Origin of the sequence: Streptomyces sp. NPDC001714 (genome assembly GCF_042892755.1) — a bacterium.
Classification (GTDB): Bacteria; Actinomycetota; Actinomycetes; order Streptomycetales; family Streptomycetaceae; genus Streptomyces.
In genome coordinates, this window is sequence record NZ_JBIAUL010000034.1 from 1 (window position 1) to 57,671 (window position 57,671).

Genomic DNA, 57,671 nt, shown 5'->3' on the forward strand with positions numbered 1-57,671 from the left:
CCAGTACATGGTCGCCAGGTGCCCGATCGGGTACGAGGTGTGGGTGTGCTCGACCAGCTTGGGGCGGGCGGTGGTGCCCGACGTGAAGTAGAGCATCAGCGGGTCGTCGGCGAGGGTGGGGCCGTCGGGCACGAAGTCGGCCGAGGCGGTGTACGCGTCCTCGTACGGCTCCCAGGGCCCCGCCTCCGACGGCGGCAGCCCGCCGACCGCGATCCGGGTGTACGTGCCCGGCACCTCGGTGAACTTGGCGGCGTCCTCGGCGCGCACGAGCACGTGCTTCACCCGGCCCCGGTCGACGCGGTCGCGCAGGTCGGCCGGGCCGAGCAGCGGGGTGGCCGGGATGACCACGGCCCGCAGCTTCATCGCGGCCAGCGCGGTCTCCCACAGCTCGGCCTGGTTGCCGAGCATGACCAGGATGCGGTCCTCCGGCTCGACGCCTCGCGCGCGCAGGTGGTTCGCGACCCGGTCGGAGCGCTCGGACAGTTCGGCGAAGGACAGCTTCGTCTCCGAGCCGTCCTCCTCGACGATGTGCAGGGCCGTGCGCTCGTTGCCCTCGGCGATGACGTCGAACCAGTCCAGCGCCCAGTTGAAGTGGTCCGGACGCGGCCACTCGAAGCCCGCGTAGGCGGTGGCGTAGTCCGCACGGTGTTCCAGCAGGAAGTCCCGTGCCCTGCGGAAGTCCTCCGTCGCACTCGTCATTCGCGTCTCCTTCAGTACCGGACCATTGCCGGGCGGCTCTCTGGCATCGTGTAATCCGTGATGCAGGTCTCACTACCCCCGAACGGGGGTGTGGACAGCACGAGGCCGGGGTCGAAGGGGCAGGACAGGTGGCAGCAGAGGTCACGGGGGCGGTGGAGATACGCGGTGCGCTGTCCAGACTCCGGCGCACCACCGGGCTTCCGATCGCCTTCGGCGGGCTGGTCGAGGCGGGCCGGACACAGGTCCGGATCAGCGAGCTGACCGGCACCAACACGGCGTCGCTGCGCTCGCTCGCGGTCACCTCCGGGAACGGCCTGGGCGGCAAGGCGGTCGAGCTGGCCCGCCCCTGCGCGGTCGTCGACTACTCGGTCTCCCGGCAGATCAGCCACGAGTACGACATCCCGGTGGCCGCCGAGGGCCTCCGCTCGGTGCTCGCGGTGCCGGTGGTGGTAAGGCGCCGGGTGCGGGGCGTGCTGTACGGCGCGCTGCGCACCGCCCAGCCGCTGGGCGACCGCACGCTGGGCGCGGCGGTGGCGGCGGCCCGGGACGTGGAGCAGGCGCTGGTCGTGCAGGACGAGGCCAGGGGGCTGCTGGCGGCGGCGCGGCCGGAACCGGCCGTCGTACCGGATCCGGGGGCCGCCTGGGAACAGGTGCGGGAGGCGCACGCCGCGCTGCGGGCCCTGGCGCCGCGGATCACCGACCCGGAGCTGCGCGCCGAACTGCTCGCCGCCTGCGGGCTGCTGACCGCGCCCGCGCCCGCGCCGGCGCCGGCGGCCGAGGCGGTGCTGGCGCCCCGGGAACTGGACGTGCTGGCGTGGGTGGCGGCCGGGGCGACCAACGCGGCGGTGGCCGAGCGGCTGGGCCTGCGGCCCGAGACGGTCAAGGGATATCTGCGCTCGGCCATGCGGAAGCTGGGCGCGCACACCCGGGGGGAGGCGGTGTCGGCGGCTCGTCGGACGGGGGTGTTGCCATAGCCGGAGGGGACCCATTCCATTCATGCGGACGCGCAGTGAATTGCCATATGCGAAGCCCCTGTTATTTCCCTCACCACGCCGTTCGGCCGGATTTCAGGGTTCATTGCCTAGAATTTGGCTGGGACACGACACACGAGGGGAGCGGTGACCGTGCGACGGGACTTCCAGGAGCCTGCCAGATGCCGCCCCGACCTGGTCATCGGCCGGGCGGAGCTGGTCACGGCAGCCCGGGAACAGCTCGCCTCCGGAGGCAGCGTGCTCCTGCACGGGCCCGCCGGAATAGGGAAATCGACCGTCCTGCGGGCGCTGGACGCGGAATACTCCGGCACCGCCCGCACCGTGTTGCGCTGCTCCGCCACGGAGTCCGAATCCCATCTTCCGTTCCTCGCCCTCGCCGACCTCTTCGGCCTGGTCCTCGACGACGTCTCCGCCCACCTGCCCGGCGCCCAGCGCACCGCCCTGGAGTCGGCGCTCACCGGCCGCGGCGAGTCCACCCTCCAGCGCGACGGCCTCGCCCTGCGCCTGGCGGTGCTGTCCACGCTGCGCGTGCTGGCCGCCGAGGGGCCCGTACTGATCGTCGCCGACGACCTCCAGTGGCTGGATCCGGCCAGCGCAGAACTGCTCGGCTTCGCCGCCCGCAGGCTCGGCGGCACCCCGGTCCAGCTGCTCAGCGCGGTCCGCACCGAGGGCCAGGAGTACGACCGCCACCTACGCGCGTCGCCCCCGGACACCGTCGCCGTCCGGCTCGGCGCGCTCAACCGCAAGCAGGTCTCCGAACTCCTCGACCACCGCGGTCACACCGGGCTGAGCCGGTCCACGGTCCGGGAGATCCACCGCACGAGCGGCGGCAACCCGCTGTTCGCCCTCGAACTCGGCCGCGCCCTCGCCGAGAACCCGACCCCACCGCGCCCCGGCGAGCCGCTGCCGGTGCCGACCTCGCTGCGCGCCCTGGTGCTCAGCCGGCTCGACATGCTCTCCGTCGAGGCCCGCCGCACCCTGCTGGTGGCCAGCGCCGGCGCCCGCCCCACCCAGGCCCTGCTGCACGCGGCCGGCCGGGAGAACGCGGAGGCCGAGTGCGCCCAGGCGGCCGAACTCGGGCTGCTGGCCACCGAGCCGGAGGGTCCCGCCGTACGCTTCGCGCACCCCCTCATCTCCGCCGCGCTGTACGCGGAGGCGCCCGCTCAGGAGCGCCGGGCCGCGCACGCGGCCCTGTCCACGGCCGCCTCCGACCCGATCGAGCGGGCCCGGCACCTGGCCCTGGCCACCACCGGCACCGACCCCGAGGTCGCCGCGCAGCTCGCCGAGGCCGCCACCGAGGCCCGGGACCGGGGGGCGCCCTCGGTGGCCGCACAGATCGGCCTGCTCGCCGCCCGCCACACCCCCGCCGACAACACGCCCACCCCCGACGAGCGCCGGCTCCTGGCGGCCGAGGACGCGACCAGCGCGGGCGAGATCGACCTCGCCCAGGACATCGCCCGTGAGGTGCTCACCCACGCCACCCGTCCGGCGGACCGGGTGCGGGCCTGGATCCTGGTGATCGACTCCGCCGGCCACACCATGACCGAGGTGGACGCGGCCTTCCCGCACGCCCTCGCCGACGCCGGCGACGACCCGCGGCTGCTCGGCAAGGTCCACTACCAGCTGGCCTGGCGGGCGCTGATCGTGGGCGGCGACTTCACCGAGGCCCGGCAGGCGGCGGCGCACTCCGCCGACCTGGCGGCCGAGGGCGGCGACCGGCGCACCGAACTCCTCGCACTGTCCCTCCAGGCCCAGGTCGAGACCCTGATGGGCCATCCGGCGGCGCCCGCCACCATCAAGCGCGCCCTGAAGGAGCCCCAGGACCCGAACGTGGCCTGCCACCACAACGGGGCGGGCAGCGCCAGGTTCCGCTGGCTGGTGATGGGCGACCAGCTGGCCGAGGCGCGGACCACCGTCACCGCGCTGCTGCGCGAGGTGCGCCGGCGCGGGCAGGTGGAGAGCGAGGTGCACTTCCTGCGCGGGCTCGCCGAGACCGAGCTGCGCTCCGGGCACTGCGGCCGGGCCCTCGACCTGGCCCGCGAGGGCCTGCGCCTCGCCCACGACTCCGGGATCGGCGAGACCGCCTCCGCGATGCTCACCTCCCTGGCCGAGGCGTCCGGCGGTGACGTGGACCGGGGCCTGGCGCTGGCCCGGGAGGCGGTGGAGCACGCCGAGCAGGACGGCGACACGATGTACCTGTCCCGGGCCCTGGGCGCCCTCGGATACGCCCAGTTGGTGGCGGGCGACCCGGCGGGCACGGTCCGCTCGCTGCGCCGGGTGCGGGAGCTGGAGCAGAGCCTCGGCATCACCGACCCGGCCCGCGGCCGCTGGCAGGGCGACCTCGCCGAGGCACTCGTCCGGGTGGGTGAACCCGCCGAGGCGCAGGACGTCATCGACGTCACCCGGGAGCACGCGCTCAGACTCGGCCGGGAGAGTGTTCTCGCCGCGCTCGACCGGGCCGAGGCGCTGGTCCGGGCGGCGCACGGGGAGCGCGACGCGGCCGTCACCCTGCTGACCTCGGCTCAGGACCGGTTCGCCAAACTGGGTTACGGCCTGGAGGAGGCGCGGGCCGCGTTCGCGCTGGCCGCGCTGCGCGAGAGGCGCTCCCCCACGGCGTTCGACGAGGCCACCCGGCTGTTCCGGCGGTGCCGGGCGCTGCCGTGGCTGCGGCAGGTGGACGAGGCCGTGTCGGCGCCGGAGCCGCCGGTCGAGGCGCCCGCCGCGCTCGACGCCCTGGACGGGCTGGCCGCGATGGAGCGTCAGGTCGCCGCGCTGGTCATGGAGGGCGCCACCAACCGGGAGATCGCCGCCCGGCTGTTCATCAGCGTCAAGACGGTGGAGGCCACGCTCACCCGGGTCTACCGCAAGCTGGGCATCCGATCGCGCGTGGACATAGTCCGTTTGGCGGCAGGGCGGCGCGCGAAGTGAGAGTGCTCCCGGTTAACTGAGGCGGACCGAGGGTTTTCCCTCCCCCATCCCCCTAGGGGGTTCCCTCATTGGGAGGGTGGGGTTCCGGGTCCTAGCTTATGGATGTGCCGCTCGCCCGGGCATACGGGGGTCGGTCCCGCGACCCCCGTGCTGCACCCCCCACACCCGCGCGACCCCCACCGGCAACCCCCACTGAGGAGACTCATGTTCGGGCACCACCGCGCAAGAAAGTCCGCCGCAGTCCTGGTGGCCACCGCCGCCGCAGCGGCGACCGCGCTGATCGCGTCCCCCACCGCGTCAGCCGCCCCCCAGCCGATCGTCGGCGGAACGACCACCACGACGACCGCGTACCCGTTCATGATGCAGATCACGGACGCGTCCGGCAGCCAGTTCTGCGGCGGCACCCTGGTGTCGGCCACCAAGGTGGTGACCGCCGCGCACTGTATGGAGGGCGAGTCCACCAGCAGCGTCCGCGTGGTCGGCGGCCGCACGTACCTCAACGGCACCAACGGGACGGTCAGCAAGGTCAGCAAGATCTGGATCAACCCGGACTACACGGACGCCACCAACGGCGACGACGTGGCCGTCCTGACCCTGTCGACGTCGATGTCGTACACCCCGGCGTCGTACGTGACGTCCTCCCAGACGAGCGTGTACGCGGCCGGCACCACGGCCCGCATCCTCGGCTGGGGCACCACCTCGGAGAACGGCAGCTCCTCCAACCAGCTGCGGACCGCGACCGTCCCGATCGTGTCCGACTCCAGCTGCAAGAGCTCCTACGGTTCGGACTTCGTCCAGACCGACATGGTTTGCGCCGGATACACGTCCGGCGGCGTAGACACCTGCCAGGGCGACAGCGGCGGTCCCCTGCTCATCGGGGGCGTCCTGGCAGGGATCACTTCCTGGGGAGAGGGGTGCGCGGAGGCCGGTTACCCGGGTGTCTACACCCGGCTGACCACCTTCTCGAACCTGGTGACCGCGCAGGTCAACTCGTAACCAGAAGAACTCCCGAGTATCCCTCGGGTGAGTGACCAGGGGGCGTTGCGGGCTACCACGAGCAGCCCGCAGCGCCCCCTATCCATGCGTGTGCCCATGGGGCCCCCGCTCGAGCGAAGCCGAGAGTGGGGGAGGGTCCCGATGCCGGCCAGGGTGTTCTGCAGCGAGCCCGGCGACGGTCCGGGCAGCGACGCGAACCCGGCCTCGCGGCAGGCGCCGACGACCAGGTCGACGAGGGCGGGCGGATTCGCCGCCGCTCATCGCCCTGCTTGGGCTACGACGGTCCCGAACCGGATGTCGTAGCGCTCGCCGGGGTGCAGGGTGGCCAGCATCCGCTCGCCCTCTTCCACGATCGCGGCCCGCTGCGCCGCCCCGCCGCCCGGCCGCCCGAACGTCTCGATGACCAGGGCGTCCTCCGTCAGCTTCCACACACCCGCCAGGAAACCGTCCACGAGCAGGGTGCGGTGGGCCTGGTTGCCCTGCCAGGCGCGGCCCCGGTGCTCGGGCGGGACGACCCGGGTGCGATCGGCGTGGGAGAGGAGAAGGTTGTCGAACTCGGGGAGGAAGCGGGGCGGCGCCGGGGTCCCCGGGTCGGGGCGGGGTGCCTCGGGCAGGTCGAAGAGTTCGGTACCGGTCTCGTCCCGGAAGGTGAGGAGGCGGGACCGCAGCCGTTCGAAGGCCTCGCGGAGCCGGGTCAGACCGGCCCAGGTCTGCATGTCCTTGACGGAGGCCGGGCCGAAGGCGGCGAGGTAGCGCAGGACTGCGGTGTCCGTGGCGTCGGAGGTGGACGCCGGCTCGGTGGGGCGGCCCAGCCAGTGCTCGACGGTGGTGAGGGCGACCTGCCCGGAGCGGCCCCACAGCCCGCGCGGGGTGACCTGGACGAGAGGCAGGGTGCAGCGGGCGGCGACGGCGAGGGACTGCGGGTCGGCGTCCGGCCACTCGGCGCTCAGCGCCGTCCGCAGCCCGGCCATGGTGCGCGGCTCGGCCTCGACCAGGTCCCGGGCGAGCGCGGCGAGCCGGTCCAGGTCCACACCGGCCAGTCCCTTGCGGAAAGCGGTCAGTTCCCGGCTCCGGGCGGGCTGGACCAGGGGGCGCAGGGTCAGTGCGTCGGCGGCGGTGTGGGTGTGGATGGTCGACCGCAGCGTGACGATCCGGACCACCTCCCGGTCGGCCATCAGCTCGGAGAGCTGCTCGGGGGCGAAGCCGTCGAGGCGGGCGGCGAGGGCGTGGTACGGCGGCTGGACGTTCTGCGCCTGGAGGCCGACGAGGTGCGCGACGGCGTCCTTCGCCGACCGCGGTGAGCGGCGCAGCAGGAGCTGACGGTCGAGGGTGGCGCGGTTGAGAGCACGGGTACCGAGGACCGGGCCGGACGGCTGCTTCGTCATGCCGGCCACGCTAACGCCGAATGCGGACAGATCCTGTCCGCGATCCTCACCGCAGCTCTCACCGAATCCCGTCCCCGATTCCCTCCGCCGGGCCCGTATGCCCCGTATATCCTGCTCCGAGACCCACTGATCGCGCCTGACCACGCCCGACCACTACGATCACACAGATCACGCCGATGCAGGCTCCACCGAGAGGCGGCCGCGATGTCCGAGCGACGCCCCAGCCCAGTCTCGAAGAACGCCGCGAACGGCAGGAACGGCCGGGGCTCCAGAAGGTCGGTCTGGCGCCGCGCCGTGTCGCAGGAGCGGGACGACACGGCCGAGCTGCCAGGGCCCGGGTCCGCGTCGGGCGGGGAGCCCGCCGAGCCGCCGAGCATCGTGGAGGCGGCGCTGTACAGCGACGGGGTGCGGGTGTCGACACCGGCGACGCTCGCGGAGACGTACCGCGAACTGCGCGACACGCCCTCGGGGATGGCGTGGATCGGCCTGGCCCGCCCCACCTCGGACGAACTCCTCTCCCTGGCCAGCGAGTTCGACCTGCACCCGCTCGCGGTCGAGGACGCGATGGAGGCGCACCAGCGGCCGAAGCTGGAACGGTACGGCGACACGCTCTTCGTGGTCCTGCGCGCCGCGCGCTATCTGGACGCGCCGGAGGAGGTCGACTTCGCCGAACTGCACGTGTTCGTCGGCCCCGACTTCGTGATCACGGTCCGGCACGGCGCGGCCCCGGACCTCTCGGCGGTCCGCCGCCGCATGGAGGACTCCCCCGACCTCCTCAAACTCGGCCCGGAGGCCGTCCTCTACGCGATACTCGACGCGGTGGTCGACGGCTACGCCCCGGTCGTCGAGGGCGTCCAGAACGACATCGACGAGATCGAGACGGAGGTCTTCCGCGGCGACCCGTCCGTCTCCCGCCGCATCTACGAACTCTCCCGCGAGATGGTCGAGTTCCAGCGCGCGACCCGGCCCCTCGTCGGCATGCTGCACGGCCTGATGGCCGGCTTCACCAAGTACGAGACCGACGAGGAACTCCAGCGCTACCTCCGCGACGTCGCCGACCACGTCACCCACATAAGCGAACGCGTGGACGGCTTCCGCCAGGCCCTCACGGAAATCCTCACGGTCAACGCGACCCTGGTGACCCAGCAACAGAACGCGGAGATGCGGGCGTTGGCGGAGGCGGGGTTCGAACAGAACGAGGAGATCAAGAAGATCTCGAGCTGGGCCGCGATTCTGTTTGCTCCCACACTCGTCGGAACCATCTACGGCATGAACTTCTCCCACATGCCCGAGCTGCACTGGGGGTTCGGATACCCCTTCGCGATCGGCTTGATGGGAGTTGTATGCGCCAGTTTGTACGTGATTTTCAAGCGACGGGACTGGCTTTAGGGACGAGCACCCACCCATGCGGAGCTTCCGCTGTTTGCTCTCGCACCTGGCAAAATTGGGGCACGAACGGGCTCTGGGGAGTCCGTGGGGAGAAGTGATGTGGATGATCTCCTCGCCCTCACGAGGTCACGCCTCTGACCTGGCCTTTTGAGCGCCTGTCAACGGTGGGGAGAATCCGGGGAGAATCGAATGCCGCTACCCCCCTCCGCCAGGCACAACGAACCCCGCCGTGTCTCGCCGTTCCCCGGTTTCCGCCGCGTCGACCTCCCCTACGGCACGTGACGGAGAGTCACCGAACGAGTGGCAGGAACCGACTGTGGAGCGGCATCGAGCATGTGGGCGAGGGGACTCCGGTGGCCGGACGCGTGAGCGGCGGGCCGGGGCACAGCCGCACCCGCATCGAGGTGACCGACACCGCTCCACGGTCGGTGTTCGCCCTCCTGCCCGCCACGGCGACGGAGGAGTCGGGGCGCGGCCTGACCGTCACCGACACGCTGTCCAATCGCTGGGGCGTGGACCGGTCTCCGGACCGCAAGACGGTCTGGTGCGAACTGCGTGCTTAGGAGGTCGCGGACCCCTGCTTGATGGACTGCTGCCGCTCCGCCGCCGTGGACCCGGTCCCGGGGTCGTCTCCCGTGACGTTGAAGGTCGCGAGGTACTCCACCGTGCCGCCGACGGAGCCGATGTCGAGGTAGATGGGGAGGGTCTGGTCCCCGACCTTCGCGGTCAGCCGGAAGCCGAGGGCGCTTTGGGCACTCAGATAGGCGCCGTACTGAGCCACCCCGACGTGCTGCCTGCCGTCACCGCCCGTCCCGTCGAAACCCTTGCAGCCCTGGGCTGCGGTCGCCAGGTCGGCCATGACCTTGACGGCTCCCCCGCCGGCGTACGAGGCCAGCCGTACCCGCACCATGACCCCGGACCGGTCCTCCGCCACAGCGCTGCGCTCCACGGAGGCCACCGGCTTGACCGCCCCGGTCTCGCTCAACGCGTCGGCGACGGGCTGACACCCGGCCTTGTCGGCCACCGTCCGCGCCCCACCGACAGGCCCGGACGCCGACTTCGGAACAGCCACCTTCCACCCGGCCACATCTCCATCGGCGATGACCGCGCTATCCAACTGCGCGCGTGTCAACGCCGACGGCTTTGCACCAGCCCCCCCCGTCCGCAGCAGCGGTCGTACCGCTCGCCTTCGCGGAAGGCCCGGCCACCTTGGAGGAGGAACCCTGCCCTCCGCATCCTGCAGCCAACAACACCGAGCCGGCCACTACCCCAGCCCGGACGTCGGTTCATCCGGACCCGGCCTGTCACCTTCGATGGATCCTCCCCGGATGGGCGGTATAACAAGTCACGGTCAGCGCTCCGATTCGAGGAACGACTGATAAGACTCCTCGATCCTACGGACGACCAACTCGGCAACAGAAACCGCCACGGACTCGTCATCATTCCCATCCGCGTACGAGATTTCTTTTCCAATCAGAGCCGCAATCTCTCCCCAGAATCCAGAAGGAACTTCCGGATAAACCCCCCTAAGCCATTCCACAATTCGCTGAGTGCGATACGAGTTCAACCGCGTTCGGTTACTTTGGATATCATCCCACCACTCGGACGCAACCAAATGGAGCGCCGTAGCCAAGCGAACTCTCGGAATACTCGTTTCAGAAAGAATCAGGGCGAGCGAGTCGGCCGAAGGGAGACCGCGATCTGCCAGCAAGCCATCCACCCCGGGGAGGGCGTACCCCGGAATTCTCTGGAGACTCGCCTTGCCAGGGCCGCGATTCACCACCACGTCGACTCTTGAGGCCCGCTTCAGGTCGTCCACCCGAATGGTCACCTGTTGTGGCCCCGGCTTCCCCACACGCCTCACGAAACGAACCACTCGGTCCACATCAAAGATCGCGAGGGAACCGTCAGGCAGCTCCAAGAAGGAGTCGAACACCACCGTCCCGACGTCCGGATGCGGACCGTTCCACAATCGAACCCGGACCGTGGAAATCTGCGCGGATGCCGGGACGGCAAGATGTGAAGCCCCTGGCGTTATTGGCCCGGACAATGGAGTCTCGACAAAATCTTCCATCTCTCCCGACGCTCCGATCATCACGAGCGGATGACTGAGCAGGAGTTCGACTGTCCCAATGTGCATGGCTCACTCCGATTTAGCGCGGGCTAACCACTGATATGACTGTCAAGGATCGACGCCAGTTTATCGTAGTAACCTTCCACGCTCGGATCGGGCATATTGAAGTGATCACGCATGAGTTTCTGCGCTCTGAGCACCGCCCTGGACTGGTCGTTGCTGCATGCTGGGCACTGCGGATAGAGCCGTTGATCCGCTCCGGGAGCCAGTCCAGTAGCTGGCTGGTGGTCTCCAACCATGGTTTCACCCTCAGCGGTGCTGCCGCAGGAGTGGCACGGCAGGCCCTGCATCGCCTCGGACTGTGCTCCGGAGACGTCGGCGCCAGTAGCGGCCACGGACGCATCCGCATGCGGACCTGGGCGTATAAGGCTCGCCTGCCTCGCGGTGAGAGTGGTGCTGCAGTTGTGTACAAGTACCGGGATGGAGCCAACGAGGACGTAGTACGTATGCAGCGTGCCGACCGTGAGGTCGTAAGTCGTCTCCTGCTGATGGAAGTTGTGGACCTCGGCCACCACGACGGTCGTACCGTCTTCGGTGCGAAGTTGCGTGCCTGGGGTGAGGTCGTGGGCGTCGGTCCAGTGGTGGTGGGTGACGTCCCAGAAGGGGTGATGCCAGGTGGTGGTGAGGGTCTGCTTCTCGGGTTGCTGCTGCGGGGGGCCTCGGGTCGGGGCCGTGTCCAGGGTCAAGGTCGTGAAGTCCTTGTCGGTCTTCGTGACGATGACCTGCTGGACCTGCTCCGGGGCGGTGACACCGGTCTGCGGATCTGTGGCCAGGACGGTGTCGCCGGCTTTCACCTTGCTGATCGGTTTTGATGTGCCGTCGGCCAGGCGAACGCCGGTGTTGGGGACGAAGCTGTGGACGGAGCATGCCTCTGCCGCGTCGCCTCCGGCGTTCTCCGCTGCTCGGGTCTCTGCCAGTGCGTGTTCCGCTCGTACCGCGTCCTCGGCAAGTTTCGCGGCTTCTTCGGCGTCCTTGACCGCCGTGTAGGCGCGGTCGAGGGAGCGCCAGATCTTGAAGGCTTCGACGCCGACCTTGATGGCCTTGAAGACCTTGCCCCAGGGGACCGCGGTGAGGGCTGTGTTGACGCAGCCCATCACGTCGCCCTTGGTGAAGCAGTTGTAGGCGTCGGTGAGGCCGATGACGTCCGCGACCAGGCTGAGCAGTTGGTGCTTGAAGCCGGTCACCTGCTTCTTCGCCGCGGCGGCGGCTGCGTTCGCGGTGGCCTTGGCCCGCTGTACGGCCCTGGCTTCGGCCTGCGGGTCGTACGTTTTGCTGCTGATGTTGCCGCCGGCGGCGCCGTAGCTGTGGCCGTCGGAGCAGCGGCCGTGGTGGCAGACGGCGGTGTTCTGGCCGCCGGGGTCGACGGGGCCGGTCGTGACGTAGCGGGTCGGGTTGCTCTTGCTGGTGCCGGTGCCGCCGATGGGGTAGCCGATGCCGCACTGGTCGGCCATGCACAGGCCGGACGGGTCGGATTCGGTGACCGGGGAGTCGCCGGCGTAGTCGTAGGCGTTCCAGGTCTGCGGGGAGCCCGTGTCCATGAGAGGGTCGGGGCTGAGGAAGCGGCCGATCGTGGGGTCGTACTCGCGGGCGCCGAGGTTGGTCAGGCCCGTGTTGTCGTCCTGGGTGCCGCCGACGTAGCCCTGTTGCCCGATCCAGGTGCCGGTCTGGTCGCGTGACTCGCCGAAGGGCTTGTACTGGCGGCGGACGACCTGCTGGGTCTGGGAGTCGATCTCCAGGGTGCCGGTGCCCTGCCGGTCCGGGATCAGGTAGGTGAACTTGCCGTCGGAGGAGTGGGTGGCCACCGTCTCGCCGGCGATGGAGACGTAGCGGACGCCGTCGGCGGTCGACGCGCCGGTCTTGAGGGTGATCTCCTCGTCGCCCGTGTAGAGGGTGGTCCCGTCCGGGCTGTGGCGGATCAGCAGCCCGCCGTCGGCGTCGTAGAGGTACTTCGTGTCACCGGCCGAGCCGGTCGAGGCCAGTTCGGAGAAGTTGCCCTCGTCGTCGTAGGTGAGGGTGTCGGTGCCCGTGCGGGTGGTGCGGGTGTGGACGTTGCCGTCGTCGTCGTAGGTGTAGGCGTTGGTGGTGTCGGCCGTCGAGTCGCCGGGGACCACCTTGTCCACCGTCGATACAGCGTGGGCCGGGCCCTTGCCCGCCTCGAAGGGGGTGTAGGAGGACGTCGCGTCGTGGGATGTGTCGCCCGTGGTGTTGTGGTCGATCTGGGAGGAGCGTGCGCCGGTGGCGTCGTACGTCCAGGACTGCCAGTACGGCGACGGGCCGCCCACGGTCGTCGAGGCGCCGGACGCGGGAGTGGCTGAGCAGTCGTCCGTGGCTGTCCACGCGTCCTTCAGGCGCTGTGCCCAGTCGTAGTCGAAGCACTGGGTGTCGGTCGAGCCGGTCTCCAGCTTGTCGGTGATCTTCGTGACGTTGCCGGAGGGCTGGTAGGTGTAGCTGGTCTTGTCGGCGATCGCGGCGCCCGACTTGGTGACGGTGGTGGATCCAGTGAGGCGGTGGGTCTGGTCGTCGTAGGTGAGGGTCTGCTGGGCGAAGTTGCCGGAGGTGCCGTAGGTGAACTGCTGGGGTTCGTCGAACTCGGTGTAGGTCAGGCCGCTGACGTAGGCCCAGCCGCCGGTGCCGCTGCCCACGCCGATGGGGCGGTCGAAGGCGTCGTAGGTGTAGGAGACGGTCTCCTGCGGCAGTTTGACGGCCGTGGGGTCCTGGTCGGTGTAGCTGGCGAGGGTTCCGGTCAGGTTGTACTTGTTCTGGTGGACGTAGTTGCCGGCAAGGCTTCCTTCCGCCGCGGGGATCGTGAGCTGTGTGGCCTGTGCCCAGCCGTGGCTGTCGTAGCCGAGGACCTTGCTGGTGTAGGCGCTGCCCGTCGTTCCCCCGACGTAGCGGGTGGATGCGGTCGGCTTGCCCTTCTTCAGGGTGTCGTACGTCCACGCGGCAAGTTCGTTCGAGGTCGACTGCGCGACGCCGCCGGTGGTGTCGTACTCGGCCTTCTTGCGGCCCATCTCGTCGTACGTGTAGCTGATGGTCTTGCCACGGTTGTCGGTCGTGGTCAGCAGTTGACCGGCGTTGTCGTAAGTGGAGGTGGAGGAGCCGGTGTCGGGGTCGGTCTGGGAGGTACGGCGGCCGAGGAGGTCGTAGCCGCTGGACCAGGTGTGGCCCTGGCCGTCGTCCTGGCCTATCTGGTGACCGGCCCCGTCGTAGGCGTAAGTGACGGTGTCGGCGGCTCCGGTCGCTGTGGTGCCGTGGTAACGCAGGAGCTTGACCAGCTGGTCACGGGCGTCCGTGTACGTGGTGGTGGGGGTGGCTCCGAAGGACTTGGCACCGGCCGACGGAGTGACGTCGACACGGTCGGAACCGGGGTAGGCGGTGGTGGTACGCCAGGTCTCGGATGCGAAGTGGTAGGCGATCGAGGCGGTCGGCCGGCCAGCGCCGTCGTAGACCGTGGCGGTCTGGGACGGCGTCTGGTTGTCGGGCGCGTCGACCAACGTGCCGGACGGGGCACCCGAGTTGTAGTACGCGTCGGAGGAGCTGACCGCCCAGCCGTGCGAGTCGTAGACGGTGTCGGTGATCGTGCGGCCGCCGTCGACGGTTGCCGTCTGCGTCTCGCGCGGGCGCAGCATCGCGTCGTAGATCGAGATGGAGGTGCGGTAGGCGTTGCCGTCGGTAAGGCTCTGGGTGGTGACCGTGGACGGTGCCGACGGCGTGAGGTTGTAGCTGTACTTGATGTTGGGGTTGTTGTCGGTGGGAAAGCCCGGGCTCCACACCGCGGTCAGACGGCCCAACGGGTCGTAGGTGCTGGTGGTGGAGTAGCCGGCCGCGTCCGTGGTCTTCAGGTCCAGGCCGCGGGCCGGGTCCAGCGTGGTCGTGGTGGCGAAGCCGGCCGTCTGTCCGGTGACCTTCGGCTGGGTGACCGTGATGGAGGTCGGGGAGGCACCGGTCGCGGGCGTGTAGGCCGTGGTGGTGACGCGGTTGTCGGCGTCCGTCTCGGTGAGTTCGCGGCCGTAGGAGTCGTAGGTGTTCTTCAGCGCCGTGACGTAGTGCGGGGTGCCGTCGGCCGCCACGGTGTCGGCCTTCTGGACCATCGTGACATCGCCCTTGGTGGGCGCGGCGGTGTTGCTGGTGGAGCCGTCGAAGAAGGTGAGGTCGTCGCTGAGCAGGTCCTGCGGGTACTTGGGGGTGGCCGTGCAGGAGACGGCGACCTCCTGGACCCGGCGCGGTACCGGCAGCCAGTTGCCGGCGGAGTCCGTGTCGTACCAGGTGCGGGTGCACTTGTCGTCGGTGGACGTCGTGACGTCGCCCAGGTCGTCGACGCTCTGGGGCAGGCCGCTGGCCGCGTCGATCGTGTAGTCGACCTCGGTGGTGCGCTTGGTTCCGTCCGCCTTGGTGGTGACGGTGCGGGCCCGCTGGATGTTGCTGCGGCGCGCGACGAGCGGGTCGAGGCCTGCCTTCGTACGGGACTGCGTGGCCGTCGCCGCCGAACTCCAGGGGTCGGTGACGCCGTCGGAGAGGAGTGCGCCGTCGTCGCCGTTGAAGGTCTGCGCCTCGAAAGTCTGGCCCGCCAGCCAGTCGGAGTCCTTCTGCGGGTCGTCGTTGGCCGTGTCGTTGAGCGTGACGCTGCGCGTGCCGGAGGAGGTCTTGTCGCCGTCCATGCCGCGGAAGTACGTCTCCCGGGACAGCGTGATCTTCTCCGGCGACGTGCCGGTGCGGGTCTCGACCGTGCCGTAGCCGCGCCACTGGTTCCAGGTGCGGTACTTGGCCTGGGTCAGCGGGTCGTCGTTGTAGTGCCAGGCCGGATCACCGACGTACTTGTACGACGTCTGGACGGGGAGCCCGCCGGCCGTGGGGTCCTGCGTCGTGACGGACTTGACGAGGAACTTGTTGAACCAGTCCAGCTGCGGGGAGGTCTGTCCCGGCGGTGTCCAGTACTGCGGATAGCAGAGATAGGTGTTGTTGTCCTCGCTGGACGGCAGTACCGGCGTGCCCGTGCGGTGGCACTGGGGCCCGGTGTAGTTGACGGTGATCACTTCACCCGACTCGGTGGTGACCTTGGTCATCCGGTACCGGGTGATCGGCTGGTAGCCGTCGAGGCCGTCCACCCGGTTGGCGAGGGCCTGTCCCTCGAACTTCACCGGCGGCAGGTCCAGGCTTCCGCCGTCCTTGCCGGTGTGCACGATCTGACTCAGCCACAGCGAGGGGGTGGTGGTGTCGCCGGTCGGCGGGAACGTCTGGGTCAGGGTCCAGGCATCGACGTCCTGATAGGCCGTGCCGACCAGGGACTGGGTGCGAATCCCTGTCAGGCGCTTGGTGGTGAAGAAGGCCGGGCCGTGGTTGTTGCAGGTGCCGGTGGAGGCGCAGGTCTGGTCGACGGGGACGTCCGGCCAGTGCGAGGCGTTCGCCGTCGTCATCTTCGACGACGCGCAGTCGAAGCCGGAGTCGGCCAGGCAGCGCTCGGAGGTGTCGAAGAAGACCTGGGCGGCGGCCGGCGCGGTGGTGTCGTAGACCTTGCCGTCGACCTGCCCGTACTGGATCTTGGAGAGGTATCCGCTACGGGCGTAGGTCGTCGGCGTGGTGGAGTTGTCCCGGCCGTAGTAGCCGGTCTCCGGCGTGTACCAGTAGCTGATCGCGTTGCCGTGCGGATCGACGGTGTAGTCCAGGTTCCAGCGGTAGCCCTGCTGGCACCAGGAATCGGCGAAGGCGGTGGCATGGCACGGCTCGTTGGCGTCGTTGCCGTAGACGGGCGTGGTGAACACCGAGTTGGTGGTCGCGTTGCCCGAGGCCCAGCCCGGCAGCCGGTTGCGGCCGAAGTAGTACTTCGTGCCGTCGGCGGTGGTGACGACGAAGTACTCGTTGTCGTTGTCGCCGTTGACCGTGTCGGTCTTGACCTCGATCTTCTCCCCGCTGTCGCCCTGCGGGTGCCAGGTGCCCGTCTTGTCGTCGTGGACGAGCGTGTTGGACGAGCCGTTCAGCGAGAGGGTGAGCGAGTCGACGTCGTCGGACCAGCACTCGTCGGAGGTCTTGGGGGTGCCGTTGGCCGCGTCGTCGGAGCAGGAGGCGTAACTGCGCTCCACGAAGCCCGGCGAGTAGTCCCAGCCGTCGCCGATCCAGGAGGACTGGGCGTTGGTTGAGGAGGTGCGCCCGTCCACGCTCTGCGAGCTGTAGTCCAGGGACACCGTGGGGGCGAGGCTGCCGGGGACGTCGGGTACCGAGATGGGGTACGAGTAGCTGAAGGCGCCGGTCGAACTGCCCGCCGTCCACTGGCCGGACGGGGCGAGATCGGTGGCCGCATAGGAGCCGCCGCCGCCGGAGGTTCCGGCCACGGCTGCGAGCACTATCGGAGAGGAGGTCGCCGCCGTCTTCCCGACCGACGGGAGGGTGACGTCGGCAGAGACTGTGCTGCTCGCGGCGTCGTTGCTGCTGACCAGCAGGGTCTCGGTGCGGCACGCAGGCTTGGAGGGTGTGGTGAGCGCGCACGAAGGCAGCTGCACGAGGCGGAGTCGGCCGGCCCAGTCGCCTCCATAGGCGTTCCGGAAGGCCGAGTAGTCCAGACCGAGCCGCGCGGCGCCGGAGGCGGTCGCGTTGTCCGGTTGGACGGTGAAGACCACGCCGCGCACACCAAGCTTCTGTGCAGTGACCTGTCCGGGCAGCCGGACGTGCACCTTGGTACCTGCAGCGACGCGATGGCCATGCCGCGCGGCAGCCACCGTGACCGGCAGTTTCGCCGCGTGCACCGTGTCCTTGGCGGGTACGGCCGCATCGGCCACCGCGGCCGTCGGCCACGTCCTGCGCGCCTGAGCAGTGCTCCAGCGGCCCATGGCCCGTGTCTTGACCGGCTTGCCCTTGACAGCCCTGACCGGGACCGAGGGTTCCTTCTTGGCCGTGACTAGGTAGTCAGAACTCTTCGCGTCGGCGAGCGCGGACTGCGGGGCGAGAAAACCCGCCAGCAGACCGAGCGCGGTAACCGCGATCACCCATAAAGCGGATGTGCGCTGCAACCGCATGGTCCTGCCGTAAATCCGCCACAGCGCATGACGACGCACCACGGACCCCCCAATTCATCGTGACTGACGACGGGTTATTTGATCAGGGCGCTATCCAAATCCACAGGACCTTCACGGTAATGAATCGATATAGAGATAACCATGAACGTCTCTAGCCAGCACCAAAAAATGCCGGTCAGCACGCCGGAACAAGGACGAATGGCCAGTGATCAGTCCAAATTTTCACCAACTATCCCCTCAGGTAACCAAGTTGCACACAGCACTCATCTCTGAAGTTCACTCAACAATGGCTGTTTTCAGCCATCGGTTGTCGGCTGGAAGAATTTGTGTATAACCTCCTCGCGCCCATCGCCTGCTTAGCATTCGGACGCAACATTGGGGGGGCAGATGTCCGAGATTTCCACTCCGCATTACGTGGGGAAACAAGCCACTAAACGGCCGCGATTTTTCGCCCGTTTTATGTTTACGGCTGCAGCCGGTGTCATGTCGCTGTCTGTGGTGACCGCGGTGCCGGCCGCCGCCGACAGCGGCGGTTCGATGCCGGTGTCCACACCCGCGCCCTCGCTGCCGCAGAGCAGCCCGGACGGTCCGCTGGGCACCACGCGGCCAGCCGACGACTCTGGGCTCTCCAAGGAGCAGGAGGCCGCTCTGGCCGACGCGCAGAGCAAAGCCGCAAGCACCGGGAGCGCCGTCCAGGTGGACGCCCTGACAACCGAGACCGCCACGGTGCGGGCGAATCCGTCCGGCACGGTCACCTGGACCACCACTCTGCTACCCGAGCGGGTCAGAAAGAACGGGACGTGGCAGCCCGTCGACGCCACGCTCCAGCGGAACACCGACGGCACCTACAGCCCCGCTGCGGCCTCCGAGCCGCTCGTCTTCTCCGGGGGCGGGACCGCGCCACTGGTCTCCATGACCAGTGACAAGGCCCAACTCTCCTTCACCTGGCCCCAGTCACTGCCCACCCCCACCGTGTCCGGGGCCACCATCACGTACCCGGACGTGCTCAAGGACGTGGATCTGCGGCTGACCGCCAATACCCTCGGCGGCTTCACCGAACTCATCGTCGTGAAGACCGCGGACGCCGCCAAGGACCCCGCGCTGGCCACCCTGAAGCTGACGACCCACGCCACCGGCGTGGCCGTCACCGACGACGGCCACGACAACCTCCAGGCCACCTCGCCAGCAGGTCAGGTGATGTTCAGCGCGCCGCAGCCGCTGATGTGGGACTCCTCCTCGTCCAGTGGCTCCGCCCGGGCGCGCACCACGTCGGCGGCCACGAACGCGAGCGTCCCCCTTCCGGGAATCGGCGCGCAGGTCGCCCACGTGAGCGACGACGTCAAGGGCACCGAACTCACACTGACTCCGGACCAGGCGCTGCTCACCGGTTCGGATACCAGGTACCCGGTCTACATCGATCCCACTTGGAACCCGCACTACGCGACCGGCAGCAAACAGCACTACGCGGAGACGCAGCAGGGCTGCTCGTCGGCGAAGAACTACGACTCCACGCAGTACGGGGATCCCGGCGTCGGCTACAACAGCTGGTCCGGGTGCATCGGCGACGAGCGCTCCTACTTCCAGCTCGGCATCCCCTCCAGCGTCTGGGGCACCCACATCGTGGCCGCCACGGTCGACGCAAAGGAGAACTACTCGGCCAGCTGCAGCCTGACATCGGACGTCAAGCTGTATCTCACGGGCGCCATCGGCGCGGGCACCACGTGGAGCAACCGGCCCGCCCTGTCCAGCCTGCTGGCAACGAAGAGCTTCGGTCCCGCCTGCACCAGCGAACCGTCCGGCGGGTTCTCGGTCACGTCCACCATCGCGAAGAAGGCCGCCGCGAAGGACGGGAGCTGGACCTTCGCCCTGGTCAACAGCCAGGAGAGCAGCAGCGACGGCAACTACTTCAAACGCTTCGCCAACAACCCCTCCATGTCAATCGAGTACAACCACGTCCCCACGGCGCCCGGAACGCTGGCCGCGAAGTTCGGTACGCACTCGGTCGGCTGTGGAACGGGGACGCCCTACCCCGTGATCGGCAAGACCCTGGTCACCACGCCACCCACGCTCAACGCCGTCGTCAGCGACGGCGACAAGGACGCTTTGGCTGCGACGTACAAGTACTGGGTCAACAGCTCCGCCGCCACCACGACAGCGAGCGCCACCGTCGCCAGCGGCGCCAACGCGCCGAAGCAGCTTTCCTCCAGCTTCATGAGTGGCCTGAAGTCCGGTGACGTGGTCAGCTGGAACGTCACCTCAAGCGACGGCAAGGACACCAGCAAGCCATCCTCCACCTGCCACTTCACCGTCGACCTCACCGCCCCCAACCCGCCCAGCGTCGCCGACCCGGCCGGTCTCTACCCCGAGGACAAACCCGGCGTCACGGCAGCCGGCACCCCGGACACGTTCACGCTCACCACCAACAGCGCCACCAAGTTCCTCTACGAGCTGGACGCCACCCCGCCCACCTCCAACACACCGACTTCCGAGATCGCCCCCGCTACCGCGAACAAAGCCAGCATCACCGTCACACCCACCGCTCCCGGCACCCACACCTTGTACGTCTATGCAGTCGACTCCGCCGGGAACGTGTCCACTCAGCAGCAGTACCAGTTCACCGCGCTCGGCCACGTAGGCAACGCGGACAAGCCGTTCACCAGTCTGCAGGCCGCGTTCAACAACACCGCCGTCACCGACGACGCCAACAAGGCAGCCGCAGACGCGGACGGCTACGGCGCGACCATGTCCCTCCAGGACCTCAAGGCAGCCGGCTGGCAGCCCGGCGGCAAGATCACGGTTGACGGCGCCGCCTTCACCCTGCCCGCCTTCGGCTCCGCCGCCGGCGACAACGTCCTGGCGGCCAATCAGACGATCCAGATGAACGGTACCGGCGGCAAGGCCCTGGTCTTCCTCGGATTCTCCACCTACGGCCTCGTCAGCTCCCAACGCGCCGAGGACGACTACTCCAGTCCCGTCATCCCCGACGGCACCTCGGTCGGCGGTACCGAGTGCACCCTAGGCAACGGACAGTACGAGGACTGCCGCGCAGGCGGCCCCTACGGGTCCATCACCTACGCCGACGGCACCACCGCCGCCTATCACCTGACCGTCCCCGACTGGGTCTACGGCTCCAACGCGCTGGCCGCCGTCACCCTCCCCCACCGCAACCTCTCCACCGGCACGCAGGAAACCCGCAGCACCAACATCTACGCCTTCGCCGTCCCCCTCAAGCCGGGAGCGAAGGTCAGCTCCGTCACCCTGCCCGACCTCACCGCGTCCGCCCGCAAGTACACCCCAGGGCTGCACCTCTTCGGCATGGCCGTCCGCGACACAACCACCGCTGCCAGCGGATCGACGTGGACGGGTGCCTGGAGCAGCCCGAACGAGGGTGCGTTCAACTACGAGAGCACCGACTACAAGGACCAGACCTTCCGCATCACCGCCGACCCCAGCGTGGCCGGCTCCAACGTCCGCCTCAGGCTCTCCAACACCCTCGGCCGCACCCCTCTGACGATCGACCACGCCACCCTGGCCACCCAGCTCTCCAACGCCGTTCCCACCGCCAAACCCACCGACCTCACCTTCAACGGCGGCAGCAAGTCCGTCACCATCCCCATCGGCGGAGAGATCTACACCGACCCGGCCGCCTACACCGCGACCCCCGGCAAACGCCTCATGATCAGCCTCCACCTGGTCAACGACTCGCCCTACCTCGTGCAGCACAGCTGGGCGAGCGCAGCCACCCAGTACGTCAGCGCCGTCGGCTCCGGCGACCACACAGCGGACACCACCGACACCGCCTTCACCGGCACCGGAGTCTTCTCGGGCTACTTCACCAACATCCTCACCGGCATCGACGTCACCACCAGCGACAGCCGGCCCACCGTGGCCGTCCTCGGCGACCAACTCGTCGACCCCTTCGCCGACGCCACCACCCCCGGCCTCACCACGCCCCGCCTCTCCGACGACCTCGCCAACGCCCTCCAGGCGAACGAACAGGGCATACCCGACTACGGCGTCGTCGCCACCGGCATCGAGAACAACCGCTTCACCACCGAACAGGCCCGCGGCGGACCGGCCACCCTCACCCGCCTCGACCGCGACGTCCTCACCCTCCCCGGCATCACCACCGTGATCGTCGACGAGGGACTCGAAGACATCGTCGCCGGAACCGACGACACCACTGTGGAAGAGGCGTACGCCACCCTCGTCGCCCAACTCCGCGGCTGGGGCATCAAGGTCGTCCTCACCACCCTCACCCCCTGCCAGGGTTACGCCCCCTGCACCACAGCAGTCGACGCCAACCGCACCGACACCAACACCTGGATCACCGACCAAGTCGACTTCACCACCCCGAAGGTCAGCTACGCGGACACCGAAACGGCCGTGGCAGTACCCGTCGACCCCAACTCCACGACCGAACCCCTACCACTCAAACTCGACGCCGGCACAGCACCGGAAAACTACGACACCGGCGACCACGTCAACCTCACCGCCAACGGCTATCTCGCAGCCACGGCCACTCTCGATCTGACCGCCCTCGGACCCGACAACTGACAACTGGCCCCGGCGGGGTGCCCGGACATAGACCGCCCGGACACCCCGCCCTCGCCCAAGGGCACAGCAAGGAGCGCTCGTTATGCGCTTGCACCGGAGTAGTCGCTACGGCTGTCGCAGTACTGACTCTCCTGCCGCTGTCGGCCACGAGGTGGGACCGGAGCACATGGCCGGCGGACCTCCTCCACCACGCCGCCACGATCATCCCCCTGCCCCCTCTGGGGAGAATCTGGGGAGTACGAGCGGCGCTGGGGAGCGCGTGGGGAGAATCGACTGCGTAACCGGGCACGAGCGTGAAAGGCCCAGAAAGACGGATCAGCCCAGGTCAGAGGCGCCCCCGGCAGCATCACCGCAGGTCAGCGCCCCCAGGTAGACGACTTCAAGAAGATCTCTTCCTGGGCGGCCATTCTGTTCGCCCCGACACTGGTCGGGACGATCTACGGGATGAACTTCAGGGAGATGCCGGAGTTGCACTGGGTACTCGGTTACCCCTTTGCCATCATCCTGATGGCGATCGTATGCACCAGTTTGTACTTCATCTTCAAGCGGAAGGACTGGCTCTGAGCAACCGGCCGCTGAGAGCCTACGTCAGAGCCGCGTGGGAGCCGGGGTAGCCGGTGGAAGCCCCGCTCAAGGCCACTGGGCGCTCTCCTGAGATCGTCGGCTGCGCGCCACCGAGCCCTTCGCCCGGCCCGATCTCGATGCTGCCGTCCTCGTGCGATCGAGCACACGGAAGCTCGCCGGGTCACGGTCCGCTCCGGGCTCTGTGGTGTTCCGCGTCGCGTCAGGCCCTGAAGAGTCTGACCCGCCGTCGCGGCGGAGGGCGGTGCGACGCCCGTCGCGACCACCAGTGCCGGCAGGACGTCCACGCCGCGTGGCCCCGTCGATGTGTTCCCCGCCGGCACGGAGATCGTATTCCACGGACCCTCCAAAGGCGACGGACCCGGCGGCTCTGCCAACTTGTTGTAAAGAAAGGCCAGTTGCTGCCGAGCGCGATTCACGGCTCCGGTCGCTCTGCGGCTCGGCTGGAAGAGATCAACGTTCTTGTGTGGTTGGGGGGATGCCTGGTAGGACTGTGACGCGCCGTTACCGTCACATGTTCGATTCTGCGGGGGTTCATGTGGTCGCCACGGCCTCGACGTCTTCGCCGCGGCGACGCCCGGGTGCTCCGCGCCCGGCCCCACCGCGGCTTCCCGCCGTTGTCAGGCGGGCCGCACAGCACGGGCTGGTGCTGGCCGCTGTCGCGGTGACCGTGCTGCTGTGTGCGACGGCGCTGGCCGCGCTCGCCGCGCTGGCCGGGAGTTCGGTGCAGGCGGGCGCCGTGCGGCGGCTGGCTGCCGACCTCGACGCGCAGGTGAACGTCAGCGCGTCCTTCCGGGCGGGCGGAATGGCCGCCGCCGATCGCGACGTGCGGGCCGCCGCGGAGCGGGTGTTCGCCGGGGTGCCGCAGCGGACCTACGTGGGACTGCTGGGCACGTCGCCCGTCTCGGTGACAGAGGTCGACGGGGTGGCGGGTCCGCCGCGCGTTCCCGGGGGCAGCGGGCTGCACCCGGTCGCGGTGCAGGACGGGGGCAGGTTCGGGCGGTTGGTCGCCGGACGGTGGCCCGCCGGCGCGGCCCACGCCCCGGCCGGCGCGTTCACCTCGCTCCCCGACGTCCGCGTCGCCACCGGGTCCACCGCCCCGGTCGACGCGGCGGTGCCCGACGCGCTGGCCAAGCGGCTGGGCATCGGACCCGGTTCCGGCGTCCAGGTGCGGGACGCCTTCGGGCGCGCCATGACCCTGCGGATCACCGGCGTCTTCCGGGCGACAGGTGCCGTCGGGTTCTGGCCCGCGATGGCCGGCGACCTGACCGAGGGGGAAACCGCCGACCAGCACCTGCTGGTGGTGTCGGCGTCGGCTCTCAACGGCAGCGCCGTCCTGAACGGGCAGCTGACCGCCCACTGGAGTGTGCAGCCCGACTACTCCCGTCTCGACGCGGGAAGCCTCGCCGGGCTGCACGACCGGCTGCGCGCCTTCTCCGGCAGCCAGAGCCGCGTGTCGGTGTTCCGCGGGCGGCAGCCGTCGCTGGACGACCTGACGGTGGTCTCCGGACTGCCGGGAGCGATCGACGACCTGACGGTGCCGATGGTGGCGGCCCGGTCCTCGCTGTACCTGCCGAGCGTGATGCTGGCGGCCCTCGCCCTGGCCACCCTGGTGCTGGCAGCCCGTCAGTTGACGGTGCGTCGGCGCGAAGAGCTGGCGCTCCAACGGGCCAGAGGCGCCGGGACCCTGCGGTTGCTGCGCGGCGCGTCGGCCGAGTGGGCTCTCACCGGCGTCCCGGCCGCGGCCGCCGCGCCCTTCGTGGCCGGGCTGCTGCACCCCGGCAGTCGGGGCACCGGCGCGTGGGCGGCGGTGGGTCTGACCCTGCTGGTGCACGCCGCGGCGGTGCTGCTGCCCGTGCTGCCGTCGGCGCGGTCACGGCCGGCCCGCGGCGCACGGGCCGCCGCCGCGCAGCGGCTCGGCGCCGACCTGGCGCTGACGGCCGTCGCGGCCCTCGGCTACCTGGAGCTGCGGCGGCACCACTCACTGCTCGCCGGCCTGGGCTCCGGCGACGCGTCCGCGGACCCGGTGCTGGTCCTGGTGCCGGCCCTGGTGGCCGGCGCCGCCGCCCTCCTGCTGCTCCGTCTGCTGCCGTTGGCCTCTGTGCTGCTGGACGCGTTCGGCCGTCGCAGCCGGGGCCTCGTCCCGGCGCTGGCCGGCTGGCAGTTGAGCCGGCGGGCCTCCCGCAACGCGGGACCCGTGGTACTCATGTGCCTGGCCGTGTCGGTGAGCGCTTTCGCCGCCACCGCGCTGGCCTGCCTGGGCGGCCTGGCGTCCGAGGAGGCCGCGTTCGCCGTCGGTGCGGACGTGCGGATCTCCCCCTCCGCAGACGACAGTTACCCCTCCTCCGTACTGGGTGCCGCCTATCGCGCTCTGCCGGCGGTGACGTCCGCGACACCGGTGACGCAGTCGACGGCGAACCTGCCCGGCGGAACCACCGAAGACCTGGTGGGCACGATCGGCGGACCCGCTCCCCGCACCCCGTCACCGGTCGTCTACGGGATAGGGCTCCCCGGGCGTCCGACCGCCCTGCTGCTGGACGAGCGGCTGAGCAGCGACGGCAGCCGGGCGGCGCCGACCCTTGAACTGACCGTGCAGGACGCGTCCGGCATCGCCGGCACCGTGACGGCCCGCCTGCCCGCCGCCGACGGAGCCAGGCACACCGTCGCGGTCCCCCTCGACGTGGCGCTGAGCGGCGGCCACCCGCGGGACTATCCGCTGACGGTGACCGCCGTCAGCGTCCTGCCGCAGCCGAACGTACGCCCCGCGCGGCTGGACCTGGAACTGATCCGGGTGGGCGCGCGCACCACCGCGAACACCTGGATCACCCGGCTGCCCGGTGGGCAGGTCTGGGCCGACGGCACGGACCACGCCGCCGACTCCACCGCGGGGGCATGCCGGGGAAAGCCGTCCGGCGGCTACGGTCCCGGCACCCCCGGGGTGTGCTCGGTCGATCGTGGTGGCTCCGAGGTCCTCCGGACCACCATCAGCACCGGCATCCGGGCCTCCCGGGCAAGCGAGGACGCGTTCGGCGTCCTGGCCGGCAGCGACTACGAGACCCGGCCGGGCAGCCGACTGCGCATCGTGGCGGGCCCGGCCCGCCGGCCGGCGCCGCTGCCGGTGCGCGCTGACGCCTCGGCGCTGAGCGAGGCGCGCCTGGGCGTGGGCAGCACCACCACCCTGGACCTGGGCGGCGCCCAGGTCCCCGTCAAGGTGGTGGGTCGCGTCGACTCGCTGCCCGGACTGGGCCACGGACAGGGGCATCTGATCGCCGACCAGCGCCAACTCGCCACCGCGATGACGCGGGCCGGTGCCGACCAGGGGAGTCCGGCGTTCTGGTGGCTCACCAGCTTCGACAGCGCGCGCACGGCCGCCGCCGCCGACGCTCAGCCCGCGCTGGGGCGCGTCACCACCACGGCCCGCACCGCCGCGGCCCTACGGGCCGACCCGTTCCGCAGCGGGCTGCGCCGGGTGCTGGAACTGGTCCGGTATCTGGCCCCGGGTTTCGCGGTCATCGCCTTCACCGTGCACGCGGTGGTCTCCACCCGGCAGCGTCGCACGGAGTTCGCCCTGCTGCGGGCGATCGGCGTCCGGGCCACAAGCCTGTCCGCGTTGCTGAGCGCCGAGCAACTGGGTCTGGTGCTGTTCGCGGTGGTCCCCGGGGCGCTCATGGGCACGGCCCTGGCATCGGCGGTGCTGCCACTGGTCACCGTGGACGACAGCGGACAGGCCCCCTATCCCCCGCTGCCGCTGGTCGTCCCCTGGGGCACCGTGGCGCTCACCGCGGTGGTGACCGCCGTGGCCGTCGGCGCCGTCGTACTGGCGCTCGCCCGGCTGCTGGCCCGGGTGGACCTGGTCCGTGTGCTGCGAGCCGGGGAGGACCGTTGAGCGGGGCGGCCGGACACGACCGGAAGGGGCGAACGGTGACGCGAACCGTGGGCACGGGCGGGGCGGTGACGCGGCGCCTGATACGCAAGGAGACCCGCGGCGACCTGCCCCTGCTGGCCTGCCTGGCGGTGGTGGTCCTGGTGCTGACGGGGCTCTGCGCCTGGGGCCCCGCCTTCGCGGGCGGCCAGGAGGACCGGGCACTGCGGCAGCGTGTCGACGCCACGCAGGTCCAAGCGCCCCTGATCAGCCTGAGCACCACACCAGAGGTCTTCGGCACCGAGCCGCCCGCCATGGACATGGCCACCTTGCTCGGCGCCGGCCGCACCCTCACCGAGCAGCTCAGCGGCCCCGCCGCCCGGCATGTGACCATCACCGGCGGCGACTACGACTACAACCAGGCGTCCCTGATCTCACCGCGGCCGCCGGGGCCGGCCACCACCAGCACCGAGCTGACGGTCAGCCATCTGCCCTCCGCGCGGGCCCACCTGCACTACGTCAGCGGCCACGCGCCGGCCGACCACACACCGCTGGGCACCGCCCCCCAGATCGGGTTGTCGCAGACCACCGCGCAGGCTCTCGGCGTCCGGGCCGGCAGCCGGCTGACCCTTGAGTTCGCCAAGACCCTCGGGGTACAGAACGCCCCGCCCCGCGCAGTGCTGCTGGTGAGCGGGATCTACCGCCCCACGGCCGCCACCGACGGCTTCTGGTCGGGCCGGGAGACGCTGGACCAGCCGTCACGCTACCCGGCGGAGCACTCCGCCGGCACGGTACTCGCCGTCCGCGGCCTCGTCGGCCTCGACGCCGCCGACCTGCTGGCCGGCCGCGGGGTGGGCGGACCGCGGGTGACCTGGCAGTTGCGCGCCGACCTGTCCGGGGCGGCGCGCGACCGGGCCCGCGCGCTGACCGGGCCGCTGTCCCACTACAGCCAGGACCTCAGCGCCGAGCTGTGCCAGGGGGCCGACCCGATCACCGGCGACCTCAGCTGCCTCGTCGAAGGCCAGGCCACCGGGCCCCTGCTGGTGACCGACTCCCTGACACCGCTGCTCGCCGCCTTCACCGCTCAGGACCAACAGGCAAGGGAACTGGCGACGTTCGCCGTCGACGCGCTGGCCGCGGTCGCGCTGGCCACCGTGACCGTCGCGCTACGGCTGCTGCTGCGCCGAAGGCAGGCGCACCTGCGATTGCAGCGCGCGCGGGGCGCGTCCACCGCGCGGCTTGTGCTGCTGCGCTCCGCCGTGACCTGGCCGGTGGTACTGATCGCCGCACTGCTCGGCTGGGCGGCCGGAGAGGCCTTCGCTCCCCACGGCACGTCCGGATCACCGCGGCCGGTGCCGGCCGCCCTCGCCGCCACGGTGGTGGCGCTGACGGTGCCGCTGATGGCCTGGCTCGCGGTCCGGGAGCCGCGCAGACCCCGCCGGGTGCTGCGCTCACGCCGCACCGTCGCCGTCGGCCGACGCGTGGTCCTGGAGCTGACGGTGCTGATCACGACTGCGGCGGGCGTGGTCGCGCTGCGCTCGCAGGGCCCCGACGGCATTCTGGGCGGGGTGCCGGTGTTGGTGGCGCTGACCGTCGTACTCCTCCTGCTGCGGATCTACCCCCTCGTGCTGCGGCCGGTGCTGCGGCATACCCGGCGCCGCCGGGGAGCGGTGGGCTTCGTCGGGACGGCCCAGGCCGCCCACGACGCCCCGGCGACCGGGATGGCCCTGTTCGTCCTGGTCCTGACCCTGGGTACGGCCGTGTTCGGCGGCGTCGTGCACCGTACGATCGACGACGGCCTGGGCACCGGTGCGGCATGGACCACCGGCGCCGACGCGAGTGCGACCGCGGCCGGGACCGTGACCGTCTCACCGGGGGCCGGCGGCACCGGGACACGGACCGCCCTGCAGCACTTGTACACGCTCGACCTGGCGGGACAGACCGACGGCGCGGTGATCTCCTCGGCCGCCGTGATCACCGTGGATCCCCGGCAACTGGCCGCCGTCGCCCCGGAGTCGCCGCTGGCCGACGCCCTGCTGTCCCGGCTGGGCACCCCGACGGGAACCCGGGCCGGCGCCGGCGCCCCGCTGCCGTCCCTGCTCTCACCCGGCCTGCGGGCGCGCGAGCGCACCGGCGGCTTCACCGCCACGGTCGTACCCGCCGGGGCAGCCCCGGTGAACCTGACCTTCGAGCCGGTCGGCACCCTCACCGCCGCGGAGCTGCGCGACCCTCTTCTCGGGCCCGTCACCGCGCAGCTCCCCGCCGGGACGCCCATGCTGATCACCACCGCCGGAGCCGAGCAGCTGCTGCCCCCGCAGCCCTCCGGAAGCACCGTCCTGCTCCTCAAGGTCGACGATCCCGGCACCGCCGAACCCACGGCGCTGCGGTCGGCGGCGGCCAGGGCGCTCGGGCCGACGGCCCGGATCCGCGTCCGCTCCGAGACGCTGAGCGCCCTGCGCACGGACGGCCTGACGCGGGGACTCGGCACGATATACACCACCAGCTCGGTCCTGGCCGCCCTGTCGGGCCTGCTCGCGCTCATCCTGGAACTGACCCTCACCTCCCACGAGCGCAGCCGCACCACCTCGTTCCTGCGCACGCTCGGACTCGGCGCCCGGGAAGCCGGGGCGCTGCACCTCCTGCAACTGCTGCCGCTGGCGGTCGCCTCGGCGGTGGGCGGCACGCTGCTCGGGCTGCTCGAACCGCGGCTGCTGGCGCGGACACTGGACCTGCGGCAATTCACCGGCGGCCCCGCCCAACCGGCGCTGCGCACCGACTACTCACTGACCGTTGCCATCGTCGCCGGCGTGACCGCACTCATCCTGGCCGCCGCGGTCACCGAGACCGTCCTGGCCCGCCGTCGTGGCCTGGGAGCCGTACTGCGCCTCGCCTGAAGGCCCGGCACACAGGGGGCCGGGCAACCACCGGGCGGCCCGCTCACCGCTCGCCGGCGGCATTCTCAGCGTTCGGGGCCGCCGCCCGCCGCGTCCTGCGCGTCGGACCTCGCCCGGCGCGCGGCCTCGTCGGGCCACACACCGACGTGGTCGCTCTCCAGAACCAGACGCACCCGCTTGCGCAGGTGCAGGCGTTCGGTGAACTCGCCCGGCAACTGCAACCGACCGCTGCCGTCCAGCACCGCGTACTCCTCGGCGGTGAGCACCTCCACGCCGTCCTCGCCGGTGGCGACCCGGCGCAGCACCTCGGTCGAGGTCCGGCCGTCGCGGATCCGTACGGTGCGCTGCACCTGCTCGGACACCAGCGTGTCGTGGGTGACCACGACCACGGTGACCCCCAGGTCCTCGTTGGCCCGGCGCAGCGCCGCGAAGACCTCGTCGCTGGTGGCCGTGTCGAGTTCGCCGGTGGGTTCGTCGGCGAACAGCACCCGCGGCTCGTTGGCGTTGGCGACGGCGATGGCGACCCGCTGCTGCTCGCCGCCGGAGAGCGTGTCGGGGGTACGGTCCCGACAGTGGCCGACCGACAGCAGGTCGAGCAGTTCCTCCGCCCGGGCCCGGCGCCGGGAGCGCTTGATCCCGGTGTACGTCATCGGAAGCATCACGTTCTCCGCCGCCGAGAGGTAGGGCAGCAGGTTCCGGGAGGTCTGCTGCCAGACGAAGCCCACGGTGCGACGCCGGTAGCCGAGCCGCTCACGGCGCTTCATCGCCAGCAGGTCATGTCCGGCGACCTCGGCGGCACCCGCGGTGGGCACGTCCTGGCCGGAGAGTATGCCCAGCAGGGTGGACTTGCCGGACCCAGAGGCCCCGACCACCGCGATCATCTCGCCCTCGGCCACGGTCAGGTCGAGGCCCTGGAGGGCCTGGACCTCGACGCCCTCGGTCTGGTAGATCCGCACCAGGTTCTCGCAGACGACCAGCCCCGCCTCGCGTCGTGGCATGGCGGCCGCCGCGGCCCGCCGGCGTAGCTCGGCCAAGTCCGGTGCCCCGGTGGGCTGTTCGTGAACTGGCACACGGTCCCCCGACGAGGTGAGCTCTGCGGACAACGCTGTCGGACAGTCGCCAGGATAATGCGGAAGCCTGTACGAGGGGCGTGATCCGCCAGGCCGGCGGCGGCACACCGATCAGCATGGCGCGCGGGATCGGTGCCGCTGCCCGCGCCGTCCTCCCCGGCGGTTCCGTCCCGGCCGCCTCGGCAGAGGAGGGTGCCGTCAGTTGTCCTCGATGATGCGCCCGTCGCGAAGTTCGAGCACGCGGTCGGCGAGCGCGAGGAGTTGCGTGTCGTGGGTGGCGACGACAGCGGTGACGGATTCGCTGCGGACCACGGCGCGCAGCAGGTTCATCACGGTGAGACCGGTGTCGGCGTCGAGCTGGCCGGTGGGTTCGTCGGCGATGATCAGGGCCGGGTCGTTGGCGAGCGCCCGGGCGATCGCGACCCGCTGCTGCTGACCGCCGGACAGCTCGCCGGGACGCTGGTCGGCATGGTCGGAGAGGCCGACGAGGGAGAGCAGCAGGCCGACGCGGGCTTCGCGGTCGCGGGCCGGGACCTTCCGCAGGCGCAACGGAACCCCGATGTTCTCGGCAGCGGTCAGATTCGGGATGAGGCCGAAGGACTGGAAGACGAAGCCGATGCGGTCGCGGCGCAGCGCCAGCAGGTCGTCGGCGCCGAGGCCGGCCAGGTCGGTGCCGTCCAGGGTGATGTGGCCGCCGTCCGGAGTGTCGAGGCCGCCGATCAGGTTCAGCAGGGTGGTCTTGCCGGAGCCGGAACGCCCTCTGAGAGCGACGAGTTCGCCGCGCTGCACGGTGAAGGAGACCCTGCGCAGAGCATGGACGGCGGTGTCGCCGCTGCCGTAGGTGCGGCGCAGGTCCTCGACCACCACCATCCCGCCGGCCGGCGTCCCGACGTCCGCAACGGCGCCGTGACCGCTGGGCTGCTCGTACATCTTTCCTCCCCCATCCCGCCTCCCTGGCCGGGGCGGTCCTGCATCCGCACCGTACGGTACGGGGGACCTCCGCCGGAAGGTCAGCCGTAGGCATGCCGTCCGGCGGACGAACCCCGGCCGCCGCGGTCCGGCGCGGGACCAGCGCGCTGGACAGCCGACGGCACCGACGGTCAGGGGGTACGGCCACTGGGGACGGGTGAACTGGTCCCGGGCAGCGTGGTGCCGGCACCGGCGGCTGCCCGGGTGCCGTCGGTACGGAAGAAGCGTGCGGTGGTCACCAGGGCCAGGGCGAGGGCGGCGGGTATCGCGTAGGCGACGCGGAAGTGGCCCGCCGCCCCCAGGCCCCCGCTCGCGCCGGCTCCGACGAGAACGCCGACGTAGTTGAAGACGTTGAGCCGGGCCAGCACGGTCTCGGGGGCGCCGGGTCGCAGCCGGCCGGCGGCGGCGACGCACAGCGGGGTGAGGGCCGCGACTCCGAGGCCGGCACACCCTGCCGCGACGACGGCGGACGGCCAGCTCCGGGCCGCTGCCAGGGCGGCCAGGGCGGCGGCCGCGAGCAGGGCGGCGGCACGGACCACCGCAACCGGCCCGACCCGGCGGACCAGGAGGTCGGCGCCCGCCCTGCCGGTCACGGTGCCCGCCTGGTAGGCCGCGTACGCGAGCGGCGCGGCCGCCAGGGACGCGGCGAGGGTCTGGTGAAGGTAGGCGGTCGACCATGCCGAGACGGTGGAGTCGACGACGTAGGCGACGAGGAGAACGACACCGAAGGGGACGAGCCGCGCCCAGACCCGTCGGCCCAGGACCTCCTCGTCCGGCACCGGCCCGTCGCCGGGCGGGGAGAGCACGGGCGGGAGGACGTGGGGCCGGACGGTCAGGGCCAGGAGGGCCACGAGTACGGCGTGCGCGGTGAGCACGTACTGGATCGGCCAGCCCAGCCGGGAGACGCCCGCCGTCAGCAGCGCGGCCGCCACGCCCGCGGCGCTCCAGGCGGCGTAGAAGGAGGAGAGGATGCTGCGTCCGTAGTGGCGTTCGACGGTGGCCGCGCGGGTGTTGACGGACACGTCGATGGCGCCGAGCGCCAGCCCGAACAGGACGTAGGCGGCCGAGGCGGCGACCCGGCCGGGTGCCCAGGCCACGGCGAGCAGAGCCGCGGCCGCGGTCAGCACCGCCGCACGCATGACGGTGACGGGACCCGAGCGGCGTACGGCGGCCAGCCCCGCGAAGCTGCCGGCACCCGCGGCCAGCGTCAGGGCGATCGTGAGTGCGGTCATCGCCAGGGACGACAACCCCAGATGGAGCTCCACGGCGGGCACGGTGGTGGACACGGCGGCCACCGCCGCGCCCTGGGCGGCGAACACGGTGGCCGTGCCCCGGCGGGCTCCCGCGAGCGGGCCGCCCCGCACGGGCAGAGGGGGAGCCGCGGCTCCGGCGGATGCGGTCATGGGGGCCTCTTCCTGTCACGGACCGTGGGCCGGCCGGCGTGCCGAGTGGGAGCAACCGTAGGAATGCGGACCGGCGCGGCGGAGGACACCGGCGGCCACACGCAGGACCCTGGCGGCCAGCAGCACACGGTCCGGACGGCGCCCCGGGAGACCCGCTCACCACCGGCCGGGCGGCAGGCCCAGCGGCCCGCGCCGCCCCGGCCGATCAGCGCCCCGGCCGGTCAGCCGCCTGGCCGCTGGAGTCCCCTTTGTGGCCGCACAGGCCAGTCCGCGGGCGCTTGCCCGCTGCCTAAGTTCCTCCCACGCCGAAACGTGGCGACGAGAGGAGGTGGACTCGTGAAGGAGTCCGAATTCGACACCTGTGTCATCGGGGCGGGTCCCGCAGGGCTGGCAGTGGCACGGGCGCTCGGTGAGCGGCGGCTTCCCTACACGCACATCGAGCGGCACACGGGTCCGGGAGGTCTGTGGGACATCGACAACCCGGGCAGCCCGATGTACGAGTCGGCGCATTTCATCTCCAGCAAGACCCTCTCGGGGTTCGGCGGCTGGCCGATGCCCGACCACTTCGCCGACTACCCCCCGCGACGGCAGGTCCTGTCGTACCTGACGTCCTTCGCCGACGCCTACGGGCTGACCGAGCGGATCGAGTTCGGCACCGCCGTCCGTGACGTGGCGAAGAACCCGGACGGCACCTGGACGGTCACCCGGGCCGACGGGCGCACCAGCCGGCACGGGCAGGTCGTGGTCTGCACCGGCTCGCAGTGGCACCCCAACATCCCCGAGATCCCGGGTGACTTCAGCGGCGAGATCCGGCACACGGTCGGCTACCGCAGCAGCGACGAGCTGCGCGGCAAGCGGGTCCTGGTGGTGGGCGCGGGCAACTCCGGCTGCGACATCGCCTGCGACGCGGCCCGGGCCGCCGACCACGCGGAGATCAGCATGCGCCGCGGCTACTGGTTCATCCCGAAGCATCTGTTCGGCAGGCCCGTGGACACCCTCGAAGGCGTCGGTCCCCGGATGCCGAAGTGGCTGGAGCAGAAGCTGTTCGGCGCACTCCTGCGGATCGTCAACGGCGATCCGCGCCGCCTGGGCCTGCAGAAGCCGGACCACAAGCTCTTCGAGACGCATCCCACGGTCAACTCGATGCTCCTGCACCACCTGCAGCACGGGGACATCACCGCGCGGCCGGGCATCGTGCGCGCCGAGGGCCGAACCGTCCACTTCACCGACGGCAGCAGCAACGACTTCGACCTGATCCTGCTGGCGACCGGCTACGTCCACAAAGTGCCCGTCGCCCAGCGCTACTTCGGGGACGAACAGCACCCCGACCTGTACCTGTCGTCGTTCTCCCGCGAGCACGAGGGGCTGTTCGGCGTCGGTTTCATCGAGACCAACTCCGGTGCCTACCAGCTGTTCGACGCCCAGGCCCAGTTGATCGCCGGCTTCGTCCAGGACATGCGCCGGGGCACGCCGAACGCCGAACGGTTCGCCCGCATGATCCGGGGCGACCGCCCGGACCTGTCCGGCGGCCTCCGGTTCGTGGACTCCCCGCGTCACACCGGCTACGTCGACAGCGCCGCGTACACCAAGTACCTCACCAAGGTCGCCGCCGCCATGGGCTGGCCCACCGAGGGACGCCCCCCGGCGGTGCCGGTGGTCCGCAGCAAGGAGACGGTGGCATGAGCGGCTACGACTACACCGGCAAGGTGATGCTGGTGACCGGCGGCGCGGGCGGCATCGGCAGCGCGCTGTGCCGGCGGTTCGCGATCGGCGGCGCCGTGTGCGTCGTCGTCGACATCGACGGTGAGCGCGCGAAGCGGGTCGCGGACGCCCTCCCCGGTACCGGCCACCTGGGCCTGGGCTGCGACCTGCTGGACCGGGCCGCGGTGGCGGACCTCTTCGAACACGTCGCCTCCGCCTTCGGCCGCCTGGACGTGCTGGTCAACAACGTCGGCATGACCAGCACCGAGCGGTTCGACGTGCGCGCGGTGGAGACCATCGAGCGGGAGATCGACCTGAACATGATCTCCCCGCTGGTGGCCACCCGGCTCGCCATTCCCCTGCTGAGGGCCTCCGCGGACCCCCGCATCATCACCACCGTGTCCCTCGCCGGCATCTTCCCCCAGGGGGAGACCCCCATCTACGCGGCGTCGAAGTTCGGGCTGCGCGGCGCGATGCTGTCCATCGCCCTCGACCTGGAGGGCAAGGGCATCCGCGTCGGGTCGGTCCTGCCGTCGGCGACCGACACCGCGATGCTGCGCCGGGAGGCCGTCGACGGCGGCAACTCCCTGCAGTTCCAGGACCCGCCGCAGCAGCCCTCCGACGTCGTCGCCGCCGTGGCCGGCATGCTCGACCGGCCGCGCCTGGAGGCGTATCCGCGCGTCGGCGAGTCGCTCCTGGTCCGCTTCTCCATGCTCGTGCCGAACCTTCTCCCCCGGCTCCTCCCGCTCTTCCGCAGACGCGGCGAGCGCGGTCTGGCCCGGTACCTGGAGGACCTGCGCCGCAGAGGACTGGCCCGGCAGGTCGACGGCCGCTGGGAACTCGTGAAGGAGGCGTGATCATGACCACGGAAGCGAACGACCGTCTGCTCCGGGTCGTCAACCCGGCCACCGGGGAGACGCTCGACACCCTGCCCGCCGCCACCGCGGACGAGGTGGACACGGCCGTGGACCGGGCCCACCGCGTCTTCGACAGCGGGGTGTGGGCGGGCCGACCGCCCCGGGAGCGGGCCGCGGTGCTGCTGCGCCTCGCCGAGCTGATGGAACGCGACACCGAGATCCTGGCCCGGCTGGACTGCGAGGACGCGGGCAAGCCCATCACGGAGTGCCGTACCGGCGACGTGCCCGGCGCGATCGAGTCGATCCGCTGGTTCGCGGAGGCGGCCGACAAGGTCTTCGGCCGCATCGCGCCCACCGGCCACGACCACCTGGGCCTGATGAGCCGGGAGCCCGTCGGAGTGGCCGCCGCGATCCTCCCCTGGAACTACCCGCTCGCCATGGCCGCATGGAAGATCGGCCCCGCCCTCGCCGCGGGCAACAGCCTGCTGCTCAAGCCCGCCGAGGCGACCCCGCGCTCGGCCCTCCACGTGGCACGGCTGGCGACGGAGGCGGGGCTGCCGGACGGCGTGCTCACCGTCCTGCCCGGCTACGGCACGGAAGCCGGCCGGGCACTGGCACGCCACCCCGGGGTGGGCGCACTCTCGTTCACGGGCTCGACGGCGACCGGACGGCGGATCCTGGCCGATGCCGCGGAGACCAACTTCAAGCGGGTCTCCCTGGAGATGGGCGGCAAGAGCCCCCAGGTCCTGATGCCGGACGCGCTCGACTTCGGCGTCGAACTCATCGACGACATGATCGAGGCCGCGTTCCTGACGATGGGGCAGAACTGCACGGCCGGCTCCCGGATCCTGGTCCACGAGGACATCGCCGCCCAGGTCGTCGCACGGTTCACGACCGCCGCCGGGGCCCTGGTCATCGGCGACCCGGCCAAGCCGGACACCCGGACGGGACCGCTGATCAGCCCGGCGGCGCGAGACCGGGTCGCCCGCGCCGTGGACGAGGCCGTCGCCGCCGGAGCCGTGGCACACACCGCCGGGCTGCCGGCGGGTCTGCACCCGCACGGGGCCTACTACCCGCCCACGGTCGTCGTCGGCGCCCCCGACGGCACCGGAGTCCTCACCGAGGAACTGTTCGGGCCCGTGGTCACCGTCCAGACCTTCAGCTCCGAGCAGGAGGCGATCCGGACAGCGAACGCCACCCCCTACGGCCTCGCCGCCTCCCTGTGGACCCACGACCTCGACACCGCCTTCCGGCTCGCCCGCGGCATCCAGGCCGGAGTGGTCTCCGTCAACGCCTACAGCGAGGGCGACATCACCGCCCCCTTCGGCGGCTGGAAACAGTCCGGATTCGGCGGGGCGGAGCGGTCCACCGACGCCTTCGCCCAGTGGACCAGGGAGAAGACGGTGTGGATCCGCACCCGCTAGCAAGGCCAGAACCGGACGCAAATGCCTAAAGTGGTCGCCAGTACGGCCCTGGAGAGACGCCATGCCCGATCCACCCCGTCCGGAGAACGGCACCACCCGCAGCACGTCGGCGACGATCTCCCCGAACATCCTGCGCTATCTCAGCCGGATCACCGGGGAGTACGGCGTCGACCTGCGACCCGAGCTGACGGAAGTGGGTCTCACCGAGACCCTGATGGGGTCGGCGGCCCTGCGCGTCTCCTACCGCCAGGGCAGCACCGTCATCCGGCGCGCCGTCGAACTCACCGGCGACGAGAACCTGGGGCTGCGGGTGGGAGCCGCGCAGCACCTCACCGCGTGGGGCCTCCTGGGCTTCGCCATGCTGGCCAGCGACACCCTCCAGGTCGCCATCGAGGCGGGGGTGCGCTTCCAGAACGTGTCCGGGGCCATGACCGTCTGGTCGGCAGGCCGGGAGGGCGCCGACTACGTGGTGCGGGCCGACCTCCCGGATCCGGTGGTCGACCCGAACGTCGGCGTCTTCCTCGTCGAGGAGGCGTTCTCCAGCGTCGTCTCCCTGACCCGTCTCGCCGCGGGCGCCGACCTCGCACCCCAGGAGGTCCACTTCGCCTTCCCCGCCCCGCGCGACATCCGGCCGTTCCGCGACCTCTTCCGCTGCCCCCTGCACTTCGGTGCCTCCCGCAACCGGCTGGTGGTGCCGCAGGCATGGATCAACCGGCCGATGCCGGGCCGCGATCCCGTCACCTACGCCTCGACCCTCGAGCTGCTCGAAGCGCAGATGGCCTCACGTCGCCGTCAGCAGGACCTTCTGGAGGTACTGGAGATCTCCGTCGCACAGAGCCTCCCGGTCGTCCCCTCCTTCTCCGAACAGGCCCGCAGACACGCGTCGAGCGAACGCACACTGCGCCGCCGCCTGGCCGACTGCGGCACCTCCTACGAGGCGATCGTCGAGGGCGTCCGCCGTGAACGCGTCGAACAACTCCTGCACCGTCCCCGTCTCACCCTCCGGGAGGTGGCCCGCCAGGCAGGCTTCTCCGACGAACGCGCCCTGCGCCGGGCGGTCCGCCGCTGGCACGGCATGGCACCCTTGCAACTGCGTGAGGGCTTCCGCACCGGAGACGACGGGAACGGCGCCCCTCAGGGGTGAGGGAACCTGAGCAACCCGGGCAGGCCCTGGTGCGGCGTTGACAGTCGCCGGGATCGGCGCGACGGTGAGGGTTCTCCTGTGCCCCGAGACCGGAGGTCGCCCCTTGGCCGGTTCAGCAGAACCTCGCTCGGACACCGAACTCGTGGAACGCGTACGCGAACTCCAGCCGCTCATCCGCGCGCACGCCGTGCGCGCGGAGCGGGAACGGCGAGTGACGGACGAGGTCGTCGAGGCTCTCACGGGTGCCGGGATCCACCGCATGAACGTCCCCCGCCACTACGGGGGTTACCAGACCTCCTTACGGACTCAGGTCGACGCGCTGAGCCAGGTCTCCGCCGCGTGCGGGTCGGCCGGGTTCATGGCGTTGATCCAGGCCGGGTGTGCGTTCATCGCGGCCCTGTTCCCCGACGAGGCCCAGGACGAGATCTTCGCCCGTCCCGATGTACGGGTCGGTGGCACGCTCATCCCGGGTTCGAAAGCCGTTCCGGCGGACGGCGGTTATGTGGTGAGCGGCAACTCTCCCTTCGCGACCGGCTGTCAGGACGCCGACTGGCATCTGCTGACCGCCGTGGCCGACACCGGGGAAGGCCCGCCGGAGATGCTGTGGCTCGCGATCCCGATGACCGACCTCAAGGTGCTGGACGACTGGAACGTCTCCGGTCTGGCCGGGAGCGGCAGCAACACCGTCGTCGCCCAGGACGTTCACGTGCCCGCCCGTCGCGTTCTGCCGCTGGGACCCTTGCTCTCGGGCGCGTTCCCGTCGCGGCGCAGCAGCTCCGACCCCTTCTACCGGATGCCCGTGCTGCTGCTGTTCTGCGCCTGGACGGCCGCGAACGCCCTGGGTCTGGCACGGGCGGCTCTGACGGAGTTCGAAGAGCGCATCCATCAGCGGGGCATCACGTACACCTTCTACGAGCGCCAGCACGAGGCCCCGGTGACGCATCTCCAGTTCGCCGAGGCCGCGATGAAGGTCTCCTCGGCAGAACTGCTCGCCGCCGACTTCGTGGGGCTGATCGAATCCAGGGCGGCCGCCGGAGAGCCGTACACGACGCAGGAGCGGGCCCGGATCAGGGCGCAGTGCGGGTATCTGGCACGGCTGTGCAAGGAGGCCGCCGACCTGATCGGGTCCGCTTCGGGCGCCTCCTCCCTGCACCGTGAGGTGCCGGTCCAGCGGATCGTGCGGGACCTGAACGCCCTCACCCTGCACTCGTTCGTCAACCCCGCCGCCAACCTGGAGCTGTACGGCAGGGTGCTGTCGGGGCTCGACGCCCGTACACCGTTCCTCTAGCAGCGCTTCGAGTGCACGAGGAAGTCGTGTGCAATGAGCCGGGAGGTGCCGTCCGCGCCTGCACCGGCCGGGCCGTCCAGGTGCTGCGGAACAGGCCGTCCCGCTCGTACAGCGCCCTGATCTCCACGGTTCATGTCGCGGCCTCCAGGTTCAGCAGCGTGGTCTTGGCCTCGAGTCCGCCGACGTAACCGCCGAGCGTGCCGTCGGTGCGGAGCACGCGGTGGCACGGGACGACGATCGGCAGCGGGTTGGTCGCACAGGCGGTGCCCACCGCCCGGACGGCCTTGGGGTTGCCGACGAGCTCGGCCATGTCCCGGTAGCTGCGGGTCTGGCCGTACCCGATCTCGGGCAGATGCGTCTGCACGAGGCGCCGGAATCCGCGCGACAGCGACAGGTCCAGCGTCAGGTCGAAGACCTGGCGGTGCTTGGCGAAGTACTCGTCGATCTCGCGAGCCGCTTCGTCCAGCCGTTTCGGGGCGCGCAGGATGCGCGGGCTGAGCTTCTGGGCGAGGGCTTCCAGAACTCGATCGTGGTCCTCACCGGCGTAGGCCACGCGGACCAGCCCCTTCGGCGTAGCCGCGAGCAGCAGTTTGCCGACAGGTGAGTCGATGGTGGTGTAAGCGACATCGACGAGATCGGCTCGCTCTGCCGCCCGCTCCAGACGGCGGTGGAGCCGGCTGAGAGTGTCGGCGTCCACGGGCGTCGACAGCAGGGCGGTCATGTCGTCGTCGCGCATGCCGCTCATGATGATGCTCCTCTCGTGATCGCGCCCGGATACCTCTTCCTGAGATTCCTGAGCCCGTCCGCGGCGGCTCTGCGGGCCGCGTCGACGGTGCCGCCGAGGATCTCCGCGATCTCGGCGTATGCCAGCCCCGCCACATGGCGGTAGGCGACGGCCTGGCGCTGTTTGCTCGGGAGATCTTTCACCGCGGCCCACAGATCAGAGTCCCCGGAGTCCGGGATGCCCCGCCCTGTCGGTGCTTCCGGTACCTCGCCGACCGGCAGGGGGCTCCGCTTCGCGACACGCAGCACGTCGACCGCCTTGCGATGCGCGATCGTCACCAGCCACGCCTCGACGTTCGCCGTCTCGGGCAGGTCGGGACAGGCGCGCATGGCGGAGAGGAAGGTCTCCGACCACGCGTCGTCCGCGTCGTGCGGGCCGAGGACGACCCGGCAGACACGCAGCACGGCGGCACCGTGCAGCGCGACCACGTTCTCGAACGGTTGTTTCATGCCCATCCCCGTGTCTCGATCACGCCGAGTCTGGTGCTCATCCGCGTCTCCCTTCTCCCGGCTGGTAGACGTACGTCGCCCGCACGACGTGAGATTTCGGTCCGTGCCGTTCGTGATCACCGGCCCAGGCGCTCCGCGACCGGCTATACCAGGGCTCGGCTCGGCAGCGGCGCAAGCAGGGCCGGTCCGGTGCCGGGGCCGAGCGGGCTCTCCGGACGCCCAGCCGTCGACAGCTCCCCCTCCTGCCGCCCGCTTCCTTCGGCCAACGCCGCCACGCCGTGTCCGTGACCTGCGGCGGGGCCATTGTTCAGGGTGGCAGAACCGGCTGCCCATTCAATTCCCGGACCGCTGAACTCGGTGATGCACGGCGGTCGCCAGGCCCGCTGCAGCTGTCGGACGGCACGACGCGACACCGGCACAGGCACAGGCAGGACGGCCCACCACCCGACCGAAGCGACGAGGAGCCAAGGCTCATGAGCGAGAACGAACAGACGCCGCCCTACCCGGAGGGCGGCGCGGGGATCTTCGACATCGACCCCGACCAGACCGGCGTCAGCCAGGACCCCACCCACGAGGTCACCTCCGACCTCGACGCACTCCCCGACGACATGGAGCTCTGACACCAGCCATGGGAACCGCAAACGGAATGATCGCCGCCGCCCGCAAGCTGCTCGGCACCACCGAGCACCCGCCGGGCTCCAACCACAACACCGTCACCTCCTGGTACGGCTTCTCCGGCCCCTGGTGCGACATGTCCATCAGCTACGAGGCCGCCCACTCCGACAACCTCAAGGCCGTGATGGGCAAGTTCGCCCTGACCACCGCCCACGCCCGCGCCTTCCAGAGCCACGGCCGCTGGCACTACGGTCTGGGCGGCATCCGTCCCGGCGACGTCGTCTTCTTCGACTTCTCCGGCGGCCGCTCCATCAGCGGCATCGACCACGTCGGCCTGGTGGAGGCCGTCCACTCCAACGGCACCATCACCACCCTGGAGGGCAACACCTCCGACGCGTTCCGCCGCCGGGTCCGCGGCCGCGCATGCGTGGTCGGGTACGGCCGCCCCGCGTACGACGGCGCGGCCCCGATGCCGAGCCACGACGGCATCCTGCGCACAGGTTCCACCGGCAAGGCCGTCAGGACCCTGCAGCAGAACCTGAACACCGTGCAGAAGGCCGGCCTCACCATCGACGGCCAGTTCGGCGCCGCCACCGACAAGGCGCTCCGCACCTTCCAGTCGAAGCACAGGCTGACCGTGGACGGAGAGTACGGACCCCACACCGCCGCCGTGATGAAGGCCGCCCTCGCCGGCCGCAACGATGTCATCAAGCCCAAGGCACTCGTCGCGTCGCCCGCCCCACTCGCCGTGGACGGCCAGTTCGGGCCCGCCACCTGCGCCGCCCTGCAGCGCGCCCTCAACGGCAGGACGGGGGCCGGGCTGGACGTCGACGGCGCCTTCGGTCCGCTGACCGTCAAGGCCCTGCAGGCCTACCTGCAGGTGACCTCGGACGGTGTCACCGGACCCGACACCGTCACCGCCCTCAACAAGCACCTCGGCCTCACCCCGCAGGACACCTGGGACACCAGCACCACCGCCCAGCTCCAGAAGGCCCTCAACGCCGGCACCTTCTGACCGGGCCGGCACCGCGCAGCATCCATCGGCTCGGGGGAGAACGCATGCGCCTGACCAGACATGGCGGCACCTGAGCCCCTCCCCACTGCGCGACCTGTGGTGCCCCGCCGTCACCGTGCGGCGGGGCACCGTCCTGTACGTGACGTTCGAGCGGCGGGCCCGGCTCCGGGGCCGAGGAGGGCCGGCCCCTCGGTGGCCGGTTCCGATCCGCGGTCATCCCGCGGCGGTGAGCGCTCCCAGGGCACTCGCCTGGGTCCGCCAGTCGCTCTGGTTGGGGCTGGTGCCGGCCCAGCGCTCACCGAGGGCGTTGAGGGAGGTCCGGTCCTGCGCCCACAGGGTGTCCGCCTGCCTCTGGAGGTAACTCCGGTAGGTGCCGACGCCGGTGGCGGTCGCGAGATCGGCGAGGTTCCGCATGAAGATGCCCTTGAACTGCTTCTGGTTGTCGTCGCAGGACGCCGAACCGACGTCGCAGGACTCGGTGAGCACGCCGCCGACGGTCATCGCCGAGTTGCCGATCGCGGCGTCGGCGAGGGTCCGCGCGGTGGTCAGCAGGGAGCTGTCGCCGGTCGACCTCCACAGTTCGGTGAAGCCGCCGATGGCCAGCCCCTGGTTGTAACTCCACACGGTGGAGCCGTTGTTGGTGCACGACGAGGTCAGGCCGTCGTGCACCAGACCTGACGAGTCGATCATCCCGCTGGCCCTGTACCAGGCGGCGGACGCCGTCGCCCGCTGGAGCCAGACGGTGTCGCCCGGCATGCGCTGGTGCAGTGCGGTGGTCAGCCACAGGTACTGCCCGTTCGTCACCGCGTTCTTGTAGGTCCGCTCGCGGTCCCACCACACGCCCCCGCCGCAGGTACCGGTGTCCCAGTACTGCTGGACGTAGTCGGCGATGGTGACGGCCTCGTCGAGATACCGGGAGTCGCCGGTGTAGTCGTACGCGTCGATCCAGGCGATGGCCCACCAGCCCGAGTCGTCGATGGAACGGCTGATGAAGTCGCCCTCGATCGCGTCCGAACCGCGCGCACCGGCGGCGAAGGCGCCCTTGTTCTGGTCGAAGGTGCGCGCGATGACCCAGTCGTAGTCGTGGGTGCCGGTGGTCTTCGCGAAGTCGACGATCGAGGTGAGGGTGGCGGCCGAGTTCCACCAACTGCCAGGCCACCAGCCGTTGTAGGGGTCGTACGACGTCATCAGCGCGTCCGCCGCCGCGCGCGCCCTGGTCGGTGCGGGCCTGACCCATGCGGTGCAGCTGCCCTCGTTGTGGCTCGCCTCCCGGCCGCAGGCGCGGACCGCGCCGCCGTAGAGGAGGCCGCGCGGGTCGCGGGTGGCGTACATCGCGGTACGGGTGCCGGTGGCTCCGGACGGGGTGGCGGTCCGGCCGAGGGAGGAGCCGTCCGGCCAGGTCGAGCCGCCGTCCCAGGAGCGGTCCAGCCAGATCTCGTCACCGGCGCCACCGCTGTCGATACTCGCCCAGGCCATGGAGTTCCGCTGGTCGACGTGGAGCCGGATGATGCGGCCGTAGAGGGTGGTGGACGGTACCGGCTGGTCGTCGCCGGCCGCCTGCCCCGCACTCGTGCCGTCGCAGAGGCTGTCGCAGACCGTGGGACGGACCCAGTTCGTGCAGCCGACCCCCGCCGCGTCACCGCAGGCCCGGACCAGCCCGCGCCGGTGGTCGCGGGGGTCGGTGATGTTGTACATCAGCGTCCTGGTGCCGGTCCAGGTGCCCGGGATGCTCGCCTTGCCGAGCAGCCCCTCCCAGGTGGTGCCGCCGTCCCAGGAGCGGTCCAGCCACACCGAGTCCCCGGTCACGCCGTCGTCGATGCTGGCCCACGCCATGTCGTCCGCGTCGGACACGTGCAGTTCCAGACGGCGGCCGTTGAGGTCCTTGTCCGGCACCGGGAAGGTCTCCTGCCGGGCCTGCGAGGGGTCCAGCGTGTCGCAGGCCAGGACGCAGACCTGGGTGGCGGCGGACGCGGGTGTCGCGACCGGCACGAGGGCGGCGAACGCGAGCACGGCCGCCGCGAGGAAGCCGAGAAGGCGCGGTACGACAACGATGTCTGAGCTGCGTGAGGACACCGGGGCTCGCCTCGATTTCAGGATGAGGGACGACGGTCGGCGCGCGTGGCGGGGGCCGGCGGCTCCGGTCGAGCCGGGCCGGGATCGAGCACTGGTCCATACCTGTCTGCGAGGCAGTGAACCGGCTTGGCGGGTCCCTGTCAATGCCGCAAGGGTGCATCGAACCAGAGGAGTTGAGAGACGGGCGTGACGGTTGACACCCCGTTTTCGGGCGCCCATCATCGGTGGGACTTCGGCGAGGTTCCTCGTGCATCCAGCTGTCGCGACAGGCGCCGGGTTTCGTGCGCCCCGGATTTGAATCGTTTCAGAGAGTCGCTCCCCAGACCCCCACCCAGGAGGCTTCCATGCGCCGTCGCTCACCACTGAGCAGACCGCCGGGCCGACACCATCTGCTCGGCCTCGCCGTCCTCGCGACCACCGTGCTCGCCACGGGCCCGGCCCCCGCCACCGGCGCCGTGCCGATGTCCGCCGCGGAGGCCCCGACGGGCGCCCGCACAGCGGCGGCCGACCCCCTGAACTACTCGCCGACCTCGCGCACCCTCAAGCCGACCGCCGTCTACCGGACGTCCGGCAGTGTCGCGAACCCGCAGAACGTGCTGAGCGGACAGCCGACCCGGATCTCCGGCTCACAGTCCGCCGTCACCCTCGACTTCGGCAAAGAGACCGGCGGCGCGACAACGTTGTCCTTCGGAAGCGCGAGCGACAGTGGGCAACGCGTCGGCCTGGCCTTCAGCGAGTCGTCGCTCTACGTGGGCAACAACAGCGACCGCAGCAGCGGCCGCGACGGCGAGGACGGCGCCCTCTACACCACGGCCTCCGCCAACGGCACCTACACCGTCCCCACCGCTCAACTCCGGGGCGGATTCCGCTACCTGACCGTCTTCCTCGACACCTCGGGCTGGGTGGACCTCAAGGGCGTCAGCCTCGACTTCACGGCGGCGCCGGGGACGTCCGACCCGGCCGACTACCCCAACTACTTCCACTCCAGCGACGATCTGCTCAACCGCGTCTGGTACGCCGGGGCCTACACGGTGCAGCTCGACACGATCGCCTCGGACCAGGGCCGCGCCTGGCCACCGCCGGCGTCGGCGTGGGACAACAGCGCGACCGTCGGCGTGGGGGACTCCGTCCTGGTCGACGGCGCCAAGCGGGACCGCACGGTGTGGCCGGGCGACATGGGCATCGCCGTACCCACGCAGTACGCGTACTCGGGCGACCTCACCTCGACCCGCAACGCGCTCACGACGATGTACGACGCGCAGTCGGCGGACGGTGAGATCCCCTGGTCGGGGCCGCCGTTCGACCTCACCGGCTCGGACACCTACCACACCTGGACGCTGCTGGGCACGTCGACGTACTACACGTACACCGCCGACCGGGCGTGGCTGGACTCCGAATGGGCGAACTACCAGCGCGGGATGACCTTCATCACCAACAAGATCGACGGCAACGACCTACTGAACGTGACCCGTACCCAGGACTGGGCCCGCGTCGGCCAGGGCGGTGAGAACATCTCCGCCAACGCGCTGCTGTACGCCGCGCTCAAGGGCGGCGCGACCCTGGCCGCGGCCGAGGGCGACAGCGCGCTCGCCGCGAGCTGGACCGGCAGGGCGGACGCGATCAAGGCGGCGGCCAACTCCCTGCTGTGGGACGCCTCGAAGGGCATGTACAAGGACAACCCCACCAGCGGTCTGCATCCGCAGGACGGCAACTCCCTCGCGGTCTGGTACGGGTTGACCGACACGGCGGCCAGGGCGAGGAGCGTCGTCGCGGGACTCGGGAAGAACTGGGGCGCGTACGGCCCCACCACTCCCGAATGGGGCGGCAACGTCTCGCCCTTCACGGGCGGCATGGAGCTCAACGCCCGCTTCACGGCGAACGACGACTACACCGCCCTGGACCAGATCCGGCGCACCTGGGGGCACATGCTCGACAGTGGCATCGGTACGAAGAGCACCTTCTGGGAGGGCGTCAAGGCCGACGGCGGGCTCGCCTACGGCGGTTCGTTCATGAGCCTGGCCCACGGCTGGTCCTCGGCGCCCACCTCCACGCTCACCTTCGACGTGCTCGGCACCGCGCCCGAGTCGGCTACCGGCGCCTACCGCTTCGTCCCGCACCCCGGCGACCTGACCAGCGCCGAGGGCCGCATCACCCTGCCCCAGGGCGCCGTGGACGCCTCCTGGTCCCGCGACCCGGCCGCCGGCACCTACTCGGCGCACCTGACCGGCCCGTCCGGCACCAGCGGCCGTATCGGCGTCCCGAAGTTCGGCGGCGGCAACGTCTCGGTGTCCGTGAACGGCGCCGTCGTCTGGAACAACGGAACCTTCACACCCGCCTCCGGCATCACCGGCGCGAGCCAGGACGACGCCTACGTCTACCTCACCGGCGTCGCGCCGGGCAGTTACACCGTGACCGCCACCGGCCTCGGCGACCCGGCCGCACCCGCCGACCCCGCCACCACCGGTGCGCTGCGCGCGGGCTACACCCGGTGCGGGGGCGAGGGCGGCACGTGTTCCTTCAGCGGCACCCGCTCGGTGGCGTACGGCGCCGGGACGTACACGTACAAGACGGTGACCGGCACCACCGCCTGCACCAACGACTCCTTCGGCGGCGACCCGACGCCGAACCTGGTGAAGTCCTGCTACGTCGCCGACGCGGGCGGCCCGCCCGGCTACACCGTCTGCGCGGCCGAGAACGGCACCTGCGCCGTACCCGGCTACAACCGTGACGTCGTCTACGGCGCCAACGGCAACTTCGTGCACCAGGTCACCAACGGCTCGGTCGCCTGCTCCAACGCCCACTTCGGCGATCCCGTCGACAGCGTCGCCAAGTCCTGCTACCTGCCGTCCGCCGGGGCACCGGCCGGCGGCTGGACCAAGTGCGCGGATCAGAACGGCACGTGCCCGGCCGCCGCCGGGCAGCCGGTGATGTACGGCGCGTTCGGAGCGTTCACCACGCTCACGGCCACCGGCGACACCCCGTGCACCGACGCGAGGTTCGGCGACCCGATCCCCGGCGAGTCGAAAGCCTGCTACACCGCCACCGGCGGTCCGGCCGGTTACGCCACGAACTGCTCGGACGAGACCGGGACCTGCGCCTTCAGCGGCCGGCAGACGGTGGCCTACGGCGCCCGGGGCAGCTTCGTCTACCGGACGTTCACCGGCGGGGCCGGTTGTACGACGGCGGCGTTCGGGGGCACGGACCCGCTGCCGGGCGTACGGAAAGGCTGCTACCTCACCTCCTGAGTGCTCCGGCGACCCGCCCAAGACCGATGGCCGGCTGCCGGATCACTCGGGGTGCGCCACCGCCTCCTTCTGCAGTTGCACCGCCGCGAGCAGGCTCAGCTTCGGCTCCGCCTGCCGCAGTGCCTTCACCGCGGCGACGGAGGTGATGTCCCCGGTGAAGCCGGTGGCGGCCAGCCGGGAGCGGACCCAGCGGGCGCGCAGCCGGCTCTCCGTGGCGGAGGCGGTGGACTCCACGAGTGCGGCTGCGCGTTCCAGGCCCGGGCGTTCCTCCGGCGAGACCTCGGCCAGTGCCCGGCGCAGGGCCGCCGCGACCTCGTCCGCGTCGCGGATGGTCAGCACGAAGGTGTTCTTCCTGCCCAGTCCCGTGATTCCTGTCATGTGGACCAGCCTGACGGCGATGTCCGGTGCGTGCCAAGCGACTTGAGGAGCCTCAGAGGTGACGTCGGGGCCGCGGTGCCCGACCGGATCGCCCACGCCTTCGTGCGGCGGACGGAGACCGACGCGGTCGACGACCCGCTGATCACCCTCCTGTGCGGTCGCGTCAGACGCCGGCGGTCCGTGCCCGGCCCACCCCCGGTACCCAGGTGACGGACCGGATCCAGTTGGGGGACTTCCTGCGCCGTCGCCGTGCGGCCCTGCGTCCGGAGGACCTCGGCCTCGCCCCCGGCACCCGGCGCCGGACTCCCGGACTGCGCCGCGACGAGGTGGCGGCGATGGCCAGCATGTCCACCGCCTACTACGAGAGCCTCGAGCAGGCACGTGGTCCCCAGCCGTCGGCGTCGATGCTGGCGAGCATCGCGGCCGCCCTGCGGCTGACACCCGACGAACGGCGCCATCTGTGTCTGCTGGCCGGGCAGGCACCGCCGACGTCGGCCGAGCCACCGGACTACGTCGACCCGGGGCTGTCGTACACCCTGGACGCGGTGGCAGCCACGACGCCCGCGACCATCTGCGACGACCTGTCCAATGTCGTCGCGCAGAACCCTTTGAACATCGCGCTGCTCGGCTCGTTCGCCGGCCGGCCCGGCCACGAGAAGAACCTGACCTGGCACTGGTTCACCTCCGCGCACTGGCGTTCCGTGCTGCGTTCGGCGTCACCGCGGGAGGAGGAGGCGACCGGCCTTTCGTACGTGGCCGACCTCAGGGCCACGGCCGCCCAGCGCGGCCACGACCCCGCCGCCGCGGCGCTGGTCCGCGATCTGCGCGCAGCCAGCCCGGAGTTCGCCGAGATGTGGGACCAGCACCGGGTGTCGACCCTGCACTGCTCGACGAAGACCGTGGTCAACGAGCACGTGGGGCGCCTCGTTCTGGACTGTGTCGTTCTCGCCAGCCCGCTGTCCCGGCAACGGCTTCTCCTGCTCCAGCCCGTACCGGGCACGGAAACCGTGGACCGCCTCGGCCGTCTCCAGCTGTTGATCAGCGGCGGGCGGTCCTACGGTGCGGCGTATCCGGGCACAGAAGGCCAGCGGACGGTCAGGACGACGGACTCGTCCTCCGCGACCCACGAGTGATCCACTCCCTGGCCCCAGACGACATAGTCGCCCTGCTCTTCCAGCAGCACGCTGCGGCCGGGGAACTCCATGCGGAAACGCCCCGTGATGAGCACCAGGAGAGCTGTGCGCACCTCGCCCTTCACCCACTGCGTGCGTTGTTCGCCGCGTGGGTGGACACCCCACTTGACCTCCACGGCGTCGCTGTGCCGGGGGTCGTCGTGCTCCTTGAAGTGCCCGAGCAGCCATCCCCGGTCCAGCGCCGCGTCCTTGCCCGCCTTGCCCACGTACACGCCGTCTTCCATGCGTCCGAACGCTAACAGCCGGGCTGTCGCGTCGTTGCGGACAGAGCGCCGGGCGGCCCGAGGTCGCGGCCGGTGTTCACCGGAGCAGGTCGAGGAGCAGGCCCGCGGCCACCGCCGCTCCGTCGGTGCGGATCCTGGCGCCCAGCGCCCTCGCCCGCGCCCGCGTCCCGGGTGCCAGGGCCGTCTTGAACGCGACGCGCAGGGTTTCGGCGGCCGGGTCCGGTTCGTCCAGTGCCGCGCCGATGTCCAGGTCCGCCACCCGGCGCGCCCAGTACGGGTTGTCCGCCAGCTGGAGGGCCACCACCACCTGCGGCACGCCCGCCCGGGCTGCCGTCAGCGTGGTGCCGGCACCGCCGTGGTGCACGACGGCGGCCACCCTGGGGAACAGACTTTGGTGGCTGACCTCGCCGATGGCGAAGCAGTCGTCCCGGACCTCGGGCAGGTCCAGGTCCGCCCAGCCGCGGGAGACCAGTACGCGGTGCCCCTGCGCCAGACTTGCCTCGACGGCCTTGCGGGCGATGCCCGGCGACGGGCGTACGCTGCCGAACCCCACGTAGACCGGCGGCGCGCCCGCGTCCAGGAACGTCACCAGGTCGGCCGGGAGCGGGCGTTCGTCCGGCAGGGTCCAGGCACCTGTCTGTACGACGTCGAGGCCCGGGGTCTGCCGCCACGGTCCGAGGACCGGGTCCGCCGCCAGCCACGGCCGGTCGGTGTAGACGTGGTCGCGGACGTTGTCCACGGGCGGCAGACCGATCGCTGCCCGGTGGTGGTTGAGCGGCTCACCGAACTGCGCGTTCACGTTGTGGGCGTCCAGCTCCCAGAGCGTCCGGTTGTCGTGCGCCTCCGGCTCCGGCCAGCCCGGTCGCGGTGGCGGGGCGTGGTGGGGCGACGGCAGGTTGACCGCCGAGTAGCACGCGTACACGTAGCGGATGCCCGCGGCCTCGGCCACGGACCGTGCGGCGATCTGCGCCAGGCCGGCGGCCACCAGCACGTCGCATCCCTCGGCCGCCGCGGGGAAGACGTCGAACTGCGTGCCGACCATCTCGGTCCGGTACCGGGACAGGTCCGCCGCCGACGGCAGAGTCGTCCCGCGCATCAGTTCCCGCACCGGCGGCCCGACCGGCACCGGCTGCACGCCGAGCCCTGCCAGCCGCTCCGCGAACTCCTCGTCCGGCGGGGCGCACATGCGCACCTCGGCGCCGAGCGCCTGTAACCGCACCGCGAGGGCCACCAGCGGTTCGACATCGCCGCGCGTCCCGTACGTGGACAACAGCACCCGCATCCAGCGCCCTCTTTCGCTCTGTCTTCCCTGCGTTTCGGTCCTCGCCGTACGTGTGTGACACCGGAGGCGGCGGAGGTTCCGCGAGCACCGTGGTGCTGAATACCCAGGCACTCCCCGCCCCATGCGGTCCCCCGTCGGTCAGCGGCCGTCTCGCCCCGAGCCGTCCCCGGTAACTACGGTGATCGCGAGCATGCCCTCCGGGCCAGTGGTACGGACTCGGCCCTGAGCCGCACGCAACCTGCAAGGCGCGCAAGGTTCCCCGATCGACAACAGAATCCGAGAGCCACTCCATGCATCGTTCTTCCGCGCCCGTCCCCGATGTCTCGATCATCCTGCCCTGCGCCGGATTCGGAACACGGTTCAGTGCCCCCTATCCGAAAGAGCTGCACTGTCTGGCCCCTGGGGTCACCGTGCTGGACCGCAGCCTGGAAGCCGTCGTCGAACTGGCCAAGAGCGGACTCAACGTGCGCGTGGTCGTCGTGTTCGGGACACACAAGCTGGACACAGTGGGTTATCTCGCACGGTATGCCAGGACCCTTCAGATGGTCTTCGTCTACCAGGACGAGTCGCTCGAGCCGGGCCTCGAGGGCGCGATCCGCTCCGGTCTGCCGATGACGCGGGGGCCGGTGGCCCTCGTCCTGCCCGACATCGTCCTGACCGGCCAGGACAGCGCCGGCAGCCTTCTCGCCGCTCTGCGGTGCGTAGAGGCGACGGGGTGGAGCGTAGTGGCCGCCGAAGGGCGGGATCCCGGCACGCTGCGGCAGATGGGCGCGCTCGCCGTGGCCGAGGAGGGCGGCGTCATGACGGTCGGGGCGGCCGCCGACAAACCTGCGGATCCTTCTGGCTTCAACGCCTTCTGGGGGATGGTGGCGGCCACCGAGGAGGAAGCACACCGGTTACCCGACGTGGTGAGCAAGGGAGCGGACAGCCCGCTGGCGGGTGCGATCGCTCTCATGGTGGAGGGGATCGTCAACTACAACACCTCCGCGGGCTGACTCCTCGCGCACCTGCCCGCGCCACGGTCAGCCGAGGCCGAGCGTGGCGAGGGCCGTGGTCCAGTCGGTGACGATCGCCTGCTGCGCCTGGGCGAGGGTGACCTTGCCCGCGCAGACCGCGGTGTGCAGCTTGGTCTCCACCGGGTCCTTCTTGTTGTTGACGCCCTGGCTGTTCTTGTGGTTCGGGTCCGGGGGTTCGAGCCACAGGTTGCGTGGGTCGTTGGGGTCGCCGCCGAGCTGCAGGCTTATCAGGTGGTCGTACTCGGCTTCGCCCATGACTCCGGTGTAGCCGTAGGAGACGGCGTTGAGTTTCTTCTCCTTGCCGGTGACGTAGGCGGAGGGGCGGACGCCGGAGGTGTAGCCGCCCTTGCGGCATATCGTCGTCTTCAGGTTGGCCTGGGTGACGGCCGGCGAGATCGCGCCCGGGGTGCACGCGGCATCCTCCAGCGGCTCCCCCTTGTCGTACCGGTAGTGGCACGACCCGGCGGCCGGCTGCTGCTGCACGGTGTACTTCTTCTGCGGGCCGGCGCCGACCGCGATGTCATGCACCGCGCCCGCGGCACCCGACGGGGATGCCTCCGGAGCCGGGGCGCCCGACGAGGACGGGTCCGACGTACCCAGCTGGACGGACGAACAGCCCGCCAGCAGCAGACAGGTCAGCAGTGCCGGCACGGCGGCAGGGCGAACAGACGGCATGACGTCCCCTCACGGGTAGGTGGCAGCTGAGCAGATGCTGCCCTACCGGGAAACGCGCACGCCGGGCGGGATGGGCGAACGGGAGCACCGGCCTCGTCCGCAGGGCGTGCGAGCCCGGCGCAGGCAGACCGCCAAGACCCGGGCAAGCCGGGCCGAGGAGGCTCGCGGACAGCTGCTCCGGCGGCCCGGACCCCGCAGAATGGTGGCGACCGAGTCCGAGGTGTCCGAGTGCGGGTGCAGGTGCCGTACAGGGAGGGCGTGCGATGGCGGATGACACGGAGAGCGGTGGCGGGGCCGACGCCGAGCGGCTGCGGCTGGCGGCGGCCGACGCGGGGCGGGAGGCGTGGCGGCGCTGGGGGCCGTATCTCAGCGAGCGGCAGTGGGGCACGGTGCGCGAGGACTACAGCCCCGGCGGTGACGCCTGGTCGTACTTCACCCATGACCAGGCCCGCTCCCGGGCCTACCGCTGGGGCGAGGACGGCATCGCGGGCGTCAGCGACGACAAGCAGCGGCTGTGCTTCGCGCTCGCGCTGTGGAACGGCCGCGACCCGATCCTCAAGGAGCGGATGTTCGGCCTCACCAACGCCGAGGGCAACCACGGTGAGGACGTCAAGGAGTACTACTTCCACCTCGACAGCACGCCCACCCACTCGTACCTGAAGTTCCTCTACAAGTACCCGCAGGCGGAGTTCCCGTACGACGAGCTCGTGACCGTCAACCGGGACCGCGGGCGCGGCGAGTCCGAGTACGAGCTGCTGGACACCGGTGTCTTCGACGAGGACCGCTACTTCGACGTGTTCGTCGAGTACGCCAAGGCCGGCCCCGAGGACCTGCTCGTCGAGATCACCGCGCACAACCGCGGACCCGACGAGGCCACGCTCCATCTGCTGCCGACGCTGTGGTTCCGGCACACCTGGTCGTGGGCGGGCGGAACCGAGGTACCCGGCCTGCGCCACACGGACGGCGCGATCCTCGCCGACCACGCGGAACTCGGCCCGCGGCGACTGTACTTCGAGGGTGCGGCGGAGACCCTCTTCACCGAGAACGACACCGACAACGAGCGGATCTTCGGCAGCCCCAACGCCACCCCCTACGTCAAGGACGGCATCGGCCGGTACGTCGTCCACGGCGAGCGGGACGCCGTCAATCCCGCGCGGACCGGCACCAAGGCGTCCGTCCACCATGTCCTCACCGTGCCCGCCGGGGGCAGCGCCGCCGTCCGCCTGCGCCTGACGGACGGCGAACCCGCCGATCCGTGGGCCGGGTTCGGGCAGGTCCTGGACAACCGCCGGGCCGAGGCCGACGCCTTCTTCGAGGGCGTCGTCCCGGACGGCCTCGGCGAGGACGAGCGGCGGCTGGTGCGGCAGGCACTGGCCGGGATGCTGTGGAGCAAGCAGTACTACTACTTCGACGTGGAGCGCTGGCTGGCCGAGCACGGCGTCGATCCGCTCGGCGCCGACCCGCGCGTCCGCAACAGCGCCTGGTACCACATGGTCAACGACGAGATCATGTCGATGCCGGACACCTGGGAGTACCCGTGGTTCGCGGCGTGGGACCTCGCCTTCCACACCATCGCGCTGTCCATGGTCGACATCGGGTTCGCCAAGTCGCAGCTGGAGCTGCTGCTGCGCCGCCTGTATCTGCATCCCAACGGCCAGATCCCGGCGTACGAATGGAACTTCGGCGACGTCAATCCGCCCGTGCACGCCTGGGCCGTCCTCTTCGTCTACGAGCTGGAGAAGCAGCGCACCGGCCGCGGTGACCGCGCCTTCCTGGAGAACGCCTTCCAGAAGCTGACGAAGAACCTCACCTGGTGGCTCAACCGCAAGGACGTCGACGGCAACAACGTCTTCCAGGGCGGTTTCCTCGGCCTGGACAACATCGGTGTCTTCGACCGCAGCGCGCCGCTGCCCACCGGCGGCCACCTCGACCAGGCCGACGGCACCGCCTGGATGGCGCTGTACTGCCAGAACCTGCTGGAGATCGCCGTCGAGCTGGCGGCGGAGAACCCGGTGTACATCGAGCAGGCGCAGACGCTGTTCGAGCACTTCGCGTGGATCGCCGTCGCCATGAACCGTATCGGCAAGGACAACGTGAGCCTGTGGGACGAGGAGGACGGCTTCTTCTACGACGTGCTGCGGCTGCCCGACGGCAGCGCGACCCCGCTCAGGGTCCGCTCCCTGGTCGGTCTCATCCCGCTCGTCGCGACCAGTGTGGTCGGTGCCTGGACCGACCGCAGGTTCCCCGAACTCGTCCAGGGAGCACGGGAGTTCGTGCGGCGGCACCCGGCCGTCGAGGGCCTGGTCGCCTCCCGCGACGTCCTCGGGTCCGGCGCGGAGGGACGGCACCTGTTCGCGTTGTTCGGCGAGGACCGGCTGCGCCGCGTCCTGACCCGCATGCTCGACGAGGAGGAGTTCCTCGGCCCGCACGGCATCCGCTCCCTGTCCCGCCACCACGCGGCGCACCCCTACACGTTCGAGGTGCACGGGGAGACGTACGGTGTCGGCTATCTGCCCGCCGAGTCCGACTCGGGCATGTTCGGCGGCAACTCCAACTGGCGTGGCCCGGTCTGGTTCCCGGTCAACGTCCTGCTCGTCCGCGCCCTGCTGAACCTGCACGCCTACCACGGTGACGGGTTCACCGTGGAGTGCCCGACCGGTTCCGGCCGGCAGCTGAACCTGTACGAGGTCGCCCGCGAGATCTCCGGCCGGCTCACCTCGACCTTCCTGCGCGACGCGGACGGCCACCGCCCGGTGCACGGCACCCAGGCCAAGTTCGCCAAGGACCCGCACTGGAAGGACCTGATCCTGTTCTACGAGTACTTCCACGGCGACAACGGCGCCGGCCTCGGCGCCTCCCACCAGACCGGCTGGACCGGACTGGCCGCGGTCACCGCCACGCTGTTCCGGGTCGTCGGCGCGGGAGACTGGGGCGCCCTGCGGGAGGAGCCGCTGTCATGACGATGATCTACGAGATCAACACCCTCGTCTGGCTGGGCGAGTTGAGCGCACGCTTCGGGCGCTCCGTCACCCTCGGCGAGGTTCCCGGGGAGGTCTGGGACGAGGTCGCGCGGCCGGGCGTGGACACCGTGTGGCTGATGGGCGTGTGGGAGCGCAGCCCGGCCGGGCTGCGGATCGCCCTGGGCGACGAGGAGTTGCTCGCCTCCTTCCGCGAGGCGCTGCCCGGCCTCACCGAGGCGGACATCGCCGGATCGCCGTACTGCGTACGGAACTACGTCGTCGACCCGTCCCTCGGCGGTCCCGAGGGGCTGGCCGCGGCACGGGCCGAACTCGCCGCGCGCGGAGTGCGCCTGATCCTGGACTACGTCCCCAACCACGTGGCCCCCGACCACCCCTGGCTCACCGAGCGTCCGGACTGCCTGGTCCAGGGCACGCCGGAGGACCTGGCCCGCTCGCCGGAGTCGTTCCTGGAGACCGGCGGAACGGTGTTCGCCCGGGGCCGTGACCCCTACTTCCCGCCCTGGCCGGACGTGGTGCAGCTGAACGCCTTCAGCGAGCGGCTCCGGGCGGCGACGGTGGAGACGCTGGTGTCGATCGGCGACCAGGCCGACGGCGTGCGCTGCGACATGGCGATGCTGCCGATGAACGACGTGTTCGCCAAGACCTGGGGCGAGCGGGCGGGGCAGGTCCCCGCCGAGGACTTCTGGCCGTACGTCGTCCGCCGGGTGCGGGAGCGCCATCCCGGCCTGCTCTTCGTCGCGGAGGCGTACTGGGACCTCGAGTGGGCCCTACAGCAGCAGGGCTTCGACCACTGCTACGACAAGCGGCTCTACGACCGTCTGGTCCACGAGGACGCCGGCTCCGTCCGCGCCCATGTGCAGGCCGGCCTCGGCTACCAGCGCGGACTCGTCCGGTTCCTGGAGAACCACGACGAACCCCGGGCCGCCGTCACCCTGCCGGGCGACAAGGGGCGGGCGGCGGCCGTGGCCGTGGCCACCCTGCCCGGCGCGACCCTCTGGCACGAGGGCCAGTTCGAGGGCCGCCGGGTACGCCCGCCCGTGTTCCTCGCCCGCCGGCCCCAGGAGCCTGCCGACGCGGCCCTGCGTGACTTCTACGAGCGTCTCGTGGCCGCCGTCGCCCCCGTGCGCGAGGGTGACTGGCAGCTGCTGGCCTGCACCGGCTGGCCGGACAACGACACCCACCGCAGTCTGCTCGCGTGGTCCTGGACCACCGCCCGGGACAACTGCCTCGCCGTGATCAACTACTCCGGGGAGCCGGCCCAGGGGCGGGTTCCCCTGCCCTGGGCCGGACTCCGGGGCCGCTCCTGGCGACTGACCGGGCTGCTCGACGGGATCACCTACGACCGGGAGGGCGACGAACTGGCCGACCCGGGCCTGTTCGTGGCGCTCGACGCCTGGCAGTGGCACCTGCTCTCGCTCCCGCGGTGACCGAGGAGCCGCCGACCGTGTGGTCGGCGGCCGGGGCCGGTGCCAAGCGCTCCGCTGGTCGTGCCGTCCGCCGACTCCGGTCATTTCGTGCGTCATTTCCTGTCTCCTTCGCATGGGCGGCGGTTTCCGAACCGCAGGCGACGGCATGACGTGTCGTCAGCACTGCATCGCGCGATGGTCAAGAGTGCGTCACAGGGTCGAGGCGGCTGAGCGGGCGGGAGCCGACGGACGTACTGAAGGAGCAGGTAGACGCGACTCCGACGAAGGGCACCTCCTTGATCCCGCGACGCATCGGTCCGAGCCTGGCTCTGGGGCTCGCCTCCGCTTTCCTGCTGGGGGCGTGCGGCTCCTCGAACGGCACCGACACCGGCAACGCCGCCCCGGTCGCCCCGGTCACGTCGGCGACCTCGGCCACGTCGGATCCGGCCGCCTCCGCGCCGGCCGCCTCCTCGCCGGCCGCCGCCGGCAGTCCCGCGAGCGGGCAGCCGGCCACCACCACCGTGGTGATGGCCAGGACGGCGCAGGGGCTGGGCAGCATCGTCACCGACGACAAGGGGCTGACCCTCTACCGCTACGACAAGGACCAGCCGAACCCCTCCAAGTGGACGTGCTCCGGCACGTGCACCAAGACCTGGCTGCCGGTGATCGTGCCGGAGTCCGTACAGACCTCAGGGGTGGAGAAGAGTCTCCTCGGCACCGTCCACCGGAACGGCGAGACACAGCTCACCCTCGCCGGCTGGCCGCTCTACCGGTATGTGGGCGACACGGCGGCCGGACAGACGAACGGCCAGGGCAAGGATCAGGAGTGGTACGCCGTCACTCCCTCCGGCCAGAAATCGACGGCGACGGGCTGACGGCCGGCCGGAGGGGGCCGGCCGTCTTCCTCACGCGCCGGAGCGGGCTGCGACGAGCGATTTCCAGGACCTGTTCCGTTTGAACGGCATTTCGAAGAGCTTGGAGAACAGCCACGCCGCGATGACCGAACCCGGCAGGCCCACCGCCAGCGTGAACCAGAAAGTCGGCAGTCCCGGCG

The 57,671-nt window shown here is 71.0% G+C and carries 37 protein-coding genes and 1 pseudogene (1 of these 38 running past the window's edge); 22 read left to right on the forward strand and 16 right to left on the reverse strand.

What is annotated here, in order from left to right; genetic code table 11:
- Positions 1 to 699 (reverse strand): AMP-binding protein (locus ACFY0P_RS47700; RefSeq protein ID WP_388928762.1); only part of this gene is annotated, 699 nt, incomplete at its 3' end.
- Between the two features lie 128 nt (positions 700 to 827).
- Between ACFY0P_RS47700 and ACFY0P_RS47705 the strand changes: the two genes are divergently transcribed.
- The 3 genes from ACFY0P_RS47705 to ACFY0P_RS47715 all read left to right on the forward strand — a co-directional run bounded on the left by ACFY0P_RS47705 (position 828) and on the right by ACFY0P_RS47715 (position 5,615).
- Positions 828 to 1,673, forward strand: a complete 846-nt coding sequence (locus tag ACFY0P_RS47705; RefSeq protein WP_388928763.1) for a response regulator transcription factor — start codon at positions 828 to 830, stop codon at positions 1,671 to 1,673.
- A gap of 144 nt (positions 1,674 to 1,817) precedes the next feature.
- Positions 1,818 to 4,619 carry an AAA family ATPase gene (locus ACFY0P_RS47710; RefSeq protein WP_388928764.1) on the forward strand — a complete coding sequence of 934 codons (2,802 nt, stop codon included), beginning with the start codon at positions 1,818 to 1,820 and terminating at the stop codon, positions 4,617 to 4,619.
- Positions 4,620 to 4,823: 204 nt separating this feature from the next.
- A complete protein-coding gene (locus tag ACFY0P_RS47715; RefSeq protein ID WP_388928765.1) occupies positions 4,824 to 5,615 on the forward strand; it encodes a S1 family peptidase in 792 nt (263 codons plus the stop codon).
- 257 nt (positions 5,616 to 5,872) lie between these two features.
- On the opposite strand, the gene ACFY0P_RS47720 is transcribed toward ACFY0P_RS47715, so the two are convergent.
- The gene (locus ACFY0P_RS47720) at positions 5,873 to 7,000 is read right to left on the reverse strand and encodes a winged helix DNA-binding domain-containing protein (protein ID WP_388928766.1); all 1,128 of its coding nucleotides are present in this window, start codon (positions 6,998 to 7,000) and stop codon (positions 5,873 to 5,875) included.
- Between the two features lie 204 nt (positions 7,001 to 7,204).
- On the opposite strand from ACFY0P_RS47720, the gene ACFY0P_RS47725 reads away from it, so the two are divergent.
- Positions 7,205 to 8,389 carry a magnesium and cobalt transport protein CorA gene (locus ACFY0P_RS47725; RefSeq protein WP_388928767.1) on the forward strand — a complete coding sequence of 395 codons (1,185 nt, stop codon included), beginning with the start codon at positions 7,205 to 7,207 and terminating at the stop codon, positions 8,387 to 8,389.
- 353 nt (positions 8,390 to 8,742) lie between these two features.
- Positions 8,743 to 8,952: an ATP-binding protein gene (locus tag ACFY0P_RS47730; RefSeq protein ID WP_388928768.1), complete on the forward strand. Its 210-nt coding sequence runs from the start codon at positions 8,743 to 8,745 to the stop codon at positions 8,950 to 8,952.
- Here the strand turns inward: ACFY0P_RS47730 and ACFY0P_RS47735 are convergent.
- From ACFY0P_RS47735 to ACFY0P_RS47745, 3 genes are all read right to left on the reverse strand, one after another.
- Positions 8,949 to 9,413: a hypothetical protein gene (locus ACFY0P_RS47735; RefSeq protein ID WP_388928769.1), complete on the reverse strand. Its 465-nt coding sequence runs from the start codon at positions 9,411 to 9,413 to the stop codon at positions 8,949 to 8,951. The two genes, ACFY0P_RS47730 and ACFY0P_RS47735, sit on opposite strands and share 4 nt — an antisense overlap.
- A 327-nt stretch (positions 9,414 to 9,740) precedes the next feature.
- A complete protein-coding gene (locus ACFY0P_RS47740) occupies positions 9,741 to 10,529 on the reverse strand; it encodes a hypothetical protein (RefSeq protein WP_388928770.1) in 789 nt (262 codons plus the stop codon).
- A gap of 23 nt (positions 10,530 to 10,552) precedes the next feature.
- Entirely contained in the window at positions 10,553 to 17,500 is a 6,948-nt protein-coding gene (locus tag ACFY0P_RS47745; protein ID WP_388928771.1) for an RHS repeat-associated core domain-containing protein, read from the reverse strand.
- Positions 17,501 to 18,013: 513 nt separating this feature from the next.
- Here ACFY0P_RS47745 and ACFY0P_RS47750 point away from each other — a divergent pair.
- The 4 genes and pseudogenes from ACFY0P_RS47750 to ACFY0P_RS47765 all read left to right on the forward strand — a co-directional run bounded on the left by ACFY0P_RS47750 (position 18,014) and on the right by ACFY0P_RS47765 (position 29,425).
- Positions 18,014 to 22,087, forward strand: a complete 4,074-nt coding sequence (locus ACFY0P_RS47750) for a hypothetical protein (RefSeq protein ID WP_388928772.1) — start codon at positions 18,014 to 18,016, stop codon at positions 22,085 to 22,087.
- Positions 22,088 to 22,453: 366 nt separating this feature from the next.
- A pseudogene (locus ACFY0P_RS47755) lies at positions 22,454 to 22,651 on the forward strand (CorA family divalent cation transporter); the annotation flags it as partial.
- 664 nt (positions 22,652 to 23,315) lie between these two features.
- The gene (locus ACFY0P_RS47760; protein ID WP_388928773.1) at positions 23,316 to 26,555 is read left to right on the forward strand and encodes an FtsX-like permease family protein; all 3,240 of its coding nucleotides are present in this window, start codon (positions 23,316 to 23,318) and stop codon (positions 26,553 to 26,555) included.
- Between the two features lie 35 nt (positions 26,556 to 26,590).
- Entirely contained in the window at positions 26,591 to 29,425 is a 2,835-nt protein-coding gene (locus tag ACFY0P_RS47765; protein ID WP_388928774.1) for a hypothetical protein, read from the forward strand.
- Positions 29,426 to 29,490: 65 nt separating this feature from the next.
- Here ACFY0P_RS47765 and ACFY0P_RS47770 read toward each other — a convergent pair whose 3' ends face one another.
- The 3 genes from ACFY0P_RS47770 to ACFY0P_RS47780 form a co-directional block, all read right to left on the reverse strand.
- Positions 29,491 to 30,459, reverse strand: coding sequence for an ABC transporter ATP-binding protein (locus ACFY0P_RS47770; RefSeq protein WP_388928775.1), 969 nt, complete (start codon positions 30,457 to 30,459; stop codon positions 29,491 to 29,493).
- 234 nt (positions 30,460 to 30,693) lie between these two features.
- A complete protein-coding gene (locus ACFY0P_RS47775) occupies positions 30,694 to 31,425 on the reverse strand; it encodes an ABC transporter ATP-binding protein (RefSeq protein ID WP_388928776.1) in 732 nt (243 codons plus the stop codon).
- A 170-nt stretch (positions 31,426 to 31,595) separates the two neighbouring features.
- Positions 31,596 to 32,867, reverse strand: coding sequence for an MFS transporter (locus tag ACFY0P_RS47780; RefSeq protein WP_388928777.1), 1,272 nt, complete (start codon positions 32,865 to 32,867; stop codon positions 31,596 to 31,598).
- A 336-nt stretch (positions 32,868 to 33,203) separates the two neighbouring features.
- On the opposite strand from ACFY0P_RS47780, the gene ACFY0P_RS47785 reads away from it, so the two are divergent.
- From ACFY0P_RS47785 to ACFY0P_RS47805, 5 genes are all read left to right on the forward strand, one after another.
- A complete protein-coding gene (locus ACFY0P_RS47785; RefSeq protein WP_388928778.1) occupies positions 33,204 to 34,550 on the forward strand; it encodes a flavin-containing monooxygenase in 1,347 nt (448 codons plus the stop codon).
- Positions 34,547 to 35,425 (forward strand): SDR family NAD(P)-dependent oxidoreductase, encoded by an 879-nt coding sequence (locus ACFY0P_RS47790; RefSeq protein ID WP_388928779.1) that lies wholly within the window; start codon positions 34,547 to 34,549, stop codon positions 35,423 to 35,425. The genes ACFY0P_RS47785 and ACFY0P_RS47790 overlap by 4 nt, the downstream gene beginning before the upstream one ends.
- Positions 35,426 to 35,427: 2 nt before the next feature.
- Complete coding sequence (locus ACFY0P_RS47795) at positions 35,428 to 36,849, forward strand: aldehyde dehydrogenase family protein (RefSeq protein ID WP_388928780.1); 1,422 nt, start codon at positions 35,428 to 35,430, stop codon at positions 36,847 to 36,849.
- A gap of 61 nt (positions 36,850 to 36,910) precedes the next feature.
- The gene (locus tag ACFY0P_RS47800) at positions 36,911 to 37,993 is read left to right on the forward strand and encodes an AraC family transcriptional regulator (RefSeq protein WP_388928781.1); all 1,083 of its coding nucleotides are present in this window, start codon (positions 36,911 to 36,913) and stop codon (positions 37,991 to 37,993) included.
- 142 nt (positions 37,994 to 38,135) lie between these two features.
- Entirely contained in the window at positions 38,136 to 39,281 is a 1,146-nt protein-coding gene (locus tag ACFY0P_RS47805; protein WP_388928782.1) for an acyl-CoA dehydrogenase family protein, read from the forward strand.
- Between the two features lie 130 nt (positions 39,282 to 39,411).
- Here the strand turns inward: ACFY0P_RS47805 and ACFY0P_RS47810 are convergent, their stop codons facing one another.
- Both ACFY0P_RS47810 and ACFY0P_RS47815 read right to left on the reverse strand, forming a co-directional pair.
- Positions 39,412 to 40,026 (reverse strand): methylated-DNA--[protein]-cysteine S-methyltransferase, encoded by a 615-nt coding sequence (locus ACFY0P_RS47810; RefSeq protein WP_388928783.1) that lies wholly within the window; start codon positions 40,024 to 40,026, stop codon positions 39,412 to 39,414.
- Positions 40,023 to 40,514 (reverse strand): RNA polymerase sigma factor, encoded by a 492-nt coding sequence (locus ACFY0P_RS47815; protein ID WP_388928784.1) that lies wholly within the window; start codon positions 40,512 to 40,514, stop codon positions 40,023 to 40,025. The genes ACFY0P_RS47810 and ACFY0P_RS47815 overlap by 4 nt, the downstream gene beginning before the upstream one ends.
- Before the next feature lie 473 nt (positions 40,515 to 40,987).
- On the opposite strand from ACFY0P_RS47815, the gene ACFY0P_RS47820 reads away from it, so the two are divergent.
- Positions 40,988 to 41,134: a hypothetical protein gene (locus ACFY0P_RS47820; protein WP_388928785.1), complete on the forward strand. Its 147-nt coding sequence runs from the start codon at positions 40,988 to 40,990 to the stop codon at positions 41,132 to 41,134.
- A gap of 8 nt (positions 41,135 to 41,142) precedes the next feature.
- Positions 41,143 to 42,144, forward strand: coding sequence for a peptidoglycan-binding protein (locus ACFY0P_RS47825; protein WP_388928786.1), 1,002 nt, complete (start codon positions 41,143 to 41,145; stop codon positions 42,142 to 42,144).
- 213 nt (positions 42,145 to 42,357) lie between these two features.
- Here ACFY0P_RS47825 and ACFY0P_RS47830 read toward each other — a convergent pair whose 3' ends face one another.
- Positions 42,358 to 43,977, reverse strand: coding sequence for a glycoside hydrolase family 76 protein (locus tag ACFY0P_RS47830; protein WP_388928814.1), 1,620 nt, complete (start codon positions 43,975 to 43,977; stop codon positions 42,358 to 42,360).
- 584 nt (positions 43,978 to 44,561) lie between these two features.
- Between ACFY0P_RS47830 and ACFY0P_RS47835 the strand changes: the two genes are divergently transcribed.
- Entirely contained in the window at positions 44,562 to 47,462 is a 2,901-nt protein-coding gene (locus ACFY0P_RS47835) for a trehalase family glycosidase (RefSeq protein WP_388928787.1), read from the forward strand.
- Positions 47,463 to 47,504: 42 nt separating this feature from the next.
- On the opposite strand, the gene ACFY0P_RS47840 is transcribed toward ACFY0P_RS47835, so the two are convergent.
- Positions 47,505 to 47,840, reverse strand: a complete 336-nt coding sequence (locus ACFY0P_RS47840) for a hypothetical protein (RefSeq protein ID WP_388928788.1) — start codon at positions 47,838 to 47,840, stop codon at positions 47,505 to 47,507.
- Between the two features lie 206 nt (positions 47,841 to 48,046).
- Between ACFY0P_RS47840 and ACFY0P_RS47845 the strand changes: the two genes are divergently transcribed.
- Positions 48,047 to 48,973, forward strand: a complete 927-nt coding sequence (locus tag ACFY0P_RS47845; RefSeq protein ID WP_388928789.1) for a helix-turn-helix transcriptional regulator — start codon at positions 48,047 to 48,049, stop codon at positions 48,971 to 48,973.
- Here ACFY0P_RS47845 and ACFY0P_RS47850 read toward each other — a convergent pair.
- Both ACFY0P_RS47850 and ACFY0P_RS47855 read right to left on the reverse strand, forming a co-directional pair.
- Positions 48,895 to 49,257 (reverse strand): signal peptidase I, encoded by a 363-nt coding sequence (locus tag ACFY0P_RS47850; protein WP_388928790.1) that lies wholly within the window; start codon positions 49,255 to 49,257, stop codon positions 48,895 to 48,897. The two genes, ACFY0P_RS47845 and ACFY0P_RS47850, sit on opposite strands and share 79 nt — an antisense overlap.
- A 76-nt stretch (positions 49,258 to 49,333) precedes the next feature.
- A complete protein-coding gene (locus ACFY0P_RS47855; protein WP_388928791.1) occupies positions 49,334 to 50,539 on the reverse strand; it encodes a glycosyltransferase in 1,206 nt (401 codons plus the stop codon).
- 290 nt (positions 50,540 to 50,829) lie between these two features.
- Between ACFY0P_RS47855 and ACFY0P_RS47860 the strand changes: the two genes are divergently transcribed.
- A complete protein-coding gene (locus tag ACFY0P_RS47860) occupies positions 50,830 to 51,534 on the forward strand; it encodes a hypothetical protein (protein WP_388928792.1) in 705 nt (234 codons plus the stop codon).
- Positions 51,535 to 51,561: 27 nt separating this feature from the next.
- On the opposite strand, the gene ACFY0P_RS47865 is transcribed toward ACFY0P_RS47860, so the two are convergent.
- Positions 51,562 to 52,230, reverse strand: a complete 669-nt coding sequence (locus tag ACFY0P_RS47865) for a hypothetical protein (RefSeq protein WP_388928793.1) — start codon at positions 52,228 to 52,230, stop codon at positions 51,562 to 51,564.
- Positions 52,231 to 52,493: 263 nt separating this feature from the next.
- Between ACFY0P_RS47865 and ACFY0P_RS47870 the strand changes: the two genes are divergently transcribed.
- The 3 genes from ACFY0P_RS47870 (at position 52,494) to ACFY0P_RS47880 (ending at position 57,492) form a co-directional block, all read left to right on the forward strand.
- Positions 52,494 to 55,190, forward strand: a complete 2,697-nt coding sequence (locus ACFY0P_RS47870) for a glucosidase (RefSeq protein ID WP_388928794.1) — start codon at positions 52,494 to 52,496, stop codon at positions 55,188 to 55,190.
- Positions 55,187 to 56,638 carry an alpha-amylase family glycosyl hydrolase gene (locus ACFY0P_RS47875; RefSeq protein WP_388928795.1) on the forward strand — a complete coding sequence of 484 codons (1,452 nt, stop codon included), beginning with the start codon at positions 55,187 to 55,189 and terminating at the stop codon, positions 56,636 to 56,638. The genes ACFY0P_RS47870 and ACFY0P_RS47875 overlap by 4 nt, the downstream gene beginning before the upstream one ends.
- Positions 56,639 to 56,913: 275 nt before the next feature.
- Positions 56,914 to 57,492 (forward strand): hypothetical protein, encoded by a 579-nt coding sequence (locus ACFY0P_RS47880; protein ID WP_388928796.1) that lies wholly within the window; start codon positions 56,914 to 56,916, stop codon positions 57,490 to 57,492.
- Between the two features lie 30 nt (positions 57,493 to 57,522).
- Here the strand turns inward: ACFY0P_RS47880 and ACFY0P_RS47885 are convergent, their stop codons facing one another.
- Positions 57,523 to 57,671 carry the 3' end of an acyltransferase family protein gene (locus ACFY0P_RS47885; RefSeq protein WP_388928797.1) on the reverse strand. 1,045 nt of this gene lie beyond the right edge of the window, so the window shows 149 of its 1,194 coding nt (coding positions 1,046–1,194); its start codon lies off the right edge, out of view; its stop codon occupies positions 57,523 to 57,525.

Coding starts and splice junctions, on each gene's coding strand:
- ACFY0P_RS47715 (WP_388928765.1), top strand. CDS start 4,824: ATGTTCGGGCACCACCGCGCAAGAAAGTCCGCCGCAGTCCTGGTGGCC.
- ACFY0P_RS47720 (WP_388928766.1), bottom strand. CDS start 7,000: ATGACGAAGCAGCCGTCCGGCCCGGTCCTCGGTACCCGTGCTCTCAAC.
- ACFY0P_RS47725 (WP_388928767.1), top strand. CDS start 7,205: ATGTCCGAGCGACGCCCCAGCCCAGTCTCGAAGAACGCCGCGAACGGC.
- ACFY0P_RS47740 (WP_388928770.1), bottom strand. CDS start 10,529: ATGCACATTGGGACAGTCGAACTCCTGCTCAGTCATCCGCTCGTGATG.
- ACFY0P_RS47750 (WP_388928772.1), top strand. CDS start 18,014: ATGTCGCTGTCTGTGGTGACCGCGGTGCCGGCCGCCGCCGACAGCGGC.
- ACFY0P_RS47775 (WP_388928776.1), bottom strand. CDS start 31,425: ATGTACGAGCAGCCCAGCGGTCACGGCGCCGTTGCGGACGTCGGGACG.
- ACFY0P_RS47780 (WP_388928777.1), bottom strand. CDS start 32,867: ATGACCGCATCCGCCGGAGCCGCGGCTCCCCCTCTGCCCGTGCGGGGC.
- ACFY0P_RS47790 (WP_388928779.1), top strand. CDS start 34,547: ATGAGCGGCTACGACTACACCGGCAAGGTGATGCTGGTGACCGGCGGC.
- ACFY0P_RS47795 (WP_388928780.1), top strand. CDS start 35,428: ATGACCACGGAAGCGAACGACCGTCTGCTCCGGGTCGTCAACCCGGCC.
- ACFY0P_RS47800 (WP_388928781.1), top strand. CDS start 36,911: ATGCCCGATCCACCCCGTCCGGAGAACGGCACCACCCGCAGCACGTCG.
- ACFY0P_RS47810 (WP_388928783.1), bottom strand. CDS start 40,026: ATGAGCGGCATGCGCGACGACGACATGACCGCCCTGCTGTCGACGCCC.
- ACFY0P_RS47815 (WP_388928784.1), bottom strand. CDS start 40,514: ATGAAACAACCGTTCGAGAACGTGGTCGCGCTGCACGGTGCCGCCGTG.
- ACFY0P_RS47820 (WP_388928785.1), top strand. CDS start 40,988: ATGAGCGAGAACGAACAGACGCCGCCCTACCCGGAGGGCGGCGCGGGG.
- ACFY0P_RS47825 (WP_388928786.1), top strand. CDS start 41,143: ATGGGAACCGCAAACGGAATGATCGCCGCCGCCCGCAAGCTGCTCGGC.
- ACFY0P_RS47830 (WP_388928814.1), bottom strand. CDS start 43,977: ATGGCGTGGGCCAGCATCGACGACGGCGTGACCGGGGACTCGGTGTGG.
- ACFY0P_RS47835 (WP_388928787.1), top strand. CDS start 44,562: ATGCGCCGTCGCTCACCACTGAGCAGACCGCCGGGCCGACACCATCTG.
- ACFY0P_RS47840 (WP_388928788.1), bottom strand. CDS start 47,840: ATGACAGGAATCACGGGACTGGGCAGGAAGAACACCTTCGTGCTGACC.
- ACFY0P_RS47850 (WP_388928790.1), bottom strand. CDS start 49,257: ATGGAAGACGGCGTGTACGTGGGCAAGGCGGGCAAGGACGCGGCGCTG.
- ACFY0P_RS47855 (WP_388928791.1), bottom strand. CDS start 50,539: ATGCGGGTGCTGTTGTCCACGTACGGGACGCGCGGCGATGTCGAACCG.
- ACFY0P_RS47860 (WP_388928792.1), top strand. CDS start 50,830: ATGCATCGTTCTTCCGCGCCCGTCCCCGATGTCTCGATCATCCTGCCC.
- ACFY0P_RS47865 (WP_388928793.1), bottom strand. CDS start 52,230: ATGCCGTCTGTTCGCCCTGCCGCCGTGCCGGCACTGCTGACCTGTCTG.
- ACFY0P_RS47870 (WP_388928794.1), top strand. CDS start 52,494: ATGGCGGATGACACGGAGAGCGGTGGCGGGGCCGACGCCGAGCGGCTG.
- ACFY0P_RS47875 (WP_388928795.1), top strand. CDS start 55,187: ATGACGATGATCTACGAGATCAACACCCTCGTCTGGCTGGGCGAGTTG.